The 52,385-nt window shown below is 67.2% G+C and carries 45 protein-coding genes and 2 pseudogenes (1 of these 47 cut by a window edge); 16 read left to right on the top strand and 31 right to left on the bottom strand.

Annotated features, from left to right (window positions below; all coding sequences use genetic code 11):
- Nucleotides 1–50: 50 nt before the first annotated feature.
- Nucleotides 51–513 (top strand): annotated as a pseudogene (locus FM104_RS10930) (recombinase family protein); the annotation flags it as partial.
- Nucleotides 514–635: 122 nt separating this feature from the next.
- The gene (locus FM104_RS10925) at nucleotides 636–2,189 is read left to right on the top strand and encodes a molybdopterin-dependent oxidoreductase (protein ID WP_087132272.1); all 1,554 of its coding nucleotides are present in this window, start codon (nucleotides 636–638) and stop codon (nucleotides 2,187–2,189) included.
- Nucleotides 2,190–2,216: 27 nt separating this feature from the next.
- Here the strand turns inward: FM104_RS10925 and rocD are convergent, their stop codons facing one another.
- The 4 genes from rocD to FM104_RS10905 all read right to left on the bottom strand — a co-directional run bounded on the left by rocD (nucleotide 2,217) and on the right by FM104_RS10905 (nucleotide 8,833).
- A complete protein-coding gene (rocD, locus tag FM104_RS10920) occupies nucleotides 2,217–3,416 on the bottom strand; it encodes an ornithine--oxo-acid transaminase (RefSeq protein ID WP_087132271.1) in 1,200 nt (399 codons plus the stop codon).
- Nucleotides 3,416–4,291, bottom strand: coding sequence for a dimethylargininase (gene ddaH / locus FM104_RS10915; protein WP_087132270.1), 876 nt, complete (start codon nucleotides 4,289–4,291; stop codon nucleotides 3,416–3,418). The genes rocD and ddaH overlap by 1 nt, the downstream gene beginning before the upstream one ends.
- A gap of 190 nt (nucleotides 4,292–4,481) precedes the next feature.
- On the bottom strand, nucleotides 4,482–8,171 hold the full coding sequence (locus tag FM104_RS10910; RefSeq protein ID WP_087132269.1) for a proline dehydrogenase family protein: 3,690 nt from the start codon (nucleotides 8,169–8,171) through the stop codon (nucleotides 4,482–4,484).
- Nucleotides 8,172–8,272: 101 nt separating this feature from the next.
- Nucleotides 8,273–8,833 carry an acyl-CoA thioesterase gene (locus FM104_RS10905; protein ID WP_087132268.1) on the bottom strand — a complete coding sequence of 187 codons (561 nt, stop codon included), beginning with the start codon at nucleotides 8,831–8,833 and terminating at the stop codon, nucleotides 8,273–8,275.
- 119 nt (nucleotides 8,834–8,952) lie between these two features.
- On the opposite strand from FM104_RS10905, the gene FM104_RS10900 reads away from it, so the two are divergent.
- The gene (locus FM104_RS10900) at nucleotides 8,953–9,459 is read left to right on the top strand and encodes a GNAT family N-acetyltransferase (protein WP_087132267.1); all 507 of its coding nucleotides are present in this window, start codon (nucleotides 8,953–8,955) and stop codon (nucleotides 9,457–9,459) included.
- A 111-nt stretch (nucleotides 9,460–9,570) separates the two neighbouring features.
- Here FM104_RS10900 and pntB read toward each other — a convergent pair whose 3' ends face one another.
- The 5 genes from pntB to FM104_RS10875 all read right to left on the bottom strand — a co-directional run bounded on the left by pntB (nucleotide 9,571) and on the right by FM104_RS10875 (nucleotide 16,157).
- Nucleotides 9,571–10,971, bottom strand: coding sequence for a Re/Si-specific NAD(P)(+) transhydrogenase subunit beta (pntB, locus tag FM104_RS10895; protein ID WP_087132266.1), 1,401 nt, complete (start codon nucleotides 10,969–10,971; stop codon nucleotides 9,571–9,573).
- Complete coding sequence (locus FM104_RS10890; protein WP_087132265.1) at nucleotides 10,968–12,506, bottom strand: Re/Si-specific NAD(P)(+) transhydrogenase subunit alpha; 1,539 nt, start codon at nucleotides 12,504–12,506, stop codon at nucleotides 10,968–10,970. Before FM104_RS10890 ends, pntB begins: the two co-directional genes overlap by 4 nt.
- Nucleotides 12,507–12,731: 225 nt before the next feature.
- Nucleotides 12,732–14,408: a cytochrome b/b6 domain-containing protein gene (locus FM104_RS10885; RefSeq protein WP_087132264.1), complete on the bottom strand. Its 1,677-nt coding sequence runs from the start codon at nucleotides 14,406–14,408 to the stop codon at nucleotides 12,732–12,734.
- Between the two features lie 2 nt (nucleotides 14,409–14,410).
- Entirely contained in the window at nucleotides 14,411–15,379 is a 969-nt protein-coding gene (locus FM104_RS10880; RefSeq protein WP_087132263.1) for an electron transfer flavoprotein subunit alpha/FixB family protein, read from the bottom strand.
- A 1-nt stretch (nucleotide 15,380) separates the two neighbouring features.
- A complete protein-coding gene (locus tag FM104_RS10875; protein WP_087132262.1) occupies nucleotides 15,381–16,157 on the bottom strand; it encodes an electron transfer flavoprotein subunit beta/FixA family protein in 777 nt (258 codons plus the stop codon).
- Between the two features lie 236 nt (nucleotides 16,158–16,393).
- Here FM104_RS10875 and FM104_RS10870 point away from each other — a divergent pair, with 236 nt between their 5' ends.
- Both FM104_RS10870 and FM104_RS10865 read left to right on the top strand, forming a co-directional pair.
- Complete coding sequence (locus FM104_RS10870; RefSeq protein ID WP_087132261.1) at nucleotides 16,394–16,930, top strand: MarR family winged helix-turn-helix transcriptional regulator; 537 nt, start codon at nucleotides 16,394–16,396, stop codon at nucleotides 16,928–16,930.
- Nucleotides 16,930–17,376: an SRPBCC family protein gene (locus tag FM104_RS10865; protein WP_087132260.1), complete on the top strand. Its 447-nt coding sequence runs from the start codon at nucleotides 16,930–16,932 to the stop codon at nucleotides 17,374–17,376. Before FM104_RS10870 ends, FM104_RS10865 begins: the two co-directional genes overlap by 1 nt.
- 162 nt (nucleotides 17,377–17,538) lie before the next feature.
- Here FM104_RS10865 and FM104_RS10860 read toward each other — a convergent pair whose 3' ends face one another.
- The 14 genes from FM104_RS10860 to FM104_RS10795 all read right to left on the bottom strand — a co-directional run bounded on the left by FM104_RS10860 (nucleotide 17,539) and on the right by FM104_RS10795 (nucleotide 33,631).
- Entirely contained in the window at nucleotides 17,539–17,988 is a 450-nt protein-coding gene (locus tag FM104_RS10860) for a putative immunity protein (protein ID WP_087132259.1), read from the bottom strand.
- Complete coding sequence (locus FM104_RS10855; RefSeq protein WP_087132258.1) at nucleotides 17,985–18,791, bottom strand: enoyl-CoA hydratase-related protein; 807 nt, start codon at nucleotides 18,789–18,791, stop codon at nucleotides 17,985–17,987. Before FM104_RS10855 ends, FM104_RS10860 begins: the two co-directional genes overlap by 4 nt.
- An 89-nt stretch (nucleotides 18,792–18,880) precedes the next feature.
- The gene (mmsB, locus tag FM104_RS10850; protein ID WP_087132257.1) at nucleotides 18,881–19,765 is read right to left on the bottom strand and encodes a 3-hydroxyisobutyrate dehydrogenase; all 885 of its coding nucleotides are present in this window, start codon (nucleotides 19,763–19,765) and stop codon (nucleotides 18,881–18,883) included.
- On the bottom strand, nucleotides 19,762–20,967 hold the full coding sequence (locus tag FM104_RS10845) for an acyl-CoA dehydrogenase family protein (RefSeq protein ID WP_087132256.1): 1,206 nt from the start codon (nucleotides 20,965–20,967) through the stop codon (nucleotides 19,762–19,764). The genes mmsB and FM104_RS10845 overlap by 4 nt, the downstream gene beginning before the upstream one ends.
- Before the next feature lie 32 nt (nucleotides 20,968–20,999).
- The gene (locus FM104_RS10840; protein WP_087132255.1) at nucleotides 21,000–22,502 is read right to left on the bottom strand and encodes a CoA-acylating methylmalonate-semialdehyde dehydrogenase; all 1,503 of its coding nucleotides are present in this window, start codon (nucleotides 22,500–22,502) and stop codon (nucleotides 21,000–21,002) included.
- Nucleotides 22,503–22,608: 106 nt separating this feature from the next.
- Nucleotides 22,609–23,052 carry a hypothetical protein gene (locus tag FM104_RS10835; protein WP_087132254.1) on the bottom strand — a complete coding sequence of 148 codons (444 nt, stop codon included), beginning with the start codon at nucleotides 23,050–23,052 and terminating at the stop codon, nucleotides 22,609–22,611.
- A 279-nt stretch (nucleotides 23,053–23,331) separates the two neighbouring features.
- Nucleotides 23,332–24,420, bottom strand: a complete 1,089-nt coding sequence (locus tag FM104_RS10830; protein ID WP_087132253.1) for a ScyD/ScyE family protein — start codon at nucleotides 24,418–24,420, stop codon at nucleotides 23,332–23,334.
- A gap of 185 nt (nucleotides 24,421–24,605) precedes the next feature.
- Complete coding sequence (ppsA, locus tag FM104_RS10825) at nucleotides 24,606–26,996, bottom strand: phosphoenolpyruvate synthase (RefSeq protein WP_087132252.1); 2,391 nt, start codon at nucleotides 26,994–26,996, stop codon at nucleotides 24,606–24,608.
- A 21-nt stretch (nucleotides 26,997–27,017) separates the two neighbouring features.
- Nucleotides 27,018–27,851 (bottom strand): pyruvate, water dikinase regulatory protein, encoded by an 834-nt coding sequence (locus FM104_RS10820; RefSeq protein WP_087132251.1) that lies wholly within the window; start codon nucleotides 27,849–27,851, stop codon nucleotides 27,018–27,020.
- A 106-nt stretch (nucleotides 27,852–27,957) separates the two neighbouring features.
- Nucleotides 27,958–29,142: a thiolase family protein gene (locus tag FM104_RS10815; protein ID WP_087132250.1), complete on the bottom strand. Its 1,185-nt coding sequence runs from the start codon at nucleotides 29,140–29,142 to the stop codon at nucleotides 27,958–27,960.
- On the bottom strand, nucleotides 29,142–30,332 hold the full coding sequence (locus FM104_RS10810) for a bifunctional 2-methylcitrate synthase/citrate synthase (protein WP_087132249.1): 1,191 nt from the start codon (nucleotides 30,330–30,332) through the stop codon (nucleotides 29,142–29,144). Before FM104_RS10810 ends, FM104_RS10815 begins: the two co-directional genes overlap by 1 nt.
- A 3-nt stretch (nucleotides 30,333–30,335) precedes the next feature.
- Nucleotides 30,336–31,238, bottom strand: coding sequence for a methylisocitrate lyase (gene prpB, locus FM104_RS10805; RefSeq protein WP_087132248.1), 903 nt, complete (start codon nucleotides 31,236–31,238; stop codon nucleotides 30,336–30,338).
- A 166-nt stretch (nucleotides 31,239–31,404) separates the two neighbouring features.
- Entirely contained in the window at nucleotides 31,405–32,931 is a 1,527-nt protein-coding gene (locus FM104_RS10800; protein ID WP_087132247.1) for an MmgE/PrpD family protein, read from the bottom strand.
- A gap of 37 nt (nucleotides 32,932–32,968) precedes the next feature.
- Nucleotides 32,969–33,631: a GntR family transcriptional regulator gene (locus FM104_RS10795; protein WP_087132246.1), complete on the bottom strand. Its 663-nt coding sequence runs from the start codon at nucleotides 33,629–33,631 to the stop codon at nucleotides 32,969–32,971.
- Between the two features lie 119 nt (nucleotides 33,632–33,750).
- Between FM104_RS10795 and FM104_RS10790 the strand changes: the two genes are divergently transcribed.
- A complete protein-coding gene (locus FM104_RS10790; RefSeq protein ID WP_087132245.1) occupies nucleotides 33,751–34,428 on the top strand; it encodes an alpha-ketoglutarate-dependent dioxygenase AlkB in 678 nt (225 codons plus the stop codon).
- Nucleotides 34,429–34,889: 461 nt separating this feature from the next.
- On the opposite strand, the gene FM104_RS10780 is transcribed toward FM104_RS10790, so the two are convergent.
- Nucleotides 34,890–35,486: a glucose-6-phosphate isomerase family protein gene (locus FM104_RS10780; protein ID WP_087132281.1), complete on the bottom strand. Its 597-nt coding sequence runs from the start codon at nucleotides 35,484–35,486 to the stop codon at nucleotides 34,890–34,892.
- Between the two features lie 85 nt (nucleotides 35,487–35,571).
- Between FM104_RS10780 and xylB the strand changes: the two genes are divergently transcribed.
- The 4 genes from xylB to FM104_RS10760 are packed head-to-tail and all read left to right on the top strand — an operon-like array spanning nucleotide 35,572 to nucleotide 39,909.
- Complete coding sequence (xylB, locus tag FM104_RS10775; protein ID WP_087132244.1) at nucleotides 35,572–37,062, top strand: xylulokinase; 1,491 nt, start codon at nucleotides 35,572–35,574, stop codon at nucleotides 37,060–37,062.
- The gene (locus tag FM104_RS10770; protein WP_256971621.1) at nucleotides 37,062–38,018 is read left to right on the top strand and encodes an NAD(P)-dependent oxidoreductase; all 957 of its coding nucleotides are present in this window, start codon (nucleotides 37,062–37,064) and stop codon (nucleotides 38,016–38,018) included. The genes xylB and FM104_RS10770 overlap by 1 nt, the downstream gene beginning before the upstream one ends.
- Nucleotides 38,015–38,956 (top strand): shikimate dehydrogenase family protein, encoded by a 942-nt coding sequence (locus FM104_RS10765; RefSeq protein WP_087132242.1) that lies wholly within the window; start codon nucleotides 38,015–38,017, stop codon nucleotides 38,954–38,956. Before FM104_RS10770 ends, FM104_RS10765 begins: the two co-directional genes overlap by 4 nt.
- Nucleotides 38,956–39,909 (top strand): phosphotriesterase family protein, encoded by a 954-nt coding sequence (locus FM104_RS10760; protein ID WP_087132241.1) that lies wholly within the window; start codon nucleotides 38,956–38,958, stop codon nucleotides 39,907–39,909. The genes FM104_RS10765 and FM104_RS10760 overlap by 1 nt, the downstream gene beginning before the upstream one ends.
- A gap of 172 nt (nucleotides 39,910–40,081) precedes the next feature.
- Here FM104_RS10760 and FM104_RS10755 read toward each other — a convergent pair whose 3' ends face one another.
- The 4 genes and pseudogenes from FM104_RS10755 to FM104_RS16760 form a co-directional block, all read right to left on the bottom strand.
- The gene (locus FM104_RS10755; RefSeq protein ID WP_087132240.1) at nucleotides 40,082–41,080 is read right to left on the bottom strand and encodes an ABC transporter substrate-binding protein; all 999 of its coding nucleotides are present in this window, start codon (nucleotides 41,078–41,080) and stop codon (nucleotides 40,082–40,084) included.
- A 149-nt stretch (nucleotides 41,081–41,229) separates the two neighbouring features.
- A complete protein-coding gene (locus FM104_RS10750) occupies nucleotides 41,230–42,261 on the bottom strand; it encodes an ABC transporter permease (RefSeq protein WP_087132239.1) in 1,032 nt (343 codons plus the stop codon).
- Nucleotides 42,258–42,896 (bottom strand): ATP-binding cassette domain-containing protein, encoded by a 639-nt coding sequence (locus tag FM104_RS16765; RefSeq protein WP_256971622.1) that lies wholly within the window; start codon nucleotides 42,894–42,896, stop codon nucleotides 42,258–42,260. Before FM104_RS16765 ends, FM104_RS10750 begins: the two co-directional genes overlap by 4 nt.
- Before the next feature lie 417 nt (nucleotides 42,897–43,313).
- A pseudogene (locus FM104_RS16760) lies at nucleotides 43,314–43,764 on the bottom strand (ATP-binding cassette domain-containing protein); the annotation flags it as partial.
- Between the two features lie 233 nt (nucleotides 43,765–43,997).
- On the opposite strand from FM104_RS16760, the gene FM104_RS10740 reads away from it, so the two are divergent.
- Nucleotides 43,998–44,873 (top strand): sugar phosphate isomerase/epimerase family protein, encoded by an 876-nt coding sequence (locus FM104_RS10740; RefSeq protein WP_087132238.1) that lies wholly within the window; start codon nucleotides 43,998–44,000, stop codon nucleotides 44,871–44,873.
- 15 nt (nucleotides 44,874–44,888) lie between these two features.
- Here FM104_RS10740 and FM104_RS10735 read toward each other — a convergent pair whose 3' ends face one another.
- Both FM104_RS10735 and FM104_RS10730 read right to left on the bottom strand, forming a co-directional pair.
- Nucleotides 44,889–45,851 carry an aldo/keto reductase gene (locus FM104_RS10735; RefSeq protein WP_087132237.1) on the bottom strand — a complete coding sequence of 321 codons (963 nt, stop codon included), beginning with the start codon at nucleotides 45,849–45,851 and terminating at the stop codon, nucleotides 44,889–44,891.
- Entirely contained in the window at nucleotides 45,838–47,133 is a 1,296-nt protein-coding gene (locus tag FM104_RS10730; RefSeq protein WP_087132236.1) for an L-fuconate dehydratase, read from the bottom strand. Before FM104_RS10730 ends, FM104_RS10735 begins: the two co-directional genes overlap by 14 nt.
- Before the next feature lie 120 nt (nucleotides 47,134–47,253).
- Here FM104_RS10730 and FM104_RS10725 point away from each other — a divergent pair, with 120 nt between their 5' ends.
- The 3 genes from FM104_RS10725 to FM104_RS10715 all read left to right on the top strand — a co-directional run bounded on the left by FM104_RS10725 (nucleotide 47,254) and on the right by FM104_RS10715 (nucleotide 49,943).
- Entirely contained in the window at nucleotides 47,254–48,114 is an 861-nt protein-coding gene (locus tag FM104_RS10725) for a fumarylacetoacetate hydrolase family protein (protein ID WP_087132235.1), read from the top strand.
- Nucleotides 48,096–48,863: an SDR family NAD(P)-dependent oxidoreductase gene (locus tag FM104_RS10720; protein WP_087132234.1), complete on the top strand. Its 768-nt coding sequence runs from the start codon at nucleotides 48,096–48,098 to the stop codon at nucleotides 48,861–48,863. The genes FM104_RS10725 and FM104_RS10720 overlap by 19 nt, the downstream gene beginning before the upstream one ends.
- A gap of 114 nt (nucleotides 48,864–48,977) precedes the next feature.
- Nucleotides 48,978–49,943 (top strand): DUF559 domain-containing protein, encoded by a 966-nt coding sequence (locus tag FM104_RS10715; RefSeq protein ID WP_087132233.1) that lies wholly within the window; start codon nucleotides 48,978–48,980, stop codon nucleotides 49,941–49,943.
- A gap of 150 nt (nucleotides 49,944–50,093) precedes the next feature.
- Here the strand turns inward: FM104_RS10715 and FM104_RS10710 are convergent, their stop codons facing one another.
- On the bottom strand, nucleotides 50,094–51,035 hold the full coding sequence (locus FM104_RS10710) for an amidohydrolase family protein (protein ID WP_256971620.1): 942 nt from the start codon (nucleotides 51,033–51,035) through the stop codon (nucleotides 50,094–50,096).
- 17 nt (nucleotides 51,036–51,052) lie between these two features.
- Between FM104_RS10710 and FM104_RS10705 the strand changes: the two genes are divergently transcribed.
- Together FM104_RS10705 and FM104_RS10700 are read left to right on the top strand one after the other, a co-directional pair.
- Nucleotides 51,053–51,733 (top strand): FadR/GntR family transcriptional regulator, encoded by a 681-nt coding sequence (locus FM104_RS10705; protein ID WP_087132231.1) that lies wholly within the window; start codon nucleotides 51,053–51,055, stop codon nucleotides 51,731–51,733.
- A gap of 33 nt (nucleotides 51,734–51,766) precedes the next feature.
- Nucleotides 51,767–52,385, top strand: the 5' portion of a protein-coding gene (locus FM104_RS10700; RefSeq protein WP_087132230.1) for a nucleoside/nucleotide kinase family protein. It continues 62 nt past the right edge of the window; 619 of the gene's 681 nt are visible here — the first part of the coding sequence; its start codon is at nucleotides 51,767–51,769; its stop codon lies off the right edge, out of view.

Raw genomic sequence — 52,385 nt, 5'->3', positions numbered from 1 at the left:
GCATGCTCCTCATCGGCGGCGCACTGACCAGCCCCCACCTCAAGTAGGAAGAGCCCCTTTACATCGATCAGGGGGTCTCTGGAGCGCGGGCGTCACGTCCACAATTCGACCGTGCGGTCGATGCCCTCGAGGAGGGCGACACGCTCGTCATCACCACACTGGACCGTCTCGGACGGTCCACGCAGAACATGCTCGCTTTCGCGGAAAGGGCTCCGCCAAACCGGTGCTGGCCTTCGAGTCCTGAGTCTCGGCGATGGCGACGTGGACACATCGACACCAATGGGGTCGATGCTGTCCACAATCATGGTTGCTCTTGCGCAAATGGAACACGACATTAAGAGCGAACGGATCACCGACTCCATCAACAAGCGACGTGCCGCGGGGAGCGATCTCGGCGGAAGACCTCGGCGGATCACCGACAGTCAGATACGCAGCGCCCTCCACCTCATCCAGAACGGCGAAACCACCGCACAGGTCGTCCGCGACCTCGGTATATCGCGCTCCACCTTCTAACGTCGCGCCGCAGAACTCACGCCCAGCACGGCATCAGGCGCGACAAAGAGCGATCACAGAACACCGTCACAATGCGCCGAACTCCACACCCCTGCAGGCGCGCATGCTCGTAATCTGGACAGATGAGCGAATCCGCACAGCACCGTCAGGCAGGTGCGGTCACGGCGCGAACTGCGGCGGCCGCGGGTGCTGCCGCAGCCCTCCTCGGCGCGGGCATCGGTGAGATCGTCGCCGCATTGCTCGCACCATCCTCCAGTCCGTTCGCCGTCGTCGGGGGCGCGCTGATCGACGCGGCACCGGCGTGGGCGAAAGACACCGCGATCGCGTGGTTCGGCACGTCCGACAAGATCGCCCTGCTCATCGGCATCGGAATCGTGCTGCTGGCGGCGGGGGCTGTCCTCGGCATCTGCGAATCGCGCTGGACGCGCTCGGGGCTGATCGCGTTCGCCGCAATCGGCGGCATCGTCGGCATCCTCACTCTCACCCGGCCCGAGGCGAGTTTGATCTCGTGGCTGCCGTCGCTGCTGGCGGGAGCCGCCGCCGCGATGGCACTGCACCTGCTCCTTCGCCGAGCGACCGCCGAACAGCTGCAGCCAGATACCGGCGGAACGTCCCGCCGCGGGTTCCTCGTCTGGGCCGCGGGCACAGCCGCGGTGGGCGTCACGATGGCAATCGTCGGCTCGGTCGCCCGCGCGGGCAGCACAGCGGTGGCGACCCTGCGGGAGGCGATCCGGCTGCCGAAGGCCGCGACACCGGCATCCGCTGTTCCTGCCGGCGCCGCCCTCGACGTGCCCGGACTTGCACCGCTGTTCACACCGAACGACGATTTCTACCGCATCGACACGGCGCTCATCGTGCCCACCGTCGACCCGGCTGACTGGCGACTGCGCATTCACGGGATGGTCGCACACGAGGTCGAGCTGACCTGGGACGAACTTCTCGCGCTTCCCCTCGTGGAGAAGGCCGTGACCCTGTCGTGCGTCTCGAACCAGGTCGGTGGCGGCCTGGTCGGCAACGCCCTGTGGCTGGGATACCCCATCCGTGAACTGCTCGCCAAAGCGCACCCCGATGCCGACGCCGATATGGTGCTCTCGACCTCGGCTGACGGCTTCACCGCGGGCACGCCGCTGGAGACGCTCACCGACGACCGCGACGCGCTGCTGGCAATCGGCATGAACGGCGCCCCGTTGCCGCTGGCGCACGGCTTTCCGGTGCGGATGGTGGTTCCCGGGCTGTACGGCTACGTCTCGGCGACGAAGTGGGTGACCGACCTCGAAGTCACGCGCTTCGACCGCAGCCGCGGCTACTGGACCGACCGCGGCTGGTCGGCCGAGGGCCCCATCAAGCTGCAGTCGCGCATCGACGTGCCGCGCGAGCGCAACGGCGTCGATGCGGGCGACACCGTCATCGCCGGCGTCGCGTGGCAGCCGGGCACAGCGATCTCAGCGGTCGAGGTGCAGATCGATGGCGGCACGTGGCAGCAGGCAGAGCTCGCGCCCGCGGTCTCGGATGACACCTGGGTGCAGTGGCGGATGCCGTGGCGCGCCGATCAAGGTGACCACGTGCTGCGGTGCCGGGCGGTCAGCGCCGATGGCTCCACGCAGACGGATGCCGTCGCCGCTCCGGCTCCCGACGGCGCCACCGGATGGCACACGATCAGCGTGACGGTCTCCTGACCGCCCATTGATCGGCGTCAAGCAGGGTCAGTCCGCGAGCACCAGGCGCAGCTGCGCGACGGCCCAATCGAGCTCGGTGGCGCGGATGACCAGCGGCGGGGCGATGCGAATGGTCTGTCCGTGCGTGTCTTTCACGAGCACGCCGCGCCCGCGCAGGTTCTCGGCGATCTCGCGGCCCGTGCCGACCTTCGCGTCGATGTCGACGCCGGCCCAGAGCCCGGCGATGCGCACGCTCGTCACCCCGTGACCGACGAGCGGTTCGAGGGCGGATGCCAGGTGTGCGCCGAGTTCGCGGGCGCGCGCTTGGAACTCGCCCGTCTCGAGCATCTCGACGACCTTCAGTCCGACGGCCGCCGCGAGCGGGTTTCCGCCGAAGGTCGAACCGTGCTCGCCCGGACGGATGACGCCGAGAACGTCACGGTTTCCGACCACCGCCGAGACGGGCAGGATGCCGCCGCCGAGCGCCTTGCCCAGCAGATACAGATCCGGCACAACGCCTTCGCGATCGCAGGCGAAGGTCGCGCCGACCCGGCCGAGCCCCGCCTGGATCTCATCGGCGATGAACAGCACGTTTTGCTCGTCGCAGATCTCCCGAACCCGCCGCAGATAGCCCTCGGGCGGGATGATGACGCCGGCCTCGCCCTGGATCGGCTCGATCAGCACCGCGGCGGTGTCATCGGTGATGGCTGCCGCGATGGCATCCGCATCTCCGAACGGAACCGTATCGAACCCGGGCGTGTACGGGCCGAAGTCGGCGCGTGCCTGCTCGTCATCGCTGAAGCTGATGATCGTCGTGGTGCGCCCGTGGAAGTTGCCGTCGGCGACGATGATGCGCGCTTTGCCCGCCGCGATGCCCTTGACGCGGTAGCCCCACGCCCGCGCGACCTTGATGCCGGTCTCGACCGCCTCGGCGCCGGTGTTCATCGGCAGCACGAGCTCTTTGCCGCACAGCCGCGCGAGCGCCGCCGAGAACGGTTCGAGCCGGTCATTCATGAATGCGCGGCTGGTAAGCGTGACGCGGCTGAGCTGCTCGGTCACGGCGGCGATGAGCTCCGGATGCCGGTGACCGAAGTTCACCGCCGAGTAGGCGGCCAGGAGGTCGAGATAGCGCCTGCCCTCGGCATCCGTCACCCACGCGCCATCTGCGGTGGCGACCAGAACCGGCAGAGGACTGTAGTTCTCCGCGACGTGCGGCTCGATCGAGCCCTCTGCCGGCTGCAGGGTCATTACGCGCCCCGGAGTTCCAGGGTGCAGCACTTGATGCCGCCGCCGCCGAGCAGCAGCTCGGAGAGATCGACCATGATCGGGTTGTAGCCGCGCTCGCGCAGCTGCTTCTCGAAGCCGGTCGCACGCGGCGAGATGATGACGTTGTAGCCGTCGCTGGCCGAGTTGAGTCCGAACACCGCGCCGTCTTCGTCGGCGACCAGGATCGCGTCAGGGAAGCGCTCGGCGAGGATCTTGCGCGATGCTTCGTCGAACGCGTTCGGCAGGTAGGCGACGTTGGCGCGCTCGGGGCCGCCGTTCTCGACGCCCTGCACCGGGTCGAGCACGGTGAGCGCGGTGTCGAGGTGGTAGAAGCGCGGGTCGACGAGAGTCAGCGTCACGACCTCGCGGTCGAAGACCTCGTGCACCTCGCGGTGGCTGTCTCCGGCCGACCGGAAGCCGGTGCCGGCCAGGATCACGTCGCCGGCGAGCAGGAAGTCGCCCTCGCCCTCGTTGACCTCTTTCGGCAGGACCGTGTCGAACCCGTTGGCGCGGAACCACTCGGCAAAGGCCGGCGACTCGCCGCGACGCTGCTCGTAGTAGAACTCCGGCACATACGCGCGGCCGCCGATGACGAAGCCGCCGTTGGCGGTGTAAACCATGTCGGGGTAACCGGCGAGCGGCTCGATCAGTTCGACCTCGTGGCCGAGTTCGAGGTACAGATCGTGCAGCTTCTGCCACTGCTCGACAGCCTTTGCGGTGTCGGTGGGCGTGGCCGGCTCCATCCAGGGGTTGATCTTGTATTCGACTGTGAAGTGCTCAGGGCGGCACATCAGGTAGCGGCGGTGGTGGGCGACGCGGGTCGGCGCGGGGGCGGTCGCGATTTCAGGCGTGGACATGAGTGCTCCTCGTGAAGGTGCGGCGGACGCTGTCCATAGGCCTGGCGGAAGTTCGACCCGAGCACCTCTGAGAGGCGCGGGGAAGATGCGACACAGGCACACCACCTACATTTTTACATCCCAACCCGCGAAAAACCAGTATCCCGACAATCCTGCCTCGGGCGGGCGGGCGGTCGGTCAGAGTCAGCGGTCAGATGACGGACGCGCTCCAGTCGTCAGGGTTGCCGAAGCGGTGCGCGGTGATCGAGATCGCCTGCTCGTGCACGAAGGGCAAGAGTTCGAGGCGCCCCGCCGAGGTCACCTCGCCGTCGTATACCGCCAGGTCGGGATCGCCGGAGACCGCGGCCGCGAGCTGCGCGTGCAGCGCCGCCACAGCATCCCGTCCCCCGACCAGACGCACGCGGCCGTACTCTGGCGTCGCCGCTTCCAGCGCGTCGTCGGAGCCGCCCGTGCGCAGCATCCGCTCGATCCACTCCGCGTCGCTCTCGACGGCGAGCATCACGCCCAGCGCACTCAGCTCTGCGCGCACGCCCGCCGGCACACCCTCGGGTGCTGAGACGAAGAATTCCGTACCGGAGCGGATGCCGGCGATCACCGTCCGCAGCACCTCCTGCAGCCCCGCGTCGGTCGTGGCGCGGATCATCACCGGCACCGGCCGGTAGCGGAAGAGGTTGCGCTCGACGCCGAGCTGCGAGACATCGCGCACCTGGCCGAACTCGCGGTCCCAGGCGACCGCATCCGACAGCGCCGACTGACGCAACCACTCGAACGCCTCGAAGTCGAGCGACGACTGCGCCGCCTCGATGAGACCGGAGATACGGGTGTCGAGACCGCGCAGGTGCAGGGTGCTCGAGGCCTTGCCGCGTGGCTGCGACCGCCACGAACCGAGACCGACCAAATAGTTCGGACCACCGGCCTTGGCGCCGGGCCCGACCGATGAGCGCTTCCAGCCGCCGAAGGGCTGGCGTTGCACGATCGCTCCGGTGATGCCGCGGTTCACGTACAGGTTTCCGGCTTGCACCTCATCGAGCCAGAGTTCGAGGTCGGCAGGAGACTGCGTGTGCAGCCCCGCCGTGAGGCCGTAGGCGACGGCGTTCTGCAGCTCGATGGCCGCCGAGAGAGTGGGCGCGTGCATGATGCCCAGCATCGGCCCGAAGAACTCCTCGAGGTGCGTGCGCGATCCGGGCTGCACACCGACGCGGATGCCGGGGCTCCACAACCTCCCGGAATCGTCGAGGGAGCGCGGGCGCACCAGCCACTTCTCCTCCCCCTCCAACTCGTTCAGAGCCCAGGCCAGCTTGCCCTGCGGTTTCTCGATCACAGGACCGACCTCGGCCATGGCATCCGCGGGCCACACCACCCGCATCGTGCGGGTGGCGTCGAGAAGCTGCCGGGCGAACCGCTTCGAGCGGCCGACGGGACCGACCAGAATCGCCAGCGATGCGGCCGAGCACTTCTGACCGGCGTGGCCGAAGGCGCTCTTGACGAGGTCGGCGACGGCGAGATCGAGGTCGGCCGTGGGGGCGATGATGAGTGCGTTCTTGCCGCTGGTCTCGGCCAGCAGCGGCAGGTCAGGACGCCACGAGCGGAAGAGGGCCGCCGTATCCCACGATCCGGTGAGGATCACCCGGTCGACCGACGGATGCGAGATGAGCTGCTCGCCGAGCTTGCGCTCACCGAGTTCGACGAGCGCGAGAACATCACGCGGCACGCCGGCCTGCCAGAGCGCCTCGGCGATGACCGCCGCGCACCGGGCGGAGAGGTGTGCGGGCTTGAAGATGACACCCGATCCTGCGGCGAGCGCCGCCAGCACACCACCGGAGGGGATGGCGATGGGGAAGTTCCAGGGCGGGGTCACGACCGTGACCCGCGCCGGCTCGAAGACGGCACCGCTGACCCCGTCGAGTTCGCGGCAGGTCGCCGCGTAGTACTTGGCGAAGTCGATGGCTTCGCTCACCTCGGTGTCAGCCTCGGCGAACACCTTGCCGGTCTCGATCGCGGCGATCTCGATGAGTTCGCCGCGCCGGGCGGCGAGCGCTGCGGCCGCCCGCAGCAGGATCGCCGAACGTTCGGATGCGGGGCGCGCACCCCAGTCGGCCGCGGCGGTGTGCACGCGATCGATCGTGTCGCGCAGCATCCGCTCGTCATCGATACGGGCCGCGCGAAGCGCAGCGACACCGAGCGTCGACTCTTCGGGCCGGCTGACGCGGTCGAAAATCCCCCGCGCCCAGTCGCGGTTGGCGGGCAGAGAGGGGTCGCTGTCGGGAGTGTTCTCGAATCCCGGCGCCCCGGATGCGGCGCCGTTGCCGGCGAGCTCCTGGCGCGCGTACACCGCGGTCTGCAGGAACGGATCGCTGTCGCCGCCGTCTTCGGAGGACCCGCGCGCGATGCCGAGCACGACTCCGGTGAGGTCTTCGTCGGAGGCCTGCGGTTTCATCGCCGGCCGCACCGACTCGTGTGCGGGCGCCGCCCTGTTCTGCACTCGGCGAGCCCCGGTGAGCAGCGTGCGGTCGCTCATCCGGGTCACCGAGTCGACGAAGCGCAGCCGCTCGCGCTCGAACAGCGACGGATCATCGGCCAGGTGGAAAGCGGCCGAGAGGAAGTTCGATGACGATGCGTTCTCATCCAGTCGGCGCACCAGATAGCTGATGGCGACATCGAACTCGTGCGGACTGACGACCGGCACGTACAGCAGCACCTGCCCCACCGTGCGGGAGACCGCTTCGGCCTGGCCCTGCGCCATGCCGAGCAGCATCTCGAACTCGACTGCTTCGCGCACGCCGCGCTCACCGGCCAGCAGCCACGCGAACGCGATGTCGAAGAGATTGTGCCCGGCGACGCCGATGCGCACGGCGGCCGCGTTGCGGGGCTGGAAGGCCTCGTCGAGGCAGCGCAGGTAGTTGGCATCGGTGTCGAGCTTGGAGCTGTACGGGGCCTGCGGCCAGCCGTGCATGACAGCATCCACCTTCTCCATCGGCAGGTTGGCACCCTTGACGAGCCGCACCTTCAGCTGCCCGCCGCCGTGCGCGACACGCTCGCGCGCCCACGCGGTGAGCTGCTGCAGAGCGGGCAGCGCATCGGGCAGATAGGTCTGCAGCACGATTCCGGCCTCGAGATGCTTCAGCCGCGGATCCTCGAGGATGCGGATGAGCACCGCGATCGTCAGATCTAGGTCGTGATACTCCTCCATATCGAGGTTGATGAAGGTCGCCGTCGCCGGATTCGCCGCGGTCAGGTACAGCGGCAGCAGGCGCTCGACCACGGCATCCACCACCTCGTCGAAGGCCCAGACCGAGATGCGGCTCATGACCGCAGAGACCTTCACCGAGACGTAGTCGACGTCGGGTCGGCGGATCAGATCATGGATGCCATCGAGTCGGCGCTTCGCCTCGGTTTCGCCGAGCACGGCCTCGCCGAGCAGATTGAGGTTCAGACGCACCTGGGATCCGGACTCCGCGGACGGGCGTCGCAGCTTCTCCAGCGCGGGTCCGAGTTTCTCGGGTCGGGCGTCGACAACGAGGTGGCCGACCATCTCGCGCAGCACCCGCCGCGCGATCGGCACGGTCGGCACGGGCAGCACAGGGGCGATGCCCCCGCCGAGACGCACGATGCCGCGCAGGTACCAGGGCAGGAAGTCGGGTGCGAGGGGCGCGACGCGATGCAGATTGGATGCTGCCGCCGACGCGCTCTCCGGACGCATCACGCCGTCGACGAACCCGAGCGTGAACGGGAGCCCCTTCGGATCGTGCAGCACTCCGGCCAGCCGCTGCGCCGCGGGGTCGGTGTCAACGGCGGCGGATTCGAGCACCCACCTTCCCGCGAGTTCCACAGCGGCGTCAGCGAGACGCGGTCCGATCGGAGACGTCGACTGCTCTGACATGTCCCCAGCCTAGGCGCGGGGCAAGTTCAGGCGTGGTTCATCTTCGTCATGCTGTGCACGCGTCCGGCCGACCCCCGCGGCGCTCGCAAGAACTGCTGCCGTCAGTGCCACACGCTCGGCGCCGGCGCTTTGGTCGGCGGCAGAGCGGATGCGGATGCCCAGTCATGGATCCAGCCCTCCACGTCCGGCACGCCCTCCGGCTGTCCGAGCGCGGCGAACAGCTCGTCGTGCGGAACGGTTCCGCCCGAGCGGCGCAGCATCCGCGCCCGCACGAGAACGCGTGCGTAGACCTCGCCGTCAACCACGGCGCGATGCTCGGTGAACAGCGCCTTCTCGTCGTGTCCGATGAAGCGCGACTCCACGTCGAAGCGCTGCCAGAGCTCAAGCGACTTGCGGAACGTGACCGTCTCGCTCGAGACGACGGCATACCAGCCTCGCTGCTTCATCGCGTCGAAGAGCCCGGTGCGGATCAGCAGATCCCACCGACCCAGGTCGAACAGCGACAGGTAGCGGCCGTTGTTCATGTGGCGCAGGATGTCGAGATCTGTGGGGAGCGTGGTGAGGCGGATGCTGCCCACGGCGCCTGCCTCGAGACTCTCGCCGCGACGTACGCGCTGTCGAGCTCGGAAGATCACGAGGAGGGTGCGCCAGATCACATTCACAAGGGGCGATGGTAGTGATCCACGACGAACCGGCCAACTTGATTGGTGGAAGCATACAGAGGCGGGGGTATGTGACCAGGCGATTTCACCTGTTGCGCTGGCGCGCGTAGAGTCACGGCATGAGCGCCGAAGCCCAGCCTGAGATCATCGTCCGCCCGGTCCGCGATGTGGATGCGGAAGCTCTCGGTCGCGTGCATGCACGCACCTGGCATGAGACCTACGACCATCTCATCAGCAAGGCGGCGCTCGAGCGCATCTCCCCGCGGCGCATGGCCGAGCTGTGGACGAACTGGGCCCGCCAGGGTGACGACTTCAAGATGAGCGCCGCGCTCGTCGACGGTGAGATCGTCGGATTCGTCGGATCCGGCCCCGCACGCGACAAGGATGCTCCCGCGATGCGCGAGCTCTATTTCATCTACCTGCTCAGCACGTGGCAGGGCACCGGGATCGGCCAGAAGCTGTTCGATGCCGCGGTCGACGAGGCTGAGCCGCTGTACCTCTGGGTCGCCGAGGACAACCCCCGCGCGCACCGCTTCTACGAGCGCAACGGATTCGCGCTCGATGGCGCCAGCCACACCGAGCCGTTCCTGGGCGAGACGCTCACCGAGGTGCGCTTCGTGCGCTGATCTCGCGCCGACACCCCGTCTTCACGTCGACACCCCCTGCTGCGGGCGTCCGCAGCAGGGGGTGTCGACGTTTTCCCAGGGTCTCGGCGAAGCGAGTGGGCGCGGACCGGGTCAGAGCGCGCGGATGATGTCCTCGACGCGATCCTTCGCATCGCCGAACAGCATCTGCGCATTCTCGCGGAAGAACAGCGGGTTCTGCACGCCGGCGTAGCCCGCCGCCATCGAGCGCTTGAAGACGATCACGTTCTCGGCCTCCCAGACGCGCAGCACCGGCATCCCGGCGATGGGGCTGGACGGATCTTCGGCGGCAGCCGGGTTGACCGTGTCGTTCGCACCGATCACGAGCACGACCGAGGTCGCGGCCAAGTCGTCGTTGACCTCTTCCATGCTGAGCACGATGTCGTACGGAACCTTGGCCTCGGCGAGCAGCACATTCATGTGGCCCGGCAGGCGTCCGGCCACCGGATGGATGCCGAACCGCACGTCGATGCCCCGCTCGCGGAGTCGTGCGACGAGATCCGCCACCGGGTACTGCGCCTGGGCGACTGCCATGCCGTAACCGGGTGTGATGACGACCGTCTGCGCGTCGGTGAGCATGGCTGCGGCAGCATCCGCAGTGATCTCGCGGTGTTCACCGTACTCCTCATCGCTCGATGTGGATGCCACAATGCCGAACCCGCCCGCGATCACTGAGATGAATGACCGGTTCATCGCCTTGCACATGATGTACGACAGGTAGGCACCAGAAGAACCGACCAGAGCACCGGTGACGATGAGCAGGTCGTTGTTGAGCAGGAATCCGGCGGCGGCCGCGGCCCAGCCCGAGTAGCTGTTGAGCATCGAGACGACGACCGGCATGTCGCCGCCGCCGATGGATGCCACCAGGTGCCAGCCCAGAGCGAACGACAGCACCGTGACGGCGACGAGCAGCCAGAGCTGCTGATCGATCACGAACAAGACGGTCAGCACGAGGAAAGCGACCAGCGCGAGCACGTTCAGCAGGTTCTTGCCCGGCAGCATGAGCGGCTTGGAGGAGATCTTCGCCGACAGCTTCAGGTACGCCACGATCGACCCGGTGAAGGTCACGCCACCGATGAAGATGCCGATGAAGACCTCGGCGTTGTGGATGCCGGCAAGCTCCGGCGCGATCTCGAGATGAGCGAGGTGTCCGTTCCAGCCGACGAGCACGGCCGCGATGCCGACGAAGCTGTGCAGCAGGGCGATGAGCTCCGGCATCCCGGTCATCTGCACGACCCGGGCACGCCACAGACCGATGGCTGCGCCGATCAGAACGGCGACCCCGAGCAGGCTCAGGCCCAGAAGCGACCCGCTGCCGCCCCAGGCGTCGGCGATGGTGAGGGCGAGGGTGGCGCCGAGGGCGATCGTCATTCCGGCGATGCCGTAGACGACGCCCGAGCGGGCGGATTCGTGGCGGCTGAGACCGGCGAGGCTCAGGATGAACAGCAGGGCTGCGACGATATAGGCCGCGCCGGCGAGTGCGTCAACGGTCACTTCTGGCCGCCCTTCGTGAACATGTTGAGCATTCGGCGAGTGACCGCGAAGCCTCCGAAGATGTTGATGCTGGCGACGAGCACCGCGACCGCGGCGAGCACCTGCACGACGGGGTTGCCGTCGGTGATCTGCAGCATGGCGCCGACGATGATCACGCCCGAGATCGCGTTGGTGACCGACATCAGCGGGGTGTGCAGCGCGTGGTGCACCTTGCCGATCACGTAGAAGCCGATCACCACCGAGAGCATGAGCACGGTGAAGTGCTGCGGAAGCGGAGCCGGTGCGAAGGCGTTCACGGCGAAGAGCGCGGCGATGCCGACGACGATCAGCGCGATCTTGCGGCCGACCGACATGCGCTTCGGTTCGGCGACGACGGCTGCCGGCTTCGGCGCGGATGCTGCCGGAGCGGCGGCGACCTGCACGGCGGGCGGCGGCCACGTGACCTCGCCATCGCGCACGACCGTCACCGACCGCTGCACGACATCGTCGAAGTCGAGGGTGAGCTGTCCGTCTTTGAGAGGCGTGAGGAGAGTGACGAGGTTGGCGACGTTGGTGCCGTAGAGCTGCGAGGCCTGCGCCGAGAGGCGCGAGGCCAGGTCGGTGTAGCCGAGGATGATCACGCCGTTGTCGGTGACGACCCGCTCCCCCGCGACCGAGCCCTCGACGTTGCCGCCCTGCGCGGCTGCCATGTCGACGATGACGCTGCCCGGCTTCATCGCCGCGACATCGGATGCCGTGATCAGGCGAGGCGCTGCGCGCCCTGGAATGAGTGCGGTCGTGACGATGATGTCGACGTCAGCAGCCTGCTCGGTATAGATCTCCGCAGCGCGGCGGTCGTAGTCCTCGCTCGTCGCCTTGGCGTAGCCGTCGGTGGTCTTCTCGACCTCGACGTCGACGGGGATGTAGGTGCCGCCGATGGAGGAGACCTGGTCGGCGACCTCGGGGCGCGGGTCGGTGGCGCGGACGATCGCGCCGAGACTGGATGCTGCACCGATCGCGGCAAGCCCCGCCACACCTGCGCCGGCGACGAGCACCTTCGCGGGGGGCACCTTGCCGGCGGCGGTGACCTGACCGGTGAAGAAGCGGCCGAATTCGTGAGCCGCCTCGACGATGGCGCGGTAACCGGCGATGTTCGCCATCGAGCTGAGCACGTCCATCGACTGTGCGCGCGAGATACGAGGTACCGCGTCGAGAGCGAGGGCGGTGATGCCGCGCTGTGCGAGCTTCTCGACCAGGTCGGGTCGGAACGCCGGTGCGAGCAGCGCGATGATGGTCGCGCCGTCAGCGAGACGGGTGATCTCCGCATCCGTCGGGGCGTTGACCTTCAGGATGATGCCGCTGGCCCACGCCTCGGCGGTGGGCACGACTTCGGCTCCGGCCGTGCGGTACTCGTCGTCGGGATAGGACGAACGGTGCCCGGCTCCCGCTTCGACGGCCACGTCGTAGCCGAGCTTTCTCAATGTCTGCACAGTGGCCGGGGTGGCGGCGACTCGCGCCTCGTCCGGCCCTTCCTGCACTATTCCGATCTGCGTCACTGCGATCCTTCCACCCGACGGCGACGTCGGTTCGTCGGCCGCACTGGGTGTGTGTATGCGGCCTTATGCTGTGCTCACCCTACTGACCAAGATCGAAGGAAACGCACCGAAAATGCTCTTATGACGACGGAAGAAAGCCGATTCTTGCGCGTAGCGAAAGCCCGTGTTGGTCGCTCCGATGCACGGTTGAGGAAGGCAGGGTGTCCCCCTGCTCACCCCACGACCTCAGCGCCCCGAGACCTGCCCGAACAGCTTCGCAATCGGCGCGATCACCAGCGGGCGCGCGGCATACCAACCGGCCACCACAACCGCCATCGAGAGCACGAACACCCAGAATCCGGTCCAGTTGGCGGCGTATTGAACGCCGTCGACAGACCCGAGCGAAGCGAACATGTGGTTCAGGTTGCGCAGCGCCCCGGTTAGGAATACCAGTGCGACGTGCACGATGATGAACGCGACGAAGTACAGCATGATCGGGAAGTGCAGCGCACGCGCCCACTCCACCGGATACGCCTTCGACAGCTTCTCGGCCTTCTTGGGCCACAGACCCGACATGCGAACACCAGTGATGATCGCCAGCGGAGCCGCGATGAACACCGTCGTGAAGTAGGCGAGCTGCTGCAGGCTGTTGTAGTTGACCCAGCCGTTGTCGGTCGGCCAGTCGAACGAGATGTACTGCAGCCCGGCCGACAGCGCATTCGGGAAGACTTCCCAGCTGGTCGGAACGATGCGCACCCAGTGGCCGGTCACGACCAGCAGCACCACGAAGATGACACCGTTGACAAGCCACAGCACATCCAGCGCCTGGTGGAACCACACCGTCAGACTGACCTTGGCGCTGTTCTTGCCGCGTCCCGTCCAGAACGCCGTCGGCCGGCTCTCGCTGCGCACGCGCAGACCCGAGCGGATGATCAGCACCATCAGGAAGATGTTGAAGAAGTGCTGCCAGCCGATCCACGGTGAGAATCCGGGCGCCACGTCGACTGTCGGGTGATATTCGCCGGGGTACGTCGTGAGGAAGTCCTGCATGAACGGAGTGCTCAACAGCATCCGCACGAAGAAGACACCGGCCACGGCGATGAGTCCGAGCCCTGCTGCGGCGAGCAGTCCGCCGATGGCCTGCGGCCAGGTCGGGCGGAACTTGGATGGCTCAGGCTCCGGCGCCCCGTGACGCGGGCTTTTTCCCTGCCAGACGGAGCGCGTGAACGGAAGCGGCGTGGAGATGTCGACGCGGGCAACCTCTGCCGCCAGCGCAGTCTCGACGAGAGCGGCTTCTGCGCCTGTTGGAGTGCTTTCGGCCACCGCCTGCGGAACCGCAGCATCGGTCGCGCGAACTGCGACCCGCGCTGCGCCAGCCGGAGGCCACGGCTCGCCGCCTGGCGTGCGGGGCAGGCCGCGCCGCAGCGGCGCACCCTCGCCAGCGATGGCGGGGGCGGCGGCCGGGGCGTCGACTGCACCGGATGCCGTCGACTGCACGGCTTCATCGAGCGGCGATTCGGTGCTCTCGGCGAGATCCGGTGCACTCGGAGAGGCGGCCGGAGCGGCCGAGGCCGCCGGAGCGGATGCCGCGTGGGCCGAAGAGCTGGATGCGGGGGGCCAGGGCTCGCCGCCTGGTGTGCGCGGCAGACCACGCCGAAGAGCGACAGCAGCGGCAGGTGCAGGTGCAGCGTCAGGCTGCGCGGCGAGTGCACCGGATGCCGTCGACTGCACGGCTTCTTCGCGCGGCGATTCGGTGCTCTCCGCGAGATCCGGTGCACTCGACGAAGCTGCCGGGGTCGAAGGAGCAGCTGAAGCCGCGGGCTCGGCAGCATCGAACACGTGGGAGGCAATAGCCGTGGCCGGTGGCCAGGGCTCGCCGCCCTTCACGCGCGGCAGGCCGCGGCGCAGCATCCGCTCGACCATGGCTACTTCTTCCGTGCTTCGAGCGCCTCGATCACCTGCGGCACGACGGCGAACACGTCGCCGACGATGCCGAAGTCGGCGATGTCGAAAATCGGAGCCTCGCCGTCCTTGTTGATCGCGACGATGGTCTTCGCCGTCTGCATGCCGGCACGGTGCTGGATCGCACCCGAGATGCCGAGCGCGATGTACAGCTGCGGTGATACCGAGACGCCGGTCTGACCGACCTGATGCGCGTAGGGCACGTAACCGGCATCGACGGCGGCGCGCGACGCGCCGATAGCTGCGCCGAACGCGTCAGCGAGCTGCTCGACGAGCACGAACTGCTCCTTCGAGCCGAGGCCGCGACCACCGGCGACGACCTTCGGGGCGCCGCGGAGGTCGGGGCGCGAAGAGGTCTTCTCGACGGCGGCGATCTCACCGGCGGATGCTGCGACCGCGCCGGATGCCGTCACCGACAGCTCTTCGATCGCGGGCGTCGCAGCTTCTGCCCTGGCATCCACCGCACCCTGACGAAGCGTGATCACCGGTGCGCCGAACGTGGGGGCCGACTCGGTGAGGTAGGACCCGCCGTACACGGAGTGCTGCGCGGTCACGCCCTCGTCGTCACGGGCGACGCCGACAGCATCCACCGATAGGGCGAGCTTCTCGCGCACGGCGAAGCGGCCGGCGACGTCGCGCCCGGCGATGGAGTTGGAGATGAGCACAGCATCCGGCTTGACCTGCGCGAACGCGGCCTGGAGTGCGTCGACAGCGGGAACCGTCAGCGACGAGCCATCGCCCGCAGCGGTGAGCACGGCCTGCGCACCAGCCGAAGCTGCGGCGTCTGCAGCCGCTTGACTGCCACCGACGACCAGTGCGACGGGCGCACCGATGGTCGAGGCCGCGCCGATGAGGGCGGCCGTGCTGCTGGCCGCAGCGCCGGCGGGGTCGACGTCGACGAGGACGAGGATCGGGTTCTCGGGATAGCCCATGTCACACCAGCCTGTTCTGTGCGAGGAACTCGACGAGCTGCGCACCCGCGTCGCCTTCATCGGTGATCTTCACACCGGCAGCGCGCGGGGGCTTCTCGGAGACCGTGGTCATGATCGTGCGGGGAGCGGCGGCAGGATCGGCGGAGACGCCCAGGTCGGCGAGGGAGAGCACCTCGAGGGGCTTCTTCTTCGCGGCCATGATGCCTTTGAAGTTCGGGAACCGGGCGTCTGGCAGAGCCTCGGTGATCGAGATGACGGCGGGCAGGGTCGCGGTGACCTGCTGCGTGCCGTCATCGCCGGCGCGCGTGCCCGTAATCTGATCGGCACCGATCTCCACCGAGCTCAAGGCCGTCGCCTGCGCGAAGCCGAGGTGCTCAGCGAGCATGGCGGGGATCACACCGCCCGAGCCGTCGGTCGAGAGGTTTCCGGTGATGACGAGATCGGGCTCGCCGCGACGGATCGCCGCGGCGAGTGCCTCGGCGGTCAGTCCGAGGTCGGCTCCACGCAGCTCTTCGTCGGCCACGTGCACGGCGGATGCTGCGCCAATCGCGAGCGCGCGGCGCACGGATGCGGTCGCCGTCTCCGGCGCCATCGAGAGCGCGACGACCTCTGTGTCCGGGTTCTTGCCCGCGTAAGACAGGGCCACCTCGAGTGCGCGCTCAGTGATCTCATCGAGCACGACGTCGCCGGCAGCTCTGTCAGCCAGCCCCGTCTCGAGATCGAGCTTGCGGTCACCGTAGGTGTCGGGCACTTCCTTCACCAGGACGTAGATCTTCATCGAGCCTCCCTCATGCCGGGTACGAGTCTATCCGGCAATTCTGTCTGTTCCCAATCGCATTTCCACGCTCTATGTAGACAATACGAAGAAATCCGAGCCCGCCGCGGCCGGTTTCTGTGCGGAATGTATCCATAGCGGCTACGCGGGCTGATTCTGCAATCCCGCAGATGGTCTTCACGGGCTCCTCACCCCCTGCCCTGCCGAGCACACCGGCTCCGACCCGATAGCGTGGGCACATGGCGCAACTTCGCCCCCTTCCGATCGATCCGCTCGCTGAGGCGAAGCGGCAGTGGCTGGCGCATGGCTGGACAGATGCCGCAGACGGCATGGCTGTCGTGACGTCGGTGATGCGGGCCCAGCAGTTGCTGCTGGCGCGAGTGGATGCTGCGCTCAAGCCGTTCGGCGTAACCTTCGCGCGTTTCGAGGTGCTGCGCCTGCTGGCTTTCAGCCGATCGGGCACGCTGCCGCTGTCGAGCGTCGTCGCACGGCTGCAGGTGCACGCCACCAGCGTCACGAGCACCGCTGAACGCCTGGTGCGCGACGGTCTGGTGCTGCGCGAACCGCATCCGCACGACGGCCGTGCCGCGATGCTCACTCTGACCGACGCGGGGCGTGCACTGGTCGAGAAGGCCACCGCCGCGCTGAATGCCGAGGTGTTCAGCGCACCCGGTATCAATTCCGACGATGCCGCGGCGCTGGTCGGCATCGTGGCCCGACTGCGCAAGGATGCGGGCGATTTCGCCGACCCGCGGCCCACGCCCGATCCGCTCTGATGTCGACATTCGTTCTGGAGCGTGTCATCCCCGCACCACCAGAGGCGGTCTTCGACCTTTCCCTCGACGTCGGACTGCATGTCGCTTCGCAGAGCTCTCGCGGCGAGCGTGTCGTCGCCGGGCCGACAGCGGGGATCCTGGAGGAGGGTGATCAGGTCACCTGGAGCGCTCAGCACTTCGGCATCCGATTCCGGATGTCGTCGATCGTCTTCGACGTCAACCGGCCGCACCGCTTCCGCGACCGGCAGACGAAGGGACCGTTCGGTTCCTTCCTGCACACGCACGAGTTTTCGGACGCCGATGGCGGGACGCTCATGCGCGACACGATCGAGTTCCGGTCGCCGCTCGGCCCGCTGGGACGCCTGGTGGATGCCATCGTCATGCGCCACCACCTGATCGCCGTGATCACCGAACGCAACGAGGCGATCACTCGCCACTTCGCCTGACGCCGCCCGCCGCACCCCGCCCCCGCCACCGCCCCCACTGACGAGAAACCACTTCCCGCGTGAGAAACCACCGCTGCAGTGGTTTCTCGTGCCAGAAGTGGTTTCTCGCGGGGAGGGTGGCCGGGCAAGCGGGCGAACGCACGTGTCGGCCCCGGACCTCGATCAGTCGCCGTCGTAGACGTACTGGTCGAAGCGCTCGGGCACCTGCTGCCGCTGCCAGGCGAGCTCTTCATCGCGCCGATCGCGGTCGCCGGGAAAGGCCTTCGCCGTGTAGCGCGGCACCTGCCTGGCGTGCCCTGCCATGTGCGCGACCGCTGCTGCCTGCCCGCACACTCGCGCGGCGGCCAGTGCCGACGGGTCCTCCGCGGCACGGGCCGCAGCATGGCAGGCGAATGCCTTCTCGCGCACCGCGTCGATGCTGAGTTCGCCCCGCATGAACGCCTGCGCGGCATCCAACGCCTCCCGGGGCCGCTCGTCATCCGGACGCTCGGCGAGGAACATCGGCAGCAGCCGCTCCGCGCATGCGATCGTCCACTCGACGAGCGCCCGCCGGTCATGTACGGAAAGGGTCAGATCAGCATCATCCGGCAGTGCGTGCATCACGGTGCTCACCGGTGCACGAAGTGAGGGGGGCGCTTCTCGCGGAATGCGGCCATCCCCTCCTTCTGGTCAGCGGTGTCGAACAGCGCCGCGAACTCGCGCTTCTCCACCGCAAGACCCTCGGCCAGCGACAGCTGCATCGCAGCATCCAGCGTCGCCTTGGCCGCCCGCAGCGATGTCAGCGACTTCGACGCGATGGTCGTCGCGAGCGTGGTCGCCTCGTCGAGCAGATCGGATGCCGGCACCACGCGCGACACCAGACCGATGCGCTCTGCCTCTTCGGCCTTGATCAGGCGTCCGGAGAGGATGAGCTCGGCAGCCTTGTACGAGCCGACAGCGCGGATGAGCCGCTGCGTGCCGCCCATGCCGGGGATGACACCGAGGTTGATCTCCGGCTGGCCGAAGGTCGCCGTGTCCGCGGCGAGGATGATGTCGCACATCATCGCCAGCTCGCATCCGCCGCCCAGTGCGTACCCGGAGACCGCGGCGATGACCGGCGTGCGCACCGCCGCGAAGCGATCCCATGCGCCGAAATGATCTGTCTCGCGCATCTCGGAGGCGGTTTTCGACTCCATCTCTTTGATGTCTGCCCCGGCCGCGAAAGCTTTCTCCGACCCGATGACGACGATCGCGCCAATGCCATCGTCGGCGTCGAACGCCTCGGCAGCCGCGGCCACTTCTTCCGACACCTGCGCGTTCAATGCGTTCAGCGCGTTCGGCCTGTTGAGGGTGATCCAGCCCACTCGTCCTCGCTGTTCGACCAGGATCGTCTCGTATGCGGCCGTGTTGTGCTCAGCCGTCTCTTGATCAGCCATGTTCGCTCCCTCCGCCGCGACGCTGCGGCCCCTCCAGTATTCCAGGCTCGACGGACATCCCGGGCCACTCCGCGTTCGAAAGGTCGACCTCAGTCGGCGTCGCGGATGTCGGTGATGATCCCCGAGAAATCGCGGTGCCCGCCCTCTCCGGCGGCGAAGGCGGCGTAGAGCTCCTGCGCGAGGCGGCCCATCTTGGCATCCGTTCCGGTGCCCTCGATCGCCTGCAGCGCGAGGCCGAGATCCTTCGCCATCAGCGCACCCGCGAACCCGGGCTGGTAGTCGCGGTTCGCCGGGCTGGTCGGCACCGGGCCCGGCACGGGGCAGTTCGTGGTGATCGCCCAGCACTGGCCCGAGGCCTGCGAGACGACGTCGAACAGCGCCTGGTGTTCAAGCCCCAGTCGCTCCCCCAGCACGAAAGCCTCGGCGACGGCGATCTGCGAGATCGCGAGCACCATGTTGTTGCAGACCTTGGCTGCCTGCCCGAGCCCCGGCCCGCCGCAGTGCACGATGCGCTTGCCCATCGCTTCCAGCAGCGGCAGCGCCGCCGCGAAATCGGCATCCGATCCGCCCACCATGAACGCCAGCGTGCCGTTCTCCGCACCGACCACGCCGCCGGAGACAGGCGCGTCGACGTTGCGGTGACCGGCAGCGATCGCCAGCTCGTGCGCGGTGCGCGCCTCATCGACGGCGATGGTCGACGACTCGATGAACAGGGTCCCCGGTTTCGCCGCGGCGAGCAGCTCGTCCTGGTACGCGGCGATGACGTGCCGCCCCGCGGGGAACATGGTGATGACGACGTCCGCCTCGGCGACAGCATCCGCGCCGCTGGACGCGATGGGGATTCCGGCAGCTGTCGCCGCATTGATTGCCGCAGGCACCAGGTCGAAGCCGTGCACCTCGTGGCCGGCCTTCACAAGATTCACGGCCATGGGAAGCCCCATATGGCCGAGCCCGAGGAACGCGACGCGCGTCATGATGCGTCTCCGGTGGGGGTGCTTCGCATGGATGCTGATCCGGCGGGGCGCAGCATCTCGCGCCCGACGATGAGTCGCATGATCTCGTTCGTCCCTTCCAGGATCTGGTGCACGCGCAGATCGCGCACGACCTTCTCGACCCCGTAGTCCTGAAGGTACCCGTAGCCGCCGTGCAGCTGAAGGGCCTTGTTGGCCACGTCGAAGCCGGCATCCGTGGCGAACCGCTTGGCCATGGCGCAGCGCATCGTGGCATCCGGCGCCTTGTCATCCACGGCCTGTGCGCCATCGCGCACCATCAGACGCGCGGCCTGCAGATCGGTGCGCATGTCGGCGATGGTGAACAGGATCGACTGCTTCTCAGCGAGGGGCTCCCCGAAAGCCACTCGTTCGTGCACGTACTGCACCGCCTTCTCCAGCGCCCACTGGGCACCACCCAGCGAGCAGGCGGCGATGTTCAGCCGGCCGCCGTTGAGCGCAGACATCGCGATCGCGAAGCCGCGTCCCTCCTCGCCGAGCATGGCGGATGCTGGCACCCGCAAGCCGTCGAAGATCACCTGGCGGGTGGGCTGCGCATGCCAGCCCATCTTCTTCTCCAGCGCGCCGAAGCTCAGGCCCTCCGCGTCACCAGGCACGAGGAAAGCGCTGATGCCGCGAGCGCCGGAATCAGCGTCACCGGTGCGCGCCATCACCACGTAGACGCCGGCTTCGCCCGCACCGGAGATGAACTGCTTCACACCGGTTAGCACGTACTCGTCGCCGTCGCGCACCGCGCTGGTGGCGATGTTCGCAGCATCCGACCCGGCACCGGGCTCTGTCAGGCAGTATCCGCCGAACTTCGTCATCGCGGTCAGTTCCGGCAGCCACTCGGCGCGCTGCGTCTCGTCGCCGTAAGTGTCGATCATCCAGGCGACCATGTTGTGGATCGAGATATAGGCGGCCACCGCAGGGTCGCCCTTGGCGAGTTCTTCGAAGATCGCGACGGTGTCGACTCTGCCGAGTCCGGTGCCGCCGAAGTCCTCTCGCACGTAGATGCCGCCGAGGCCGAGCTCACCCGCTCGGTTCAGGGATTCGCGGGGGAAGATGTGCTTCTCGTCGCGTTCGGCGGAGTGCGGGGCGAGTTCGGTCTCGGCGAAGTCGCGCACGGCATCGAGAATCGCCTCGCGCTCTTCCGTGGTGACGCTGGTGGGGGTGATGATACTCATCGGGTTCTCCGGTGCTCGTGGGGGCGACAGCTTCACTGCATGGTGGGGATGACGAAGCTTGCTCCGTCACGCACCCCGTGGGAAGGCCAGCGGCTCGTGACCGTCTTCGTCTTCGTGTAGAAGCGGAAGGCGTCGGTGCCGTGCTGGTTGAGGTCGCCGAATCCGCTGCGCTTCCAGCCGCCGAAGGTGAAGTAGGCGATCGGCACGGGGATCGGCACGTTGACGCCGACCATGCCGACGTTCACGCGGGCGGTGAAGTCGCGGGCAGCATCGCCGTCGCGGGTGAAGATCGCCACGCCGTTGCCGTACTCGTGATCGGATGCCATCGCGAGGGCTGCTTCGTAGTCGTCGGCGCGGGCGATCACCAGCACCGGGCCGAAGACCTCTTCGCGGTAGATCGCCATGTCGGTGGTGACGTGATCGAAGAGGGTGGGTCCGAGATAGAACCCCTGCTCGTTGCCGGCGACGGTGAAGTCGCGGCCGTCTGCGAGAAGTGTTGCTCCTTCATCGACACCCTGTTGGATGTAGCCCGTGACACGGTCGACGGCATCCTGCGTGATGAGCGGGCCGTAGTCCACGCCCTCGTCGAGAGAGGGTCCGACCTTCAGCTCGGCAACGCGTTCGGAGAGCTTTGCCGCGAGCGCATCGGCGGTCTCGTCACCGACTGGGACGGCCACCGAGATCGCCATGCAGCGCTCACCGGCCGAGCCGTAGCCCGCGCCCATCAATGCATCCGCGACCTGGTCGAGGTCGGCGTCGGGCATGACGATCATGTGGTTCTTCGCGCCGCCGAAGCATTGCGCGCGCTTGCCGTTGGCGATGGCGGTCGTATAGATGTACTCGGCGATCGGCGTGGAGCCGACGAAGCCGACCGCCTGCACGCGTGGATCCGTGATGAGCGTGTCGACAGCCTCTTTATCGCCGTGCACAACGTTGAAGACCCCCGCAGGCAGGCCCGCCTCGAGGAACAGCTCAGCCAGGCGCACCGGCACGGAGGGATCGCGCTCGCTGGGCTTGAGGATGAAAGCGTTGCCGGATGCCAGGGCAGGCCCCGCCTTCCACAGCGGGATCATCGCCGGGAAGTTGAAGGGCGTGATGCCAGCGACCACGCCGAGGGGCTGACGCATCGAGTACACATCGATGCCGGTGCCGACACCGGTGGAGTATTCGCCCTTGAGCAGGTGCGGGGCGCCGATGCAGAACTCGATGACCTCAAGTCCGCGCTGCACGTCACCCTTCGCATCGTCGAAGGTCTTGCCGTGCTCACTGGACAGCAGACGGGCAAGATCGTCCATGTCGCGGTTAACGAGATCGACGAAGCGCATCATGACGCGGGCGCGCTTCTGCGGGTTCATCGCCGCCCAGGCCGGCTGCGCGGCTTCGGCGTTCTCGATGACCGAGCGCACCTCATCGGCCGACGCGAGCGGCACTCGCGCCTGCACGGCTCCGGTACTGGGGTCGAAGACGTCGGCCACGCGGCCGCCGCTCGCTTCGACAGACTTTCCGCCTACGAAATGGGGGATATAACGGGTCATTGTGTGACACTCCTCTGCACCGTCGTTGGCACAGTGGCCATTCTAATCGGCCTACAGAGGATTTACTAGGGCTCCCAAGTATTGGCCTGCATGCCGTCGCAGATGCTCAGAGATAGTCGTCGGCATGCAGCTGGCGCACGCCAGCGTCGTGCACCACGAACTGGGTTCGCAGCGGAACCCCGATGCTGACGGCATGCTCGACCATGGCCCGTGCCCACGCACGCTCCTCATCGCGCACTCCACTCCCGCCGACGCGCTCCCAAGCGAGCACCGCCTGGGCGTTTCCGGTCAGCTCGATCAGCATCCCGATGCGATGCATCAGGACGTACGCCTCCTCGACGTCTCGGAGGTCTTCGATCGGCACGATGGCTCGCGGGTCCGCGGGATAATCGGCCATCGGCATGATCGGTTCGCCGAGCCGGCCATGCTCGTCCATGAAGAGCAGCCACATCTGGCGCTGATTGGCCTTCTGCAGCAGCAGTTCGAGCATGTCGCGCAGCTGGTCGTCGGTGTGCAGTACTCGGTTGTGAAGATCGCTCTCGGTGTTCATGCCTACACGCTGGCGCACCAGCCGACGCGCCGGAGGCGGAATCGACCGATTGTGGATAACTGGCGACCTGTGCAGGAAGAGTGGATGTTCCCGTCCGGTTCACCGGCCGTCCACATGCGGCGCGTACAAATATCTCAGCGCGGATGAAGGCTCAGACCGGATCGGGTGCCGTCGGCCCCGCGCTGCGGTGAGCACATCTGGCTCCCGCCGCGGTCACAGACCGCAGGACCCCCGCCGAAAATCGGGTCGGCGGGGGTCCTTCTTCTCTGCGGTTAGCCGTCAGGGCAGGATGTGCCCGTTGATCGTCACCTTGCCCTTCGAGATGCTGACGATGGTTCCGGGGCCCGTCGGGTTCCCGCCCTCATCGGTCGCCGCGGCAGTGGCAGCCCACAGCGTGCCGTTCGAGGAGGTCGAGACCGCCAGTGCGTTCGGCAGCGGGATGAAGCCCTCGTGCTCACCCGACGTCGACACCTTCGCGATGCCGCCCCCGAACAGCTGCGCGACGTAGAGCGCGTCGGGGCCCGCCATCGAGATGCTCGTCGGCCCCGCAAGACCCGAGGCGATCGCAGTCGGCTCGCCGCCGCGATCGATGCGCCACAGCTGACCGGCCCCCGTCACCATGCCGGGGAAGCCCGGGAGCGTGCTCACGTAGACGACGTTGCCAGGCCCCACAGCAAGCCCGGTCGGCACCGACTCGGCATTGAACGTGGAACCGAGTGCGCAGTCCGGCAGGCCCATCATCGCCTGCACCTGCGCGTCGACGGTGATCGGGATCACCGGCAGCACCGAGAACACGCTGATGTCACCATCGTTGGTCACGTGCCACACGACGTTCGCTCCGGCATCCGCTACCAACCACGCGCCACGGTACGAGACCGCGGTATACGCGTGCGAGTCCAACACACCCGGATTGCTTCCGCCGTCGGCCAGACAGCCGTCGACGAAGCCGTAGGTGTTGACGCCATCCGGGTTGTTCGCGTACTCGTAGGCATGGGTGTCGGCGTAGATCGTGTCACCTTTGGGCCCGCGGATGTTCAGCCCGCTCTGCAGCGGTGGCTGCTCTTCACCCTGCTCCAGCGAGGTGGTGTATGCCATCCACTTTCCGCGCGTAGCGACGCTGGTGGTGCCGTCCGCACCTTCGATGATCGGCGCGATCGATCCGTCCGGCTGAAGTTGCCCGATGACCCCGGCCGCACCGTCGGCGACCAGTACGCGATGACCATCCATTGTGAGGCTGTAGGGCATGGCCACCTGGGTGGACCATTCCTGCGGCGCAGGTGGGTCGGATGCCGCTGACGCGAGCGTCGGTGCGGTCAGGACGAGTGCGGCCGCAGCTCCTGCTGCGATTAACGCACGAATGGTGCGCATAATGTCTCCGTTCTCGGAGCGGCTTCCCTGCCACTCCGCGTCGCCGAACGGAGCTCCCCCAAGACGCTCGGATGCTGTGGATCGGCCCCAGCGGCGATCCTGGCGTCATTCTCCGCCTGACTGCTCGGCACCGCAAGGGGTTCTCTGCTGGCCGGTTGCGCCTCCGCAGCTCAGCGGGTCATCCGTCAGCTGCCCACGGCCTCCCGCGCCCGCTCGGCCAACCGCATCCACGTCTCCACGACCGTGTCGGGGTTCAGCGACATCGATTCGATGCCCTGATCGAGCAGCCAGTCGGCGAGGTCGGGATGGTCGGAGGGGCCCTGCCCGCAGATGCCGACGTACTTGCCGCGACGCAGGCACGCCTCGATCGCCATCGCGAGCATCTTCTTCACGGCCGGGTCTCGCTCATCGAACGTCTGCGCGACCAGCGCGGAATCGCGATCGAGACCCAGAGTGAGCTGGGTCATGTCGTTCGACCCGATCGAGAATCCGTCGAAGTGGTCGAGGAACTCGTCGGCAAGCAGCGCATTCGAAGGCACCTCGCACATCATCACGACCTCGAGTCCGTTCTCGCCCCGCCGCAGCCCGTTCGCGGCGAGCAGGTCGACGACCGCCGCCCCCTCGGCGACGGTGCGCACGAACGGGATCATGATCTTCACGTTGGTGAGCCCCATGTCATCGCGCACGCGGCGAAGCGCCTCGCACTCCATGTCGAAGCACTCTCGGAAGTCGGTCGAGATGTAGCGCGACGCGCCCCGGTAGCCGATCATCGGGTTCTCCTCGTGCGGCTCGTACCGCTCGCCACCGAGCAGGTTCGCGTACTCGTTGGATTTGAAGTCGCTCATCCGCACGATCACGGGCTCCGGCGCGAACGCGGCCGCCAGCATCGCCACGCCTTCGGCGACGCGCTGCACGAAGAACTCGCGCGGTGACGGGTACGCCGCGATGCGACTCGAGACTTCGCTCTTCAGCTCTTCGGGTAGTTCGTCGAATTCGAGCAGTGCGCGCGGGTGGATGCCGATCTGCCGGTTGATGATGAATTCGAGCCTCGCCAGCCCCACCCCGCGGTTCGGCAGGCGCGAGAACGAGAAGGCCTGATCGGGGGTGCCGACGTTCATCATGATCTTCACCGGCACCGACGGCATCCGATCGAGATGCGTCTCCTCTTCGCGGAAGTCGAGGAGTCCCTGGTAGACGAAACCGTCGTCGCCCTCAGCGCACGAGACGGTGACGTCGAGCCCGTCCGTCAGCACGCGCGTGGCGTCACCGGTGCCGACGACAGCCGGGATGCCGAGTTCACGCGCGATGATCGCCGCATGGCACGTGCGTCCGCCGCGGTTGGTGACGATCGCCGAGGCCTTCTTCATGATCGGCTCCCAATCGGGGTCGGTCATGTCGGCCACGAGCACGTCGCCGGCACGGAAGCTCGCCATCTGATCGATGGAGCGCAGCACGCTGACCGCGCCCGAACCGATCTTCTGCCCGATCGCCCGCCCGGTCGACAGCACCTCGCTGCGCTCGGTGAGCACGAAACGGCGCATGACGTTCGCATCCGCCCGCGAGACGACCGTCTCCGGTCGCGCCTGCAAAATGTACAACTCGCCGTCCACACCGTCGCGGGCCCACTCGATATCCATCGGCCGCCCGTAGTGCTGCTCGATGGTGACCGCATGCCGGGCGAGTTCTTCGACCTCGGCATCCGTGATGCTGAACAGCCCGCGCTCGTCGGCGGCGACGTCTTCGAAGACCGTCGTGCCGCCGACCTGCGCGCTGTCGGTGTACCGCATCGCGATGGCCTTCTCACCCACCGCGCGCTTCAGAATCGCGGGGCGGGATGCGGCGAGCGCGGGCTTGTACACGTAGAACTCATCGGGGTTGACCGCCCCCTGCACGACGGCTTCGCCGAGCCCGTACGAGCTGGTGATGAATACGGCATCCTCGAAGCCCGATTCGGTGTCGACGGTGAACATGACCCCGGATGCACCGATGTCGGAGCGCACCATCCGCTGCACGCCGACAGATAGCGCCACGTCGTGGTGATCGAAGCCGTTGTGCACGCGGTAGGCGATCGCGCGGTCGTTGTAGAGCGACGAGAACACCTGCCTGACGGCTTGGAGGATGTGCTCGATCCCCGAGATGTTGAGAAACGTCTCCTGCTGGCCGGCGAACGAGGCATCTGGCAGGTCTTCGGCGGTCGCCGATGAGCGCACGGCCCACGATACGGAGTCCGGCGTCGGGTCGTTCTCGACCAACCGCGCATACGCCGCGCGAATGTCGTTCTCGATGTCCTCCGGCAGGGGCTGCTGCTCGATCCATTCGCGTACGGTCGCGCCGACGCGAGAGAGCTGGGTCACGTCATCGACGTCGATCGCCTCGACGGCGACCCGGATGCGAGTATCGAGCCCACTCGCGGAGAGGAAAGCGCGATAGGCATCCGCCGTCGTGGCGAAGCCCCCTGGCACCCGCACGCCGAGCTCGGAGAGGTTCGAGACCATCTCACCGAGTGAGGCGTTCTTGCCACCGACCTGCGGGAGGTCGGCCATCCCCACCTCGTGGAACCAGAGGACGTTGCTCATAGCGATGCTTCTTTCATCAGGTCACGCACGCAGCTTCATGGTCTGCATGATGACCGCGGACATCTCCTCGACGCTTTTCGTCGCGGAGTTCAGGAAGGGAACACGGTTTCTTCGGTAGAGGTCTTCGGCGCGGCGCAGCTCGATCGTGCACTGCTCGAGGCTGGAGTAGCGCGAGCTCGGCCGACGCTCGTGCCGCACCTGGCTCAGCCTCAGCGGTGTCGTGGTGAGGCCGAAGCAGCGCCCGGCATACTTCGCCACCGAGCGCGGCAGCCCCTCGGTCGGGAAGTCGTCATCGGTGAGCGGATAGTTCGCCACGCGCAGCCCGTGCTGCAGGGCGAGGTACATCGTCGTCGGGGTCTTGCCGCAGCGCGAGGGCGCGATGATGACGACATCGGCCTGGTCGAGCGCGCGCGAACTCTGACCGTCGTCATGCTCGATGGCGTACTCGACGGCGCGCATGCGCGCGAAGTACCGGTCGGTGTCGCCGAGGCCGTGGTAGTTGCCGAGCTGTTCGGATGCTGTCGTGCCGAGCGCCTGCTCGAGCTCGGTCAGGTGACCCGCGAGCAGATCGATCAGCACCGCTTTGGAAGCGGCGAGCACGCCGCGGACAGCGGCCTGCTTAACCGTGACGAAAAGCAGCGGGTCGAGATCCGCGGCGTGGTCGGCCTCGATCGCCGCCACGACGCTGCGCGCCTCGGCATCCGTCACGACGAACGGAATCGTGTGCTTGATGAAGCGGATGCCGGGAAAGTTCGCCAGCAGCGCGCTACCGAGCGTCTCGGCCGTGACCCCGGTGCTGTCCGACACGAAGTACGCGGCGCGCGTGAGCGCGCCAGCGACGACAGGTGAGGTCATGACAATAACGCTAGTTAAAGAATGGCTACTTGATCGCGCAATTCACGCAGAAGAAATAGCCATTCTTATGCAACCGTTAATTGGCTGCCAACGCCGTGGACGGCTGTCAGCCGCGCTTGAGCAGCGCAGCCAGCGCCTGCCCGCCGCCGATGCACATGGTGACGATCGCGTATTCTCCGCCGGTGCGCTGCAGTGTGAGCGCCGCCCGGATCGTCAGGATCGCACCGGTCGCACCGACCGGGTGGCCCAGCGCGATCGCACCGCCGTACGGGTTCGTTCGAGCAGGATCCAGCTCGGCATCGCGGATGACGGCGAGCACCTGCGAGGCGAACGCCTCGTTCAGCTCCACGGTCGAAATATCCGCCGGAGTCAGCCGCGTCTGCGCGAAGAGCTTCTTCAGCGCAAGCGTGGGCGCATAGCCCATGATCTCGGGCTCGAGAGCCGCCGTGGTCACGGCCTCGATCGTCGCCAGCACGGGCGCACCTTCGGCGCGCGCATCCTCTTCGCGCATCAGCACGGCCGCCGCGGCACCATCGTTGATGCCGGAGGCGTTGCCCGCCGTGACGGTCCCGCCTTCGGCGAACGCGGCGGGGAGCCCAGCCAGGGTCTCGAGCGTGGTGTCCGGGCGCGGATGCTCATCCTTCGACACCTCTACCGGCTTGCGGCCGGAGCTGGTGACCGTGACGATCTCTTCCGCAAATGCCGCGTGCGCAGCATCCGCCGCCGCCCGCTGCTGGGATTCGAGGGCGAAGGCGTCCTGCTCTTCGCGAGTGACGCCGAAGCGCGTTGCGACGTTCTCGGCGGTCGTTCCCATGTGCTTGTTCGTGAACGGGTCGGTGAGCATCGAGATCGTGCCGTCGAGCAGCTGGCGGTGGCCGAAGCGGTCGTTGAACCGTGCGTTGAAGTCGTAGAACGGCATCCGGGTCATGTTCTCGGCGCCGCCGGCGACGACCACGTCGGTGCTGCCCCAGAGCAGCTCCTGCGCACCCGACCAGATGGCCTGCAGCCCCGAACCGCACAGGCGGTTCACGGTGAAGGCGGGGGTGTTCACATCCAGTCCCGCAGCGAGTGCGATGCGACGGGAGATGTAGGCGTCGCCGGCGACCTGACCGATCGTGCCGATGACGACCTCGCCCACGCGCTCGGGCGCGATGCCCGAGCGGCGCAGTGCCTCCGCGGTCGCGGCCGCGCCCAGCTCATGCGCCGCGGTGTCCTTGAACGCGCCGCCGAAGCGACCCACGGCCGTTCGGGCACCCGCGACGATAGCGACTTTGCCCTGCGCGGGAGCCATCAGCCGGCCGCTTCCTCGGGGCGCTCCTGCACGTCGATGGCCGCGGTATCCGGCTCGTATTCTTCGATGTGCCGCTCATCCGGACCGTTGTAGGCCGACAGCGGGCGGATCAGCGCGTTCGAGGCCTGCTGCTCGAGGATGTGCGCGGTCCACCCGGTGATGCGTGCGGCGATGAACAGCGGCGTGAAGGTGAGCGTGTCGTAGCCGATGAGGTTGTACGCCGGGCCCGACGGGTAGTCGAGGTTCGGATAGATGCCCTTGCGCGAGACGAACTCACTCTCCAGGGTGTCATACAGCTCGGCGACGTCGGGGCGGTCATAGTGCGCGACCAGCGTGTCGAGGGCCGCCTTCATGGTCGGCACCCGCGAGTCGCCGCGCTTGTAGACGCGGTGCCCGAAGCCCATGATCTTGCGCTTCTCGGCGAGAGCGGTGTCGAGCCAGCCGGAGACCTCGGAGGCGGAGCCGATCTCATCGAAGACGTGCATGACGGCCTCGTTGGCTCCGCCGTGCAGCGGCCCCTTCAGCGCACCGATCGCGCCGACGACAGCCGAGTACATGTCACTGAGCGTCGAAGTGATGACGCGCGCAGTGAACGTGGAGGCATTGAAGGAGTGCTCGGCGTAGAGGATCATCGAGCGGTTGAATGCGTCGACGACGACGGCGTCGGGCTCCTCGCCGAACGTCAGCCAGAGGAAGTTCGCGGCGTAATCAAGATCGTCACGCGACTCGACGGCCTCGAGGCCGCGCCGACGACGCTGCCCGTAAGAAACGATCGCCGGGAGTGCGGCGAACAGCTGCAGACTGCGCTGCAGGTTCTGCTCGGGCGTGCCGACGGCATCCAGCACGTTTCCGACCCCGGCCGTCTCGATCGCGCCGATGACGCTGACGGCGGTGCGCACCTCGTCCATCGGGTGCGAATCCAGCGGCAGCGCGTCGATCGCGGTCTTCACCTCGGCGGTGAGGGCGCGGTGCGCGCGCTCGATCGCCCGGAACTCGGCCAGCTGCGCGGCGCTGGGCAGCTCACCGTGCCACAGCAGGTAGGCGACAGCCTCGAACGACTGGGTCGCCGCGAGCTCCTGCACCGGATAGCCCCGGTACAGCAGGCTGTTCGTCTCAGGGTTGACCTTGCTGATCGCCGTCACATCGGCGACGACCCCGGCGAGACCCTTCTTGATGTCGTTGTCAGCCATTGCTCACTCCTTCGTGATGGTGAAATTGAAGACGCCGGAGTCGAAATGGTTGTACGACTCGTAGTCGATCAGATCGTAGAGATCGGCGCGGTGCTGCATCTCGCCGAGCTTCGAGGTCAGGTGCCCGTCATCGATCAGCGTATCGAGTGCACGCCCGGCCGCACCCATCGCGATGCGCAGCATCGACACCGGCCAGATGACGATATTCACGCCGACGTCGCGCAGCTGGTCGGCCGAGAAGAGGTCACTCTTGCCGAACTCCGTCATGTTGGCGAGGATCGGCACGTCGACGGCATCTCGCATCGCCGCGAACTCCGAAAGCGAGCGCATCGCCTCGGGGAAGATCGCGTCGGCACCGGCATCCACCAGCGCCTTCGCGCGATCCTTCGCCGCTTCGATCCCATCGACGGCGGCGATGTCGGTGCGCGCCATGACGAGGAAGTTCTCGTCGCGGCGGGCATCGACCGCAGCCCGGATGCGCTTCAGCGCCGTCTGCTCGTCGACGACGGCCTTGCCATCGAGGTGACCGCACCGCTTCGGGTTGATCTGGTCCTCGATGTGGGCACCGGCGAGGCCGGCATCCTCGAGCGTCTGGATGGTTCGAGCCACGTTCATCGGCTCGCCGAAGCCGGTGTCGGCGTCGATGATCGCGGGCAGCTCGGTCATTCGCGCGATCTGCTGCCCGCGGCCGGCGACCTCGGTGAGCGTCGTCAGTCCGATGTCGGGGAGCCCGAGATCGGCAGACAGCACGGCTCCGGAGATGTAGACGCCCTCGAAGCCCTTCTGCTCGATGAGTCGAGCGCTGAGCGGGTTGAACGCACCGGGAAAGCGCAGCAGCTCACCGGTGGCGAGGCGCTCCCGGAACAGCCGTCGCTTCTCGGCCGGTGGGGTTGTCGCGTAAAGCATCAGAAAGCTCCTTCCAGCGCGGGCGTTGAAGCATGTCCCAGAAACGGTGGGTTCCGTCTGCTCACACCGGCCTTTTCTGAGACATGCCCCGCAAGCGTGTCCCAGAATGCGCGGGTCCGCTCGCCGCGCTCGCGCCGCTTCTGAGACATGGTCGACGGCGCACCCATCAGAACAGTCCGGCAGGGGCGGGGGCGGATGCCAGAAGTCCCGGCTTCGCGATGATCGACAGCTCAGCGACCTCGGCGGCGGTCAGCTCGGGCAGGCGCTGGACGAGCTCGAGGAAGCGCTCGATCTCGGCAGCCTCGAGCACGGGCTCCGCGAGGACGCGGAACTTGTTGATGTAGTTCTCGCGGGCGAACGGACGAGCGCCGAGCGGGTGCGCGTCGGCGACGGCGATCTCATCGACCACCTTCGTGCCGTCGGTCAGCGTGATCTCCACCCGACCACCGAATGCCTTCTCGCTGATGTCGAGCGAGTGGTAGCGGCGGGTCCACTCCGCGTCTTCGAGCGTGCTGATCTTCTGCCACAGCGCCACGGTGTCCTCGCGGGCCGCGCGCTCAGGAGCGTAGGAGTCGACGTGGTGCCAGCTGCCGTCCTGCAGCGCGACAGCGAAGATGTACGGAATCGAGTGGTCGAGCGTCTCGCGCGAGGCCGTGGGGTCGTACTTCTGCGGGTCGTTGGCGCCGGAGCCGATCACATAGTGCGTGTGGTGCGACGTGTGCAGCACGATGCTCTCGATGTTCGCCGGGTCGCCGAGCTCGGGGCGCTCGCCGTGCAGCTTGCGGGCGAGGTCGATCCAGGCCTGCGCCTGGTACTCGGCCGAGTGCTCCTTCGTGTACGTGTCGAGGATGGCGCGCTTGGCCTCGCCAGCGGCGGGCAGCGGCACGTCGTAGGCGGCGTCCGGGCCGTCCAGCATCCAGGCGATGACACCGTCTTCGCCTTCATAGATCGGCGACGGGGAGGTCTGGCCGCGCATCGCACGGTCGACGGCTTCGACGGCCATCTTGCCGGCGAAGGCCGGGGCGTGTGCCTTCCAGGTCGAGATCTCGCCCTTGCGGCTCTGACGGGTCGCGGTGGTCGTGTGCAGCGCCTGCGACACGGCCTGGTAGATGGTCTCGGCGTCGAGACCGAGGAGCGTTCCGATGCCTGCGGCGGCGGAGGGTCCGAGGTGGGCGACGTGGTCGATCTTGTGCTTGTGCAGGCAGATGGCCTTGACCAGGTCGACCTGGATCTCGTAACCGGTCGCGAGGCCGCGCACCAGTGCCTGGCCGTCGCTGCCGACGTGCTGGGCGACGGCGAGGATCGGCGGGATGTTGTCACCGGGGTGCGAGTAGTCGGCCGCGAGGAAGGTGTCGTGGTAGTCGAGCTCGCGCACGGCGACGCCGTTGGCCCACGCGGCCCATTCGGGGCTGGTGTGCTCGTCGAGCGCGGCGCCGAAGACGGTGGCGCCCTTGCCGCCGGTGGAGACGGGGTGCGCGAACGCCTGTGCGCGGGCGGCGTTGATCGGTGCGCGGGTGAGCGATGCCGCAGCGACCGACGCGTTGTCGATGATGCGGTTGATGATCATGTCGACGACGTCGGCCTCGACCTCGACGGAATCGGTGGCGACCTCGGCGATCTTCCACGCGAGCTGGTTCTCGCGGGGCAGGTCTTCTTCGGAGCGGTAGACGCGGACGTGGTGGTTGACGGTCATCGTATTCCTTCGTTCGGAGCGGAGTTCGTGGGCTGGATCACGTGAGAGCGGGGCTCTGGAGTGATTCGAGGATGCTGTCGAGCGCGTTGTGCAGGTGCACGTGCGTGGCGTGCGCGGCGAGGTCGGCGTCGCGGTCGGCGAGAGCGCGCGCGATGAGGCGGTGTTCGGAGGCGGATGCTGCCAGGCGCTCCGGCTTGTCACGGGCCATCCGCCGCACCCGCACGAGGTGCGTGCGCACGGTGCGCAGCGCCGAGCTGAGGTAGTCGTTGCCGACGGCGGCGTCGAGGACGGTGTCGAAGCGGGCTATCAGCGCGTAGTACGCGTCGCGCCCTTCGGCACGGGCCAGGTCGACGTGCGCGAACTCATCGGCGAGTGCGGCGAAGGCGGCAGCATCCCCTCGCTCGGCGGCGAGTCGGGCCGAGCTCTCTTCGAGTGCCCGGCGGATCTCGAACAGCGCGCGGATGTCGGAAGCATCGAGGCCAGCGACGACGGTGACTCGCGGCGATTGCTGCACGGCGAGCCCTTCGGCGACCAGTCGCCGCAGCGCTTCGCGCATGGGGGTCCGGCTGACCCCGAGGCGCTCGGACTGCTCGACCTCGGCCAGAACGGCACCAGCGGGCAGGGCGCCGGACTGGATCTCTTCGAGCAGCGTGACGTACGCGCGATCACCCGCGCGGACCCGATCGACGACGACGCTCATACCGTCAGCGTATACACAGCGGGCCAGGAAAGCCAGTGGATGCGACATTTCTGACCATTGCGTATACATAAGGTGAGCAGATCTGCCTGCGCGCGCCGCCACGGCGTTATGCTCGACGCATGCCGCAGGATGAGCTTTCGTTCGACCGCGAGAGAGCCGAGTTGCGACCGGGCGCGGTGCATGTTCCGGATTGGCTGGATGCCGATGCGCAGAGGGATCTGCTGGCGATGTGCCGCGAGTGGGCGAGGCCCCCCGCTGGATTGCGTGAAGTTCGCACGCCGGGTGGCGGCAAGATGAGTGCGCGCCAGGTCTGTCTGGGGTGGCATTGGGTTCCCTACCGGTACACGAAGAACGCCATCGATGGCGACGGGGCTCCGGTCAAGCCTTTTCCGGTCTTCCTCAACGTTCTCGCCCGCAGAGCGGTCGCAGAGGCGTATGGCTCTGACCATGAACTCTCCGGAGACTACGACGTCGCGGTGATCAACTTCTACGACGGCAGCGCGCAGATGGGCATGCACCGCGATCAAGAAGAGACCGCACGAGACCCGGTCGTCTCCCTCACCCTCGGCGATGCCTGTCGGTTCCGATTCGGCAACAACGAGTCGCGGACCAAACCCTACGACGATGTGCGGCTGGAGAGCGGCGATCTCTTCGTATTCGGTCGCGAAGCACGGATGGCCTATCACGGTGTGACGAAGGTTTTCGCGGGCACCTCCCCGGCATTTTTAGGGCTGACCGGACGCGTGAACGTCACGCTTCGCGTGAGCGGGTTGCAGCCCTGGACGGCCGAGGGCTGAATCGCGGTGTTCCTGCGTGCGATCTGCCACTCGCCCGAAGGCAATGTCGGTGGCCCTGTTCATACTTGAAATATGAGCCCGAGCCCGCGCTCGTACCGTTCTGAGGCGTTCAGGTCGATCTGCTCCAGTTCGCACTCACTCCCCGACCATCCCCTCGAACAGGCCGATCTTGTTTCCGTCGGGGTCTACGATCACCGCCCACGAGCTGGTGCCGGTGATCGCCTGCTTCTCGGCATCCACGGTCGCCCCCGCCGCTTTCGCCGCGGCGATCGTGTCATCGATCGAGTCGACCTCGACGTACGAACGCGGCTGATCGAAGCCGTCAGCGCGCGGCGCGAGCCCACCGCCCGAGACAGTGCCCCGATCCGCCGTTTCCGAGAGTGGGACGCAGCCATTCGCGACCCTTGAAGCAGAACTGACTCAAGGCAAACCAGAGCAGGCGAATGACCCCGAAGAAGCCGTCAGGCCTTCCGGTAGCCGGTGTGGTCGGGGTTCGGAGTGAGCATCCACCCGTCACCATCGGCGACGACGAGGCTCTTCATGCCTCCAGCATCCGCAATCAGGGCGTAATCCTGACCCGCATCGGCCGCGTAGCAGAACAGTGTCACGAACGGCTCGTCGCCCACGTTCACGCTGCGGTGAATCCAGTGGCCCGGAACGTTCACAGCCTTGCCCGGGGTGAGCTCGACCGCCATGGACTGTCCGTCGACCGTCTCCAGCAGCATCACGCCGTGGCCGCTGAGGCAGTGGTAGAGCTCGGCCCGGTCGGCGATGGCGTGCAGGTGGCCTCGGGTCACGGCGAACTCATCGCCGATGCGGCCTGGCAGCAGCGTGCTGGTGCCGACGATGAGCGCACCAGGGCCCTCTTGATAGCGGTGGTCGTCCACCCAATACACAAGTTCGTCCGCGCCGCGCGCGCTGACGGCCGCCTGCCACGCCTCGGCATCGCGATAGACGCCCGCCATGTCGCCGAGAAACTTCTCGTACCGGCGGGAGCGTCCGTCGATGCCGCCGTCGGGCGAGATCGTCAGAGTGACGGGGGTGTCAAGGGTGGGCATGGTGCTCACGATAGGCCTCCTGCTAACTTGTAATTACAGGTATACTCCAAAGCGACCCGATCCGATAATCCGACAGGTACGAACTGTGATCATCGCCCACGACCTCGGCACCACCGGCAACAAGGCATCGCTGCACAGCGATGATGGCCGGCTGGTCGCATCCGTCACCGTGCCGTACCCCGCGCACTTCGCCGCCGGCGGCGTCGCCGAGCAGAACCCGCAGGACTGGTGGGATGCCGTGGTGCGCGCCACCCGTGACCTGCTCGCACGCACCGAGACCGCGCCGAGCGAGATCACCGGTCTAGTCGTGAGCGGCCAGATGATGGGCGCCGTGCTGCTGGATGCCGATGGCGAGCCCGCACGCCCCGCAATCATCTGGGCCGACACCCGATCCGGCGCGCAGCAGCGCCAGCTCGAAGATGCACTCGGAGCCGAGCATGCCTACCGCGTGCTCGGCCACCGCCTGAACCCCACCTACTCGGTCGAGAAAGTCATGTGGGTTCGCGACAACGAGCCCGACGTCTGGGCGCGTGTGCGCCGCGTGTGCGTTGCGAAGGACTTCATCGTGCAGCGCTTGACCGGGCGTCTGGCGACGGACAGATCGGATGCCTCCGGCACGAACGCCTACGACCAACTCGCCGGCGACTGGTCGGATGAGGTGCTCTCCGCCGCTCGCCTCGACCGCTCACTGTTCCCGGAGATCCTCGAGGCCACCGCAATCGCGGGCGCTCTGACCACAACTGCGGCCGAAGCCCTCGGCCTGCACACCGGCGTGCGCGTCGTGATGGGCGGCGGAGACGGCCCGATGGCGGCCGTCGGCTCCGGCATCGTCGCACCCGAAGACGGCGCCTATGTGTGCCTGGGCACCAGCTCGTGGATCTCGTTCGCGGCGAATGCGCCGCTGCACGACCCGCAGATGCGCACCTTCAGCTTCAACAACGTGGTGCCGAATCGGTTCGTGCCCACCGCCACGATGCAGGCCGGCGGCGCATCGGTGCAATGGATCGCCGAGGCGCTCTCTCCTGACCCGGCCCGCCCCGAGACCGGACGCCTCACGGCCGAGGCCACTGAGGACATCGACACCGAAGACCTCTACTTCCTGCCCTACCTCCTCGGCGAGCGCTCACCGATCTGGGATCCGGATGCGCGCGGCGCGTTCGTCGGCCTGGGCCGCCACCACACTCGCGCACACCTCATGCGTGCTGTCCTAGAAGGCACCGCCTTCAACCTCCTCACCGGCATCCATGCATTCCGCGAGTCGGGAGCGACGATCGACCGCATCGACGCAGTCGGCGGCGGCGCGCAGAGCGACGCGTATCTGTCGGTGCTCGCCGATGTCTGGGGTGTGCCGGTCAGGCGGCGCACGATTGTGGGCGAGGCCAACAGCCTGGGCGCCGCGATCACTGGCGCGGTCGGCCTCGGGCTCGCCGAGTTCTCTGCCGCGCGCGCGCTGAGCGAGGTCACGGCGGAGTTCACCCCGGATGCCGATCGGCACGCCCGCTACCTCACCCGGCACTCTCGGTTCACCGATGCGTACACGGCGCTGGCGCCATGGTTCGCAGGAAGGCCACGCTGATGGCTGTCATCCTCGTCACAAGCCGCTCCTTCTCAGACGGCGACCTCGACCTCGTCACCCGGGCGAACGATGCTGGGCACCGCATCATGCGCGGCCCGGCGCACCACGACCTCGCCGAGCTGCGCCCTCTGCTGCACGGTGCGGATGCATGGATCGCCGGCACCGGCGCCGTCACAGCCGAGCACCTCGACGTCGCCCCGAAACTGAAGATCATCGCCCGCTACGGTGTCGGTGTCGAGGCGGTCGACCTCGATGCGGCCGCTGACCGGGGCATCCTCGTCACGAACACTCCCGGCGCGAATGCGGCCGCCGTCGCTGATCACGCCGTCGGGCTGATGCTGGCAGCGCTGCGCACCATTCCCGATGGTGACCGACGGGTGCGCGACGGAGACTGGTCGGTCAGGCGAGGTCGCGAGCTGGGAGCTGCGACAGTCGGCATCGTCGGCTTCGGCCGGATCGGACAGGGCGTCGCCGCACGGCTGGGCGGTTTCGGGCCGCGCATCGTGGCATCCGATCCGTTCCTTCCTGACGAGCGCGTGCGCGCGGCCGGTGCGGAACCACTCGAGCTCGACGACCTCTTCCGCACGGCCGACGTCATCACGCTGCACGCGCCGGGTGGCCAGCAGCTGGTCGATGCCGCCCGCCTCGCCGAGATGCGCCTCGGCACCATCCTCGTCAACACCGCCCGCCCGGACCTGATCGATGAGGATGCCGTCGCCGCGGCCCTCGCCGACGGCTCTCTCGCCGGCTACGCCGCCGATACGCTCGACGGCGATACCGCCGCGAGCAACAGCCCGCTGCTGGACGATGAACTCGCCGACCGTGTCATCGTGACCCCTCACCTCGGCGCGCAGACCACCCAGGCCGTCGACAACATGGGGCGCATGTCGCTCGACGACGTGATCGCCGTTCTGCGTGGCGACGACCCCCGCTACCCCGTCAGGAGAACAGCATGACCGCCACCTCTTCCGACGCCCTGCAGGCAGACTGCATGGGCTTCGTCGGCGTCACCACCGGCTCGTCGTCGATCATGAAGGTATTCCCGCTGTGGGCCGACATCCTCCGCCTGCCCACCCGCACGCTCGTCGGGCACGATCTGCCGATGGATGCCGACCCGGCGCAGTACCGGGCGATGGTCGAGCAGATCCGTGACAACCCGCATCACCGCGGCGCCCTGGTCACCACGCACAAGATGAACGTCTTCACTGCGGCATCCGATCTGTTCGACGAACTCGACCCCTTCGCCGTCTCGTGCTCCGAGATCTCCAGCATCTCCAAGCGCGGTGAGAAGCTGATCGGCCGCGCGAAGGACCCGATCACGGTCGACCTCGCGCTGAACGACTTCCTGCCCGCCGAGCACTTCGCGCGCACCGGCGCCGAGGTCGTCATTCTCGGCGCCGGCGGCTCGGGCACGGCGCTCAGCTGGGCCCTCGCCGAGCGCGCCGACGCACCGTCGCGCGTGACGGTCACCGCCCGCTCGCAGGACAAGCTCGATCACCTGCGCGAGGTGCACCGGCAGCACGGCACGCGGGAAGACCTGATCCGCTACGTGGTGACGGACACCCCGGAAGAAGCGGATGCCATCGTTGCCGCCGCTCCCGCCGGCTCAGTGATCGCCAACGCGACGGGTCTCGGCAAGGATGCACCCGGCTCGCCGCTCACGGATGCTGTCGTCTACCCCGAGAACGCCTGGGTGTGGGAGTTCAACTACCGCGGCTCGCTGGAGTTCCTGCACCAGGCACGCGCCCAGCAGGAGGCCCGCTCGCTGCAGGTCGTCGATGGCTGGCGCTACTTCATCCACGGCTGGTCGCAGGTCGTCGCCGATGTCTTCGAGATCTCACTCACCCCCGCGATCGTCGAGCAGTTGGCGGATGCTGCGGAGTCGGTGCGCTGATGTCTGCGGTTCGCACGGTCCTGGGCGATGTCGACCCGGCCTCGCTCGGACGTGTGAACTACCACGAGCACCTGTTTCAGGTCTCACCGCTGCTGGTCGGCGACGAGCTCGACGATGAGGATGCTTCGGGAGCAGAAGCTGCGCTGCTGAAGGCGAGCGGCTTCGAAGCGATGGTCGACGCGACGCCGTTCGGGGTCGGGCGGGATGCTGCCGGTCTCGCGCGGATCAGCGCGGCGACCGGACTGAGCGTGGTCGCGACCACCGGACGCCACCGTGAGGCGCACTACGCTGCGGATCATCCGACCCGGCAGTGGGATTCACCCCGCTTGGCCGCGCTGTTCACGGCCGATGTGCTCGAGGGCATGCCCGCCGATGATGCCGCACCCGAGGGCGCACGCGCTCTGACCGACGCCGGCGACCCGGTGCGGGCCGGGATGCTGAAGGGCGGCATCGACTACTGGCGCATCAGCGATTTCGAACGCACGACACTGGATGCGCTGGCACAGGCACACCGCGCGACCGGCGCCCCGGTCATGGTGCACCTGGAGTTCTGCACGGCCTCCCACGAGGTGCTCGATCTGCTGGAGACGGCGGGCGTGGCATCCGATCGCGTCGTGCTCGCGCATGCCGATCGCGACCCGGATGCCGGGTTGCACCTCTCGCTCGCCGAGCGCGGTGCCTACCTCGGCTACGACGGGTTCGCCCGCCCCCGCACGCACAGCGATGCGCGTCTGCTGGAGCTCACCGCGGCCGTCGTGGCCAGCGCCGGCGACCGGATCGTGCTGGGCGGCGATGTCGCCCGCAGCACCCGCTACATCGCCTACGGCGGCATGCCCGGCCTCGCCTACCTCGGAGAGCGGTACGTTCCGCGCCTGCGCTCGCTCATCGGCGATGACGCTGTCGATCGGATGCTGGTCGACAACCCCGCACGTCTGCTGACCCTGAGCGCCTAGCGGACCGGCCACGGCCCCAACCCGCCACACTTTGGGGGCCGACACGCCAGATGTCGGACGGTTTGCGCCATTCGGTCCGACATCTGGAGTGTCAGCCCCCAGACTGTAAAGTGCGCAGAGCCAGAAACCGGCCCCCACCCGAAGGTGAGGAGCCCGTTCCGGAACTGTCAGATCACTCGTACAGAACTGCAGCGATCTTCGGGTCGTTGATGTTGGTGGCGTCGTACCAGTACGAGCCGGTGTCGTAGAACTCGTCGAGCTTCTCGCCCTTGGCTGCAGCGACAGCCGACTCCACGGTGCGGGCGCCGATGCCGATCGGGTCCTGGGTGATGGCGCCGGCCATCAGGCCCTCCTTGATCGCCTTGATCTGGGCTGCGCCCGAGCCGATGATGGTGAGCTTGCCCTTTGCCAGGCCGAGCTCGTTGGCGGCGTTCACGATGCCGATGGCCGAGCCCTCGTTGGTGCCGTACAGGCCCTTGAGGTTCGGGTGCGCGGCGATCATGGCCTTGGCAATGTCCGCCGACTTCAGGTGGTCGCCGTCGCCGTACTGGATGTCGACGATCTTGATGTTCGGGTAGTCAGCCTCGATCTTGTCGACGAAGCCGTCACGACGCTCGACACCAGTCGAGTTGATCTGCGAGTGACCGACGATAGCGACCTCGCCCTCGCCGCCGATCAGGTCGGCCATGTGCTCGGCGGCCAGCGCGCCGGCAACCTTGCTGTCGGTGGCTGCGAGGCTGAGGCCCACGTCGCCGTTGCAGGGTGCGTCGAAGTAAACGACCGGGATGTCCTTGGCCTTAGCCTGCTCCAGCGGAGCAACGCATGCCTCGGGGTCCAGAGCGGCGTAGCCGATGGCATCCGGGTTCTGCGCGATCGCCGTGGTGAGCATCTCGAGCTGCTGGGTGATCTCGGTCTCGGCGGCCGGACCCTCGAACGTGACGCGCACGCCGAGCTCCTCAGCCTTCTGCTCTGCGCCCTTCTTCACGGCCTGCCAGAACTGGTGCTGGAAGCCCTTCGAGACGAGGGCGACGTACACTTCGCCGTCCTGACTCGCCCCATCGCCGCCGTTGCCGGCGCCTTCGTCGATGACGCCGCTGCCTGAGCAGCCGGCGAAGATGAGCGCGGAGGCCGCGGCGAGCGCGACGAATGCGGTCTTCTTACCAAATCGCATGGAAACTCCATTGTTCTGTGTGATGTCGACCTCGCGGCCGACGGTGATTTTTGGGACGGGATACTCCGGTGGTGTGTGCCGGTGCGGATCGCTCCGCGGGTTCGGCCGAAGCCGATCGGATCGGTGGCGGGCGGCCGCCGATCCGAAGATCACGTTCGCTGGCGGTTGCGCAGCGAGTCGAAGAACACGGCGATCAGGACGACGATTCCGATGACGATGTCGCGCCATTCGGTCTTGATCGACAGGATGCTGAGACCGTTGACGAGCACGCTCATGATCAGCGCACCGATCACGGTGCCGATGATCGAGCCGCGGCCGCCGAGCAGCGAGGTGCCGCCGATGATGACGGCGGCGATGGCCTGCAGCTCGTAGCCCATGCCGATCTGCGGCTGAGCGGAGTCGAGCCGCGAGGCGATGATGATGCCCGCGACTCCGGTGAAGGCACCGGAGAGCATGTAGACGAAGATCGTCCAGCGGCGCGTGTTGACGCCCGAGAGGCGGGTGGCCTCTTCGTTCGACCCGATCGCGAAGGTGTACCGGCCCAGCAGCGTCCGCGACAGCACGACGAAGGCGATGATGGCGAGCAGAGCGGTGACCAGCACGGCGTTCGGGATGCCGGGGATGATCGTTCCGAGCGCGATGAGCTTGAAGCTCGGCGCCGACGTCGAGAAGTAGATCGGGGCGACTCCCGAGATGACGAGGGCGAGACCGCCGGCGATCATCATCATCGCCAGCGTGGCGATGAACGGGGGAAGGCGAAGGTACGTGACGTTCACGCCGTTGACGAGGCCCATGAGCACACCCGTCGCGATGCCGCCGAGAACGCCGACCCAGATGGGCAGCCCCATGTTCGTGATGAACACGCCGGTCATCACGGCGCACAGCGCCATGCCGGTACCGAGCGACAGGTCGATGCCGCCGGTGATGATCACGAAGGTGGTGCCGAGGGCGAGGATGCCGATCACCGCGGTCGACAGCAGCACCGAGGCGATGTTGCTGAAGGTGAAGAAGTTGGGGCTCGCGATCGAGAAGATCAGCACGAGGACGACGAGGGTGCCGAAGGCGAGCGACTGCTGCAGCTGACGCTTCAGCATCCCGCTGACGTCGCGCTTGTCGGTGTTCTCCGAGACCGCCTGCTGGACGACCGTGGTGGTCGAACCGGATTGCTGTGGGTTGCTCATTCGTCTTCCTCCCCGTGTGCGGCAAGCTGCATGATCTTCTCCTGGCTGGCTTCCTCGTTGCGGAGCGTGCCGGTGATCTGTCCGTTCGCGAACACGGCGATGCGGTTCGCGACGCGGAGGATCTCGGGCAGTTCCGACGAGATGACGATGATGGACTTTCCTGAATCAGCGAGCTGCTGCATCAGACGGTAGATCTCCTCTTTCGCCCCGACATCGATCCCTCGGGTCGGTTCGTCGAAGATGAGGATGTCGCAGTCGCGCATCAGCCACCGGGCGATGACGACCTTCTGCTGGTTGCCGCCCGAGAGCAGCTTCACGACCTGGTTCACCGAAGGCGTCTTCACGCGCAGCTGCTGCACGTATTCCTTCGTGCGGGTCTTGGCCTTGCGATCACCCATCCAGCCGATCGCATTGGCGTAGGAGTCGAGCGAGGCGAGCACCGTGTTGAAGGTGACGTCCTGTTCGAGCATGAGTCCGAGGAGCTTACGGTCCTCGGAGAGGTAGCCGATGCCGCGCTTGACGGCATCCTCTGGCTGACGGATGCGCACGGGGCGCCCGCCGATGCTGACGGTGCCGCTGTCCTTATGGTCTGCGCCGATGACGGCTCGTGCGGTCTCGGTGCGGCCGGCGCCCATGAGACCGGCGAAGCCGAGGATCTCGCCCTTGTGCAGCTGGAAGGAGACGTCCTTGAGGAGCGCCTTGGTCGACAGGCCCTGCACGTCGAGCACGATCGGATCGTTCGCGTGATCGCGGGCGGTCGGGCGGGTGCCCTCGTCGATCGCACGGCCGACCATCATCTCGATGATCTTGGGAACACTGATCTCGCTCTGCTCGAGCGAGCCGATGTAGGCGCCATCACGGAGCACGCTCACCCGGTCGGCGAGGCGGCGCAACTCATCCATGCGGTGCGAGATGTAGACGATGCCGGTGCCGCTTGCCTTGAGCTGCTCGATGAGTACGAACAGGGTCTCGACCTCGGTGTCGGTGAGCGCTGAAGTGGGCTCATCCATGATCAGCACCTTGGCGTTGAAAGAGAGCGCCTTGGCGATCTCAACCATCTGCTGCTCGGCGACAGTCAGGTCGCCGACGAGCTTGCGTGGGTCGAGTTTGATCTTCAAACGCGTGAGCAGATCGGAGGTCTGCCGGTTCAGGGCGCGCTCCGAGAGGAAGGGCCCTGCCGTCGGGCTCACGACCGATGAAGATGTTCTGCGCGACGGTGAGGTCGGGCATCATGTTCAATTCCTGGTGGATGATCGTGATGCCGAGCTGCTGCGCCTGCAGTGGGCTGGTCAACTCGACCGGCTCGCCCTCGAAGGTGATCGTGCCCTCGTCACGCGTGTAGATACCCGAAAGGATCTTCATCAGCGTCGACTTGCCGGCACCGTTCTCGCCGACGAGCACGAGCACCTCGCCCGCTCGCACCTCGAGATCGACATCCTTGAGCGCTTGCACACCGGGGAACCCCTTGCTGATTCCCTGCACCCTGAGGATGGGATCACTCATGCCAGCACCTACTCCCTCGAAGGTTATTGCTTTCGGCGAACCGATGTTTAAACATCGGATCAATTGTGCGCCTGCGACGCGTTCGGCGCAAGTTGTAGATAAATGTAACCAACCAGCAGCCCGATGTACAGACTTGTAACTACAACCGTAGCCGACTTGTAATAACATCTTGATATCGGGGCGTTCCGTCTCGTGTTCGCGCACACGCGCGTCACCCTCGAAGGAGAGCATTCATGCAGATCGGCGCACACGGACTCGTCTTCTCCGGGCAGTTCAATGAACCAGGCCTTCGCCGTGCGATCGAAGGCACGAAGAACGCAGGCTTCGACCTGATCGAGATTCCGCTGATGGATCTGCAGGGGTTCGACTCTGCACTGGCCGCGCGGATGCTCGCAGACAACGATCTCGCTGTCTCATCTTCACTCGGCTTGACCGCCGACACCGACCTGAGCAGCGAGGACTCGAAGGTCGTTGCCGCAGGAGAGGACGCTCTCGAGCGTTGCCTCGAGCATGTCGCGGTCATGGGCGGTGACATGCTCTGCGGCGTCATCTACTCCGCGATGCGCAAGTACATGGCGCCGTCGACCGAACGCGGTATCGCCAACAGCCAGGCGGCGCTCGCGCGCCTTGCCGAGAAGGCTTCGGCCCACGGCATCCGCTTGTCGCTGGAAGTCGTGAATCGCTACGAATCGAACATCTTCAACACCGGCCGCGGCGCGCTCGGGTTCGTGGACGGCATCGGCCGCGACGACATCTCGGTGCATCTGGACACGTACCACATGAACATCGAGGAGTCGGATCTGTTCCAGCCGGTGCACGATGTCGCGGCTGCCGGCAAGCTCGGCTACGTGCACATCGGCGAGAGCCATCGCGGATACCTGGGCACCGGCACCGTCGACTTCCCCACCTTCTTCCGCGCACTGCATGACGTCCAGTACGACGGCCCGATCGTCTTCGAGTCGTTCTCCTCGGCCGTCGTCAGCGCTCAGCTCAGCCACACCCTGGGCATCTGGCGCAACCTCTGGGAGGACTCCGACGACCTCGCCGCGCACGCGAACCGCTTCATCCGCGACGGCCTGCACGCTGTCCGGACGATCGACCGCCACTGACCCCTGCCCCCGGTATCAGCCGGGGATCAGGGCCTCGGCGGCGAGATTCGCCCAGAGCTCCTCGGGAATCTCCAGCGCCGCATAGTCGGCGTTCTGCTGCAGCTGCGCAGGGCGGCTGCCGCCGACGACCACCGCGCGGACGGATGCTGCCCGCAGTGGGAACTGGATGGCAGCAGCCGGCAGCGGCACATCGTGCTCCTTGCAGACCTCCGCGATCCGCACGAGTCGATCCCACAGCTCCTCCGGAAGCTGACCGTACTCGTACCGTCCATCACGGCGCGGCTCGCTCTGCGCGAGCAGCCCCGAGTTGAAGACGGATGCCGCGACGATTCCGGTATCACGTGCCTCGCACGCAGGGATCACATCAGCCGCAGCCGGCTGCTCGAGCAGCGTGTAGCGACCGGCGACCATGATGATGTCGAGGTCGGCTTCTCGGACCGCCCGGGCCAGAGCATCCGATGCCATCGCCCCGATCCCCACGGCCGTGACGAGCCCTTCTGTCCGCACCTTCTCAAGCGCAGGGAATGCCTCGGCGAGCGCGAGCGCGAGGTCGTGCCGCTCGGGATCGTGCAGGTACAGCAGGTCGATCTTCTCGATCCCGAGTCGCTCCTGCGACTCGGCGATGCTGGCACGGATGCCCGCTTCGCTGAAGTCCCACACGCGGCGCCGGTCGTTCGGCACGTGGAAGTCGTTGTCGGTGTCGAGTCCACCGTCGTACTCCGGGTTGGGTCGCAGCAGGCGCCCGACCTTCGTCGACAGCACGAACTCGTCGCGCGGCTTGGTCTGCAGGAAGGCACCGAGGCGCTTCTCCGACAGCCCCAGCCCGTAGTGCGGAGCCGTGTCGAAATAGCGGATGCCGGCGTTCCACGCCGCTTCGAGAATCGCCCACGCTTCGTCGTCGCTGAGCTCGCGGAACAGGTTTCCGACGTTCGCGGCGCCGTAGCCGAGCGCGGGCATGGTCAGCTCAGTCGATGACATGCTGTCCCTTCCAGGTGAACTTCGCGATGCTCGCGGCCTTCATCTCCATGCTGGTGCCCGGCTCGGTCGGAGCCATGTAGGAGCCGCCCTGAATGTCGGTGGGAACGACGAAGTGCTCGTGCAGGTGGTCGACGAACTCGATCAGACGGCCTTCGCGGGTACCCGTGATGGCGACGAAGTCGAACATCGACAGGTGCTGCACGGCCTCGCACAGACCGACACCGCCGGCGTGCGGGCACACCGGAACACCGAACTTCGCGGCCAGCAGCAGGTTGGCGATGTTCTCGTTCACGCCCGCCACGCGCACCGAGTCGATCTGCATGACCTCGATAGCATTCGCCTGCAGCAGCTGCTTGAAGATCATCCGGTTCTGCGCGTGCTCGCCGGTGGCGACGCGGATCGGTGCGACGCCGCGCGCGATCTCGGCATGCCCGAGAATGTCGTCGGGGCTCGTGGGCTCCTCGATCCAGGCGGGGTTGAACTCGGCGAGCGCGTTCACCCATTCGATCGCCTCTGAGACCTCCCAGCGCTGGTTGGCATCAATCGCGATCGGGAAGTCGGGTCCGCAGACCTCGCGGGCCTTGCGGAAGCGGCGGATATCGTCGTCGAGGTCGGCGCCGACCTTGAGCTTGATCTGGGTGAAGCCGTCGGCCATCGCCTCACGGGCCAGCCGCTCGAGCTTCTCATCGGAGTAGCCCAGCCACCCGGGGCTGGTCGTGTAGCCCGGGTAGCCGGTGGCGAGCAGCTCCTGCTCGCGTTCGGCACGACCAGGCACGGCGGCGCGCAGGATCTCCAGCGCCTCGTCGCGGGTGAGCGCGTTGGTCAGATAGCGGAAGTCGACGAGATCGACGATCTCCTCCGGGCTCATCCGCGCCAGCAGCTGCCACAGCGGCAGCCCGGCGCGCTTGGCCTTGATGTCCCACAGCGCATTGATCGCGGCGCCGATGGCCATGTGCATGACGCCCTTCTCCGGGCCGAGCCAGCGCAGCTGCGAGTCGCCGATGATCTCGCGGAAGATGCCGCCCATGTCATCCAGCAGCGGCTCGAGTTCGCGACCCACGAGGTGATCGGCAAGCGCCGCGATCGCTGCGACCTGCACATCGTTGCCGCGCCCGATCGTGAACACGAAGGAGTGCCCCTCGATGCCGTCTTCGGCGTCGGTGCGCACGATCACGTACGCGGCGGAATAGTCCGGATCCGGGTTCATGGCATCCGAGCCGTCGAGGCTCAAAGACGTGGGAAAGCGGATGTCGCTGGTATCCAGCGCGGTGATGCGGCTCACTATGCTCCTTCGGTGCGTCAGAAAATAAGACGCAGACACTTGGAGTGTAAACATCCGATGTCTATACTGTCAACGGCGGCCGCTGCGATAGCATCCGCTTCAACGACGATAAGGAGAACCATGAAGTTCGCGCGCCTTGGCGAGTCTGGAAGCGAGATTCCGGTTGTCATCGACGGAGACCACACGTTCGATCTGCGTTCCGTGACATCCGATGTGAATGGCGAGTTTCTCGCCGACGATCCGGCCGGGCGCACTCAGGCCGCGCTGAATGCCGGATCCCTCCCCGTGCTGGAGAACGCCGACACCCTGCGCATCGGCGCCCCGATCGCTCGTCCCAGCGCCGTGGTCTGCATCGGCCAGAACTACGCCGCGCACGCACGCGAGTCTGGTTCTGAGCCGCCCACCGTGCCGATCCTGTTCCTGAAGACGCCGAACACCGTGATCGGCCCGAACGACACCGTCACCATCCCCCGGGGCAGCGATAAGACCGACTGGGAGGTCGAGCTCGGCATCGTCATCGGCAAGCGCGCAGCCTATCTCGACTCGGCCGACGAGGCCGACGCCCACATCGCGGGCTACGTCGTCGCGAACGACGTCTCCGAGCGGGCGTTCCAGATGGAGGTCTCCGGCGGCCAGTGGTCGAAGGGCAAGATCGCCTTCGGCTTCAACCCGACCGGCCCGTGGCTCGTCACTCCCGACGAGGTCGACGTCGACAACCTGCGTCTGCGCAGCTGGGTGAACGGCGAGGACCGCCAGGACTCCAACACGAACGACATGATCTTCGACGTGCGCACCATCGTGCACCACCTCTCGCAGTACGTCACGCTCGAGCCGGGTGACCTCATCCTCACCGGCACGCCGCAGGGCGTCGCCTTCGGCGGGAAGTTCCCGTACCTGAAGGCCGGCGATGTCGTCGATATCGAGATCGAGGGCCTCGGCCACCAGCGCCAGGAGTTCGTCGCATGGGAGGCGTCCAAGTGAGCGGGCAGATGGAAGGGCTCGTCGCGATCGTCACCGGCGGCGCCTCGGGGATCGGTGCGGCCATCGCCGCGAAGCTGCACGACGAGGGTGCGCAGATCGGCGTGCTCGACCGCGATACCACCGGCGCGGATGAGCGGTTCGCCGCCTTCACCGCTGACGTCTCGGATCGCGCATCGGTCGATGCTGCTGTCGCCGGGGTCGCGGAGCGCTTCGGGCGCATCGACATCGTCATCAACAACGCCGGCATTGGCGCGCAGGGCGACGTCAGCGCGAACGACGACGACGAGTGGGCGCGCGTGCTCTCGATCAACGTCACCGGGATCGCCAGGGTGACATCGGCGGCACTCCCCTGGCTGCGGAAGTCGCCGTCGGCGGCGGTCTGCAATACGGCATCCATCGCCTCGACCACCGGGCTGCCGCAGCGGGCGCTGTACTCCGCGTCGAAGGGGGCCGTCTCGTCGCTCACCCGCGCGATGGCCGCTGATCACCTGCGCGAGGGCATCCGCGTCAACGCCGTGAACCCCGGCACCGCCGACACCCCCTGGGTCGGGCGACTGCTCGATTCCGCCGCCGACCCCGCCGCCGAGCGCGCCGCGCTGCAGGCCCGCCAGCCGCACGGCCGGCTGGTGTCGCCCGACGAGGTCGCCGCCGCGGTGCTGTACCTGGTGAGCCCCGCGTCGGGTTCGACCACCGGCACGTTCATCGAGGTCGACGGCGGCATGGCCGCCCTGCGCCTCCGCTCGGAGTAGCCCGTCTCAGCATCCGCGCCGCGCAGCGGGAGGGATTGCGACCGGAACGGCGTCTCCGGGGCGGGCTGTGGATAACCGCATCGGCAGACACGAAGAAGATGCCATCGTTGGCGGATGCCGCGACCACGCCCGCTCCCACCAGCACTCGGTGCGCGCTTCACCGTGCGGGATGCCGCCGCAGCAGGCGTCAACCGCGGACGCCTCCACCGCGCCGATCTGCATCGCCCGTTCCACGGCGTCCGCTCAACAGGCGAGGGGGTCCTGGACGAAGACGATGATCCCTTCCAGCGACAGCGCGCGGAACGTCGCATCCGCGCCCTGGAGTACGCCCCACGTCTGAAATCGGATCAGTTCCTCAGCCACGAGAGCGCGATCGCGCTGTACGGCGGCCCACTCCCTCTCGTGATCGCCGAGGGCGAGCCGGTCGACGGGCGATCGCTGCCCGTGCATGTCAGCACGAGGGGAACTGGTCCGCTCGTGCGCGCCGTGGGGGTACAGGGACACCGCATCCGAGCCGACGCCGCGGGACTGCGCCACCGGAGTATCGTCGCCGTGTCACCGGCGATCGCGTGGGCGCAGATGGGCGCCTGGGACCTGACCGATCTCGTCGCCCTCGGCGACTATTTCTGCCGCGCACATCGCGCAGGTCCGGGCAGGAAAGACGTCGGCAAGGCTCCATGGAGCACCATCGCCGAGCTGCATGCGACGATCGCGAATGGTCGCCGCGTCGGTATCGCCAGGCTGCGTGAAGCGGTCGAACTGATCCGCGAAGACTCCTGGTCTCCTCGAGAATCGATGCTGCGCTGCCGCATTGTGCTCGCAGGCCTTCCCGAGCCATTCCTGAACCACGACGTGTACGACCAGCAGGGACGCTTTCTCGGCTGCGTGGACCTCGCCTACCCGCATCTCAAAGTCGCGATCGAATACCAGGGCACGCTGCATCACGAGCGCTACGCCGCCGATGTCGAACGAATCGCGGCGCTGCGCGCAGCCGGCTGGACGGTGATCGAGGTGACCAGCACGCTCTTTCACCGTCCGGACGAGCTGATCTCCCGCATCCGAAGCGCTTTGGGCGCCTGACCGCTGACGCTCCGGTCGCAATACGTGCCGCCCCATGCGTCGACTGCCGATCTCCGGTCGCAATATGTGCCGCTGCAACCCGTCTGGTGCGGGACAAAGTGCGACCGGAACGTGGTGGCTGGCGAACGCGGGGCGGATGCCGCAGGCAGGTCAGCGGATGCCGTAGAACGCCAGCGCATTCGACCAGAAGATCTGCTCAGCATCCAGACCCCGCGTGTCGGCCCAGTCGGCGACGGTGCGGAACCACCGCTGCCTGGCGCCGATGAGATAGGCGCCCCCATCCGCAGCACTGAAATCGATCGACGACACCGGCCAATCGCTGCCCCACATCAGGCGATCCGGGCCGAAGGCGTCGGCCACGCTGTCCAAGAAGGGAGCGACCTGCTCATCGGCCCACACTCCACCGGCTTCAGCCGGCAATCCGGACAGCTTGCAGAACACCTGCGGGCTCGACGCGAGCTCGCGCACGTCGCCGAACCATTCGGCGGTGGGCTCCAGCGGAGCGTCCGCCGTGCCGATGACCGGCTTGCCGAGGTGATCGAGCACGATCGACAGCTCGGGAACCGCCGCGGCGAGTGCCGTGACGTCGGGAATTTGATGCGTCGTGACACAGGCGTCGAAAGTCCAGCCGCGTGCGGCCACGAGCCGCGCTCCGTCGATGAACTCCGGCCGCCGCGCGAAGCCGTCCGGCTCGGACTGCAGCAGATGCCGCACCCCGATCACCCGTTCGTGCTCAGCGAGCGCAGCCAGGTGCGCCGCGGTCTCAGCACCGCGGTCGAGCCGTGCACCGGCGACGATGGCGACAACCCCTGTCGCGTGCGCGATCGAATCCACCCAGCGCACCTCATCGAGCTGCTGACCCTCGCTCGGGTCGGCCTGCACGAAGATCGCCGCTTCTTCACCCGGACCCACAAGCTGCTCTTCGATGAGCTCGGTCTCGGCGAACGCCCAGTCGAGCGCTCCTTCGAGCCAGGAGTAGGTGAGAACTTCCGGATCCCACAGGTGCAGGTGAGAGTCGAGTACGCGCATGCGCCCATCCTGCCGCATCCGCTCCGCGAAGCCGGGCAGCCCCGTCGGCAGACATCCGATCATTGTGGGAAGATGTGGCCATGGCTGTCACTGATGAAGCGATCGAGAAGATCAAGAAGATGATCGTCTCGGGCGAGCTCGGTCCCGGTGATCGACTCCCCCCCGAGAAGGAGCTCGCCGAGCGTCTCGGGCTGTCCCGCAACTCGATGCGCGAGGCCGTCAAGGCGCTCGAGGTGATCCGCGTGCTCGACGTGCGCCGCGGCGACGGGACGTACGTGACCAGCCTCGAACCGCACCTGCTGCTCGAGGCGATCAGCTTCGTCGTCGACATGCACGACGACGACTCCCTGCTGGAGCTGTTCGCTGTCCGGCGGATGCTGGAATCCCAGGCCACTGGCCTGGCCGCCAGCAACGTAATGGCAGAGGAAGCGCAGGCGCTGCTCGACGAGATCGGGTCGGTCGATCAGAGCACCGTGTCGATCGATGATCTGGTCGCCCATGACATCCGGTTCCACACCGAGATCGTCCGCCTCACCGGCAACGGCTATCTGGCGAGCCTCATCGAGGGGCTCGGCAGCCAGACGATCCGCGCCCGAGTATGGCGCGGGCTCACCGAGCAGGGCGCAGTGGAGCGCACGCTGTCAGAGCACCGCGCGATCGCGGAGGCGATCGCCGATCACGACTCCGCGCTGGCCACATCGCTCGCCACCGCGCATGTCGCCGGGGTCGAACGCTGGCTGCGCCAGGCCACCGCGGTCTAAGACCTCGAGGCTCAATTCGGGAAGGCTCACTTGATGGATGCCGCACAGGAATGCACGCCCCAGGAGCTCATCGCGGCGGCAAAGGCGTTGCCTGCCGCCGGTATGCGAATGCTCGGGATCACGGGTGCACCCGGCGCTGGCAAGACGACGATCGCCGAGGCGATCACGGCCGCCGTTTCCGGGAGCGTGCTCGTCGGAATGGACGGCTTCCACCTGGCTGAGGCCTTGGTCATCGCGCGCGGCATTCGTGATCGCAAGGGCGCGCCGCACACCTTCGATGTGCACGGCTTCGTCGCCATCCTGGATCGCATCCGCGCGCAGCTTCCCGATTCACCGACCGTCTATGCACCCCGCTTCGATCGCGGTCTCGATGATGCGATCTGCAGCGCTGTCGAGGTTCCAGCCGCAGCCCCGCTCGTGATCATTGAGGGGAACTATCTGCTGCACGACCGCGACGGGTGGGAGCTCGTGCGGCCCGCTCTCGACGCCGTCTGGTTCCTCGATCCGCCTGAGCGGCTGCGACACGAGCGGCTGATCTCGAGACACACGCAGTTCGGTCTGGATCGCGATCACGCTCGAGAGTGGGCACTCGGCACTGACGAGCACAATGCTGTGCTGGTGCGCGCTGGCCGTGCGCGAGCTGACCGCATCG

The organism is Microbacterium esteraromaticum (assembly GCF_900163815.1).
GTDB classification, from domain to species: Bacteria; Actinomycetota; Actinomycetes; order Actinomycetales; family Microbacteriaceae; genus Microbacterium; species Microbacterium esteraromaticum_B.
Note: the sequence above shows the minus strand (reverse complement) of the source record. Positions and strands in the feature narration are given on the sequence as shown.

What these genes read in the sequence shown, in the direction of transcription:
- FM104_RS10925 (WP_087132272.1), top strand. Translation starts at nt 636, where the DNA reads ATGAGCGAATCCGCACAGCACCGTCAGGCAGGTGCGGTCACGGCGCGA.
- rocD (WP_087132271.1), bottom strand. Translation starts at nt 3,416, where the DNA reads ATGACCCTGCAGCCGGCAGAGGGCTCGATCGAGCCGCACGTCGCGGAG.
- ddaH (WP_087132270.1), bottom strand. Translation starts at nt 4,291, where the DNA reads ATGTCCACGCCTGAAATCGCGACCGCCCCCGCGCCGACCCGCGTCGCC.
- FM104_RS10910 (WP_087132269.1), bottom strand. Translation starts at nt 8,171, where the DNA reads ATGTCAGAGCAGTCGACGTCTCCGATCGGACCGCGTCTCGCTGACGCC.
- FM104_RS10900 (WP_087132267.1), top strand. Translation starts at nt 8,953, where the DNA reads ATGAGCGCCGAAGCCCAGCCTGAGATCATCGTCCGCCCGGTCCGCGAT.
- FM104_RS10885 (WP_087132264.1), bottom strand. Translation starts at nt 14,408, where the DNA reads ATGGTCGAGCGGATGCTGCGCCGCGGCCTGCCGCGCGTGAAGGGCGGC.
- FM104_RS10880 (WP_087132263.1), bottom strand. Translation starts at nt 15,379, where the DNA reads ATGGGCTATCCCGAGAACCCGATCCTCGTCCTCGTCGACGTCGACCCC.
- FM104_RS10875 (WP_087132262.1), bottom strand. Translation starts at nt 16,157, where the DNA reads ATGAAGATCTACGTCCTGGTGAAGGAAGTGCCCGACACCTACGGTGAC.
- FM104_RS10870 (WP_087132261.1), top strand. Translation starts at nt 16,394, where the DNA reads ATGGCGCAACTTCGCCCCCTTCCGATCGATCCGCTCGCTGAGGCGAAG.
- FM104_RS10865 (WP_087132260.1), top strand. Translation starts at nt 16,930, where the DNA reads ATGTCGACATTCGTTCTGGAGCGTGTCATCCCCGCACCACCAGAGGCG.
- FM104_RS10855 (WP_087132258.1), bottom strand. Translation starts at nt 18,791, where the DNA reads ATGGCTGATCAAGAGACGGCTGAGCACAACACGGCCGCATACGAGACG.
- mmsB (WP_087132257.1), bottom strand. Translation starts at nt 19,765, where the DNA reads ATGACGCGCGTCGCGTTCCTCGGGCTCGGCCATATGGGGCTTCCCATG.
- FM104_RS10845 (WP_087132256.1), bottom strand. Translation starts at nt 20,967, where the DNA reads ATGAGTATCATCACCCCCACCAGCGTCACCACGGAAGAGCGCGAGGCG.
- FM104_RS10840 (WP_087132255.1), bottom strand. Translation starts at nt 22,502, where the DNA reads ATGACCCGTTATATCCCCCATTTCGTAGGCGGAAAGTCTGTCGAAGCG.
- FM104_RS10835 (WP_087132254.1), bottom strand. Translation starts at nt 23,052, where the DNA reads ATGAACACCGAGAGCGATCTTCACAACCGAGTACTGCACACCGACGAC.
- FM104_RS10830 (WP_087132253.1), bottom strand. Translation starts at nt 24,420, where the DNA reads ATGCGCACCATTCGTGCGTTAATCGCAGCAGGAGCTGCGGCCGCACTC.
- ppsA (WP_087132252.1), bottom strand. Translation starts at nt 26,996, where the DNA reads ATGAGCAACGTCCTCTGGTTCCACGAGGTGGGGATGGCCGACCTCCCG.
- FM104_RS10820 (WP_087132251.1), bottom strand. Translation starts at nt 27,851, where the DNA reads ATGACCTCACCTGTCGTCGCTGGCGCGCTCACGCGCGCCGCGTACTTC.
- FM104_RS10815 (WP_087132250.1), bottom strand. Translation starts at nt 29,142, where the DNA reads ATGGCTCCCGCGCAGGGCAAAGTCGCTATCGTCGCGGGTGCCCGAACG.
- FM104_RS10810 (WP_087132249.1), bottom strand. Translation starts at nt 30,332, where the DNA reads ATGGCTGACAACGACATCAAGAAGGGTCTCGCCGGGGTCGTCGCCGAT.
- prpB (WP_087132248.1), bottom strand. Translation starts at nt 31,238, where the DNA reads ATGCTTTACGCGACAACCCCACCGGCCGAGAAGCGACGGCTGTTCCGG.
- FM104_RS10800 (WP_087132247.1), bottom strand. Translation starts at nt 32,931, where the DNA reads ATGACCGTCAACCACCACGTCCGCGTCTACCGCTCCGAAGAAGACCTG.
- FM104_RS10795 (WP_087132246.1), bottom strand. Translation starts at nt 33,631, where the DNA reads ATGAGCGTCGTCGTCGATCGGGTCCGCGCGGGTGATCGCGCGTACGTC.
- FM104_RS10790 (WP_087132245.1), top strand. Translation starts at nt 33,751, where the DNA reads ATGCCGCAGGATGAGCTTTCGTTCGACCGCGAGAGAGCCGAGTTGCGA.
- FM104_RS10780 (WP_087132281.1), bottom strand. Translation starts at nt 35,486, where the DNA reads ATGCCCACCCTTGACACCCCCGTCACTCTGACGATCTCGCCCGACGGC.
- FM104_RS10770 (WP_256971621.1), top strand. Translation starts at nt 37,062, where the DNA reads ATGGCTGTCATCCTCGTCACAAGCCGCTCCTTCTCAGACGGCGACCTC.
- FM104_RS10765 (WP_087132242.1), top strand. Translation starts at nt 38,015, where the DNA reads ATGACCGCCACCTCTTCCGACGCCCTGCAGGCAGACTGCATGGGCTTC.
- FM104_RS10760 (WP_087132241.1), top strand. Translation starts at nt 38,956, where the DNA reads ATGTCTGCGGTTCGCACGGTCCTGGGCGATGTCGACCCGGCCTCGCTC.
- FM104_RS10755 (WP_087132240.1), bottom strand. Translation starts at nt 41,080, where the DNA reads ATGCGATTTGGTAAGAAGACCGCATTCGTCGCGCTCGCCGCGGCCTCC.
- FM104_RS10750 (WP_087132239.1), bottom strand. Translation starts at nt 42,261, where the DNA reads ATGAGCAACCCACAGCAATCCGGTTCGACCACCACGGTCGTCCAGCAG.
- FM104_RS16765 (WP_256971622.1), bottom strand. Translation starts at nt 42,896, where the DNA reads ATGGGCGCCGGCCGCACCGAGACCGCACGAGCCGTCATCGGCGCAGAC.
- FM104_RS10740 (WP_087132238.1), top strand. Translation starts at nt 43,998, where the DNA reads ATGCAGATCGGCGCACACGGACTCGTCTTCTCCGGGCAGTTCAATGAA.
- FM104_RS10735 (WP_087132237.1), bottom strand. Translation starts at nt 45,851, where the DNA reads ATGTCATCGACTGAGCTGACCATGCCCGCGCTCGGCTACGGCGCCGCG.
- FM104_RS10725 (WP_087132235.1), top strand. Translation starts at nt 47,254, where the DNA reads ATGAAGTTCGCGCGCCTTGGCGAGTCTGGAAGCGAGATTCCGGTTGTC.
- FM104_RS10720 (WP_087132234.1), top strand. Translation starts at nt 48,096, where the DNA reads ATGGGAGGCGTCCAAGTGAGCGGGCAGATGGAAGGGCTCGTCGCGATC.
- FM104_RS10715 (WP_087132233.1), top strand. Translation starts at nt 48,978, where the DNA reads ATGCCGCGACCACGCCCGCTCCCACCAGCACTCGGTGCGCGCTTCACC.
- FM104_RS10710 (WP_256971620.1), bottom strand. Translation starts at nt 51,035, where the DNA reads ATGATCGGATGTCTGCCGACGGGGCTGCCCGGCTTCGCGGAGCGGATG.
- FM104_RS10705 (WP_087132231.1), top strand. Translation starts at nt 51,053, where the DNA reads ATGGCTGTCACTGATGAAGCGATCGAGAAGATCAAGAAGATGATCGTC.